Source organism: Nocardioides sp. LHD-245, assembly GCF_030929495.1.
Lineage (GTDB): Bacteria > Actinomycetota > Actinomycetes > Propionibacteriales > Nocardioidaceae > Nocardioides.
The window spans coordinates 113230-169604 of sequence record NZ_JAVFWN010000006.1 but is presented as its reverse complement, the minus strand read 5'-3'; the positions used below and the strand labels follow the sequence as shown (position 1 = coordinate 169604).

General features: G+C 72.0%; 57 protein-coding genes and 1 riboswitch (2 of these 58 only partly in view). Of the genes, 29 read left to right on the top strand and 28 right to left on the bottom strand.

Translation table 11 applies throughout. The features are described from left to right. Together RB608_RS11420 and RB608_RS11415 are read left to right on the top strand one after the other, a co-directional pair. Positions 1 to 882 carry the 3' portion of an NAD(P)-dependent alcohol dehydrogenase gene (locus RB608_RS11420; protein WP_308088020.1) on the top strand. 237 nt of this gene lie to the left of the window's left edge, so the window shows 882 of its 1119 coding nt (coding positions 238-1119); its start codon lies beyond the left edge, outside the window; the stop codon is at positions 880 to 882. An 81-nt stretch (positions 883 to 963) separates the two neighbouring features. After that, positions 964 to 1380, top strand: coding sequence for an iron-sulfur cluster assembly accessory protein (locus RB608_RS11415; protein WP_308088019.1), 417 nt, complete (start codon positions 964 to 966; stop codon positions 1378 to 1380). A 102-nt stretch (positions 1381 to 1482) separates the two neighbouring features. Here the strand turns inward: RB608_RS11415 and RB608_RS11410 are convergent, their stop codons facing one another. Further along, positions 1483 to 1695: a hypothetical protein gene (locus tag RB608_RS11410; RefSeq protein WP_308088018.1), complete on the bottom strand. Its 213-nt coding sequence runs from the start codon at positions 1693 to 1695 to the stop codon at positions 1483 to 1485. 140 nt (positions 1696 to 1835) lie between these two features. Here RB608_RS11410 and RB608_RS11405 point away from each other — a divergent pair, with 140 nt between their 5' ends. Then, positions 1836 to 2771 carry a carbohydrate kinase family protein gene (locus RB608_RS11405; protein WP_308088202.1) on the top strand — a complete coding sequence of 312 codons (936 nt, stop codon included), beginning with the start codon at positions 1836 to 1838 and terminating at the stop codon, positions 2769 to 2771. Positions 2772 to 2774: 3 nt separating this feature from the next. Here RB608_RS11405 and RB608_RS11400 read toward each other — a convergent pair whose 3' ends face one another. Then, a complete protein-coding gene (locus tag RB608_RS11400; protein ID WP_308088017.1) occupies positions 2775 to 3023 on the bottom strand; it encodes a sulfurtransferase TusA family protein in 249 nt (82 codons plus the stop codon). Further along, complete coding sequence (locus RB608_RS11395) at positions 3020 to 4138, bottom strand: aminotransferase class V-fold PLP-dependent enzyme (RefSeq protein WP_308088016.1); 1119 nt, start codon at positions 4136 to 4138, stop codon at positions 3020 to 3022. Before RB608_RS11395 ends, RB608_RS11400 begins: the two co-directional genes overlap by 4 nt. 138 nt (positions 4139 to 4276) lie before the next feature. Between RB608_RS11395 and coxB the strand changes: the two genes are divergently transcribed. The 6 genes from coxB (at position 4277) to RB608_RS11365 (ending at position 11060) form a co-directional block, all read left to right on the top strand. After that, the gene (coxB, locus tag RB608_RS11390) at positions 4277 to 5143 is read left to right on the top strand and encodes a cytochrome c oxidase subunit II (RefSeq protein ID WP_308088015.1); all 867 of its coding nucleotides are present in this window, start codon (positions 4277 to 4279) and stop codon (positions 5141 to 5143) included. Further along, the gene (gene ctaD / locus RB608_RS11385) at positions 5140 to 6828 is read left to right on the top strand and encodes a cytochrome c oxidase subunit I (protein ID WP_308088014.1); all 1689 of its coding nucleotides are present in this window, start codon (positions 5140 to 5142) and stop codon (positions 6826 to 6828) included. The genes coxB and ctaD overlap by 4 nt, the downstream gene beginning before the upstream one ends. After that, positions 6828 to 7244, top strand: a complete 417-nt coding sequence (locus tag RB608_RS11380; RefSeq protein ID WP_308088013.1) for a cytochrome c oxidase subunit 4 — start codon at positions 6828 to 6830, stop codon at positions 7242 to 7244. Before ctaD ends, RB608_RS11380 begins: the two co-directional genes overlap by 1 nt. A 285-nt stretch (positions 7245 to 7529) precedes the next feature. Continuing rightward, positions 7530 to 8738, top strand: coding sequence for an Ig-like domain-containing protein (locus tag RB608_RS11375; RefSeq protein ID WP_308088012.1), 1209 nt, complete (start codon positions 7530 to 7532; stop codon positions 8736 to 8738). 79 nt (positions 8739 to 8817) lie between these two features. Further along, positions 8818 to 9840: a hypothetical protein gene (locus tag RB608_RS11370; protein ID WP_308088011.1), complete on the top strand. Its 1023-nt coding sequence runs from the start codon at positions 8818 to 8820 to the stop codon at positions 9838 to 9840. Then, a complete protein-coding gene (locus tag RB608_RS11365; RefSeq protein ID WP_308088010.1) occupies positions 9840 to 11060 on the top strand; it encodes a polysaccharide biosynthesis C-terminal domain-containing protein in 1221 nt (406 codons plus the stop codon). Before RB608_RS11370 ends, RB608_RS11365 begins: the two co-directional genes overlap by 1 nt. A 99-nt stretch (positions 11061 to 11159) precedes the next feature. Here RB608_RS11365 and RB608_RS11360 read toward each other — a convergent pair whose 3' ends face one another. The 8 genes from RB608_RS11360 to RB608_RS11325 form a co-directional block, all read right to left on the bottom strand. Then, positions 11160 to 12065: a glycosyltransferase gene (locus RB608_RS11360; RefSeq protein WP_308088009.1), complete on the bottom strand. Its 906-nt coding sequence runs from the start codon at positions 12063 to 12065 to the stop codon at positions 11160 to 11162. Further along, positions 12062 to 12877, bottom strand: a complete 816-nt coding sequence (locus RB608_RS11355) for a glycosyltransferase (RefSeq protein ID WP_308088008.1) — start codon at positions 12875 to 12877, stop codon at positions 12062 to 12064. Before RB608_RS11355 ends, RB608_RS11360 begins: the two co-directional genes overlap by 4 nt. After that, entirely contained in the window at positions 12874 to 13812 is a 939-nt protein-coding gene (locus tag RB608_RS11350) for a glycosyltransferase (RefSeq protein ID WP_308088007.1), read from the bottom strand. Before RB608_RS11350 ends, RB608_RS11355 begins: the two co-directional genes overlap by 4 nt. Before the next feature lie 27 nt (positions 13813 to 13839). Then, entirely contained in the window at positions 13840 to 15303 is a 1464-nt protein-coding gene (locus RB608_RS11345) for a sugar transferase (protein WP_308088006.1), read from the bottom strand. A gap of 267 nt (positions 15304 to 15570) precedes the next feature. Continuing rightward, complete coding sequence (locus RB608_RS11340) at positions 15571 to 17247, bottom strand: ubiquinol-cytochrome c reductase cytochrome b subunit (RefSeq protein WP_308088201.1); 1677 nt, start codon at positions 17245 to 17247, stop codon at positions 15571 to 15573. 28 nt (positions 17248 to 17275) lie between these two features. Beyond that, the gene (locus RB608_RS11335) at positions 17276 to 18379 is read right to left on the bottom strand and encodes a Rieske 2Fe-2S domain-containing protein (protein WP_308088005.1); all 1104 of its coding nucleotides are present in this window, start codon (positions 18377 to 18379) and stop codon (positions 17276 to 17278) included. After that, the gene (locus RB608_RS11330; RefSeq protein WP_392390990.1) at positions 18376 to 19251 is read right to left on the bottom strand and encodes a c-type cytochrome; all 876 of its coding nucleotides are present in this window, start codon (positions 19249 to 19251) and stop codon (positions 18376 to 18378) included. Before RB608_RS11330 ends, RB608_RS11335 begins: the two co-directional genes overlap by 4 nt. A gap of 58 nt (positions 19252 to 19309) precedes the next feature. After that, entirely contained in the window at positions 19310 to 19963 is a 654-nt protein-coding gene (locus RB608_RS11325; protein WP_308088004.1) for a heme-copper oxidase subunit III, read from the bottom strand. Positions 19964 to 20066: 103 nt separating this feature from the next. Here RB608_RS11325 and RB608_RS11320 point away from each other — a divergent pair, with 103 nt between their 5' ends. From RB608_RS11320 to trpD, 3 genes are read left to right on the top strand one after another with little or no spacing between them, the layout of a single operon-like run. Then, complete coding sequence (locus RB608_RS11320; RefSeq protein ID WP_308088003.1) at positions 20067 to 21044, top strand: cytochrome c oxidase assembly protein; 978 nt, start codon at positions 20067 to 20069, stop codon at positions 21042 to 21044. Position 21045: 1 nt separating this feature from the next. Then, the gene (locus tag RB608_RS11315) at positions 21046 to 21456 is read left to right on the top strand and encodes a hypothetical protein (protein WP_392390996.1); all 411 of its coding nucleotides are present in this window, start codon (positions 21046 to 21048) and stop codon (positions 21454 to 21456) included. A 15-nt stretch (positions 21457 to 21471) separates the two neighbouring features. Next, positions 21472 to 22494: an anthranilate phosphoribosyltransferase gene (gene trpD, locus RB608_RS11310; protein ID WP_308088001.1), complete on the top strand. Its 1023-nt coding sequence runs from the start codon at positions 21472 to 21474 to the stop codon at positions 22492 to 22494. Positions 22495 to 22511: 17 nt separating this feature from the next. Here trpD and RB608_RS11305 read toward each other — a convergent pair whose 3' ends face one another. From RB608_RS11305 to RB608_RS11290, 4 genes are all read right to left on the bottom strand, one after another. Further along, positions 22512 to 23912, bottom strand: a complete 1401-nt coding sequence (locus tag RB608_RS11305) for a hypothetical protein (protein ID WP_308088000.1) — start codon at positions 23910 to 23912, stop codon at positions 22512 to 22514. 5 nt (positions 23913 to 23917) lie between these two features. Then, positions 23918 to 24196 carry an Lrp/AsnC ligand binding domain-containing protein gene (locus RB608_RS11300; protein ID WP_308087999.1) on the bottom strand — a complete coding sequence of 93 codons (279 nt, stop codon included), beginning with the start codon at positions 24194 to 24196 and terminating at the stop codon, positions 23918 to 23920. Further along, the gene (locus tag RB608_RS11295) at positions 24193 to 25914 is read right to left on the bottom strand and encodes a DEDD exonuclease domain-containing protein (protein ID WP_308087998.1); all 1722 of its coding nucleotides are present in this window, start codon (positions 25912 to 25914) and stop codon (positions 24193 to 24195) included. Before RB608_RS11295 ends, RB608_RS11300 begins: the two co-directional genes overlap by 4 nt. Before the next feature lie 61 nt (positions 25915 to 25975). After that, positions 25976 to 27325 (bottom strand): hypothetical protein, encoded by a 1350-nt coding sequence (locus tag RB608_RS11290; protein WP_308087997.1) that lies wholly within the window; start codon positions 27323 to 27325, stop codon positions 25976 to 25978. A 94-nt stretch (positions 27326 to 27419) separates the two neighbouring features. Between RB608_RS11290 and RB608_RS11285 the strand changes: the two genes are divergently transcribed. The 4 genes from RB608_RS11285 (at position 27420) to RB608_RS11270 (ending at position 31444) form a co-directional block, all read left to right on the top strand. Beyond that, positions 27420 to 27626, top strand: a complete 207-nt coding sequence (locus tag RB608_RS11285) for a hypothetical protein (RefSeq protein ID WP_282399995.1) — start codon at positions 27420 to 27422, stop codon at positions 27624 to 27626. Positions 27627 to 27780: 154 nt separating this feature from the next. Beyond that, a riboswitch (cyclic di-AMP (ydaO/yuaA leader) is annotated at positions 27781 to 27966 on the top strand. A 13-nt stretch (positions 27967 to 27979) separates the two neighbouring features. Continuing rightward, positions 27980 to 28975 (top strand): NlpC/P60 family protein, encoded by a 996-nt coding sequence (locus RB608_RS11280; RefSeq protein ID WP_308087994.1) that lies wholly within the window; start codon positions 27980 to 27982, stop codon positions 28973 to 28975. Further along, positions 28972 to 30189, top strand: a complete 1218-nt coding sequence (locus RB608_RS11275) for a hypothetical protein (RefSeq protein ID WP_308087993.1) — start codon at positions 28972 to 28974, stop codon at positions 30187 to 30189. Before RB608_RS11280 ends, RB608_RS11275 begins: the two co-directional genes overlap by 4 nt. Positions 30190 to 30193: 4 nt before the next feature. After that, the gene (locus tag RB608_RS11270) at positions 30194 to 31444 is read left to right on the top strand and encodes a M48 family metallopeptidase (protein ID WP_308087992.1); all 1251 of its coding nucleotides are present in this window, start codon (positions 30194 to 30196) and stop codon (positions 31442 to 31444) included. Here RB608_RS11270 and RB608_RS11265 read toward each other — a convergent pair. The 10 genes from RB608_RS11265 to RB608_RS11220 all read right to left on the bottom strand — a co-directional run bounded on the left by RB608_RS11265 (position 31434) and on the right by RB608_RS11220 (position 42643). Further along, complete coding sequence (locus RB608_RS11265) at positions 31434 to 31598, bottom strand: Flp family type IVb pilin (protein ID WP_308087991.1); 165 nt, start codon at positions 31596 to 31598, stop codon at positions 31434 to 31436. The two genes, RB608_RS11270 and RB608_RS11265, sit on opposite strands and share 11 nt — an antisense overlap. A 112-nt stretch (positions 31599 to 31710) precedes the next feature. Next, positions 31711 to 31899 (bottom strand): Flp family type IVb pilin, encoded by a 189-nt coding sequence (locus RB608_RS11260; RefSeq protein WP_308087989.1) that lies wholly within the window; start codon positions 31897 to 31899, stop codon positions 31711 to 31713. Positions 31900 to 32075: 176 nt separating this feature from the next. Continuing rightward, positions 32076 to 32738, bottom strand: a complete 663-nt coding sequence (locus RB608_RS11255) for a response regulator transcription factor (RefSeq protein ID WP_308087988.1) — start codon at positions 32736 to 32738, stop codon at positions 32076 to 32078. Then, complete coding sequence (locus tag RB608_RS11250) at positions 32735 to 34309, bottom strand: sensor histidine kinase (RefSeq protein ID WP_308087986.1); 1575 nt, start codon at positions 34307 to 34309, stop codon at positions 32735 to 32737. The genes RB608_RS11255 and RB608_RS11250 overlap by 4 nt, the downstream gene beginning before the upstream one ends. A gap of 30 nt (positions 34310 to 34339) precedes the next feature. After that, the gene (locus RB608_RS11245) at positions 34340 to 35260 is read right to left on the bottom strand and encodes a type II secretion system F family protein (protein WP_308088199.1); all 921 of its coding nucleotides are present in this window, start codon (positions 35258 to 35260) and stop codon (positions 34340 to 34342) included. Beyond that, on the bottom strand, positions 35260 to 37197 hold the full coding sequence (locus RB608_RS11240) for a type II secretion system F family protein (protein ID WP_308087985.1): 1938 nt from the start codon (positions 37195 to 37197) through the stop codon (positions 35260 to 35262). Before RB608_RS11240 ends, RB608_RS11245 begins: the two co-directional genes overlap by 1 nt. Further along, a complete protein-coding gene (locus RB608_RS11235; protein ID WP_308087984.1) occupies positions 37197 to 38726 on the bottom strand; it encodes a CpaF family protein in 1530 nt (509 codons plus the stop codon). The genes RB608_RS11240 and RB608_RS11235 overlap by 1 nt, the downstream gene beginning before the upstream one ends. 3 nt (positions 38727 to 38729) lie before the next feature. After that, entirely contained in the window at positions 38730 to 39917 is a 1188-nt protein-coding gene (locus RB608_RS11230; protein WP_308087983.1) for an AAA family ATPase, read from the bottom strand. A 9-nt stretch (positions 39918 to 39926) separates the two neighbouring features. Beyond that, entirely contained in the window at positions 39927 to 40646 is a 720-nt protein-coding gene (locus tag RB608_RS11225; protein ID WP_308087982.1) for a hypothetical protein, read from the bottom strand. A 206-nt stretch (positions 40647 to 40852) separates the two neighbouring features. Then, complete coding sequence (locus RB608_RS11220; protein ID WP_308087981.1) at positions 40853 to 42643, bottom strand: AMP-dependent synthetase/ligase; 1791 nt, start codon at positions 42641 to 42643, stop codon at positions 40853 to 40855. Between the two features lie 121 nt (positions 42644 to 42764). Here RB608_RS11220 and RB608_RS11215 point away from each other — a divergent pair, with 121 nt between their 5' ends. From RB608_RS11215 to RB608_RS11195, 5 genes are read left to right on the top strand one after another with little or no spacing between them, the layout of a single operon-like run. After that, positions 42765 to 43220 (top strand): SRPBCC family protein, encoded by a 456-nt coding sequence (locus RB608_RS11215; protein WP_308087980.1) that lies wholly within the window; start codon positions 42765 to 42767, stop codon positions 43218 to 43220. A 10-nt stretch (positions 43221 to 43230) separates the two neighbouring features. Continuing rightward, positions 43231 to 44433: an ArsA family ATPase gene (locus RB608_RS11210; RefSeq protein ID WP_308087979.1), complete on the top strand. Its 1203-nt coding sequence runs from the start codon at positions 43231 to 43233 to the stop codon at positions 44431 to 44433. Continuing rightward, the gene (locus tag RB608_RS11205; protein WP_308087977.1) at positions 44430 to 44858 is read left to right on the top strand and encodes a hypothetical protein; all 429 of its coding nucleotides are present in this window, start codon (positions 44430 to 44432) and stop codon (positions 44856 to 44858) included. The genes RB608_RS11210 and RB608_RS11205 overlap by 4 nt, the downstream gene beginning before the upstream one ends. Then, positions 44855 to 45784 (top strand): ROK family glucokinase, encoded by a 930-nt coding sequence (locus RB608_RS11200; protein ID WP_308087976.1) that lies wholly within the window; start codon positions 44855 to 44857, stop codon positions 45782 to 45784. The genes RB608_RS11205 and RB608_RS11200 overlap by 4 nt, the downstream gene beginning before the upstream one ends. A gap of 8 nt (positions 45785 to 45792) precedes the next feature. Further along, positions 45793 to 46695 carry an ROK family protein gene (locus RB608_RS11195; RefSeq protein WP_392390988.1) on the top strand — a complete coding sequence of 301 codons (903 nt, stop codon included), beginning with the start codon at positions 45793 to 45795 and terminating at the stop codon, positions 46693 to 46695. 19 nt (positions 46696 to 46714) lie between these two features. On the opposite strand, the gene RB608_RS11190 is transcribed toward RB608_RS11195, so the two are convergent. Continuing rightward, complete coding sequence (locus RB608_RS11190; RefSeq protein WP_308087974.1) at positions 46715 to 47146, bottom strand: hypothetical protein; 432 nt, start codon at positions 47144 to 47146, stop codon at positions 46715 to 46717. 28 nt (positions 47147 to 47174) lie between these two features. After that, entirely contained in the window at positions 47175 to 47963 is a 789-nt protein-coding gene (locus RB608_RS11185; RefSeq protein WP_308087972.1) for an alpha/beta fold hydrolase, read from the bottom strand. 99 nt (positions 47964 to 48062) lie between these two features. On the opposite strand from RB608_RS11185, the gene RB608_RS11180 reads away from it, so the two are divergent. The 6 genes from RB608_RS11180 (at position 48063) to RB608_RS11155 (ending at position 53563) form a co-directional block, all read left to right on the top strand. Further along, the gene (locus tag RB608_RS11180; RefSeq protein ID WP_308087970.1) at positions 48063 to 48782 is read left to right on the top strand and encodes a lysophospholipid acyltransferase family protein; all 720 of its coding nucleotides are present in this window, start codon (positions 48063 to 48065) and stop codon (positions 48780 to 48782) included. 11 nt (positions 48783 to 48793) lie between these two features. Next, a complete protein-coding gene (gene macS, locus RB608_RS11175) occupies positions 48794 to 49936 on the top strand; it encodes a MacS family sensor histidine kinase (RefSeq protein WP_308087969.1) in 1143 nt (380 codons plus the stop codon). Next, positions 49933 to 50445: a flavin reductase gene (locus tag RB608_RS11170; protein WP_308087968.1), complete on the top strand. Its 513-nt coding sequence runs from the start codon at positions 49933 to 49935 to the stop codon at positions 50443 to 50445. Before macS ends, RB608_RS11170 begins: the two co-directional genes overlap by 4 nt. A 79-nt stretch (positions 50446 to 50524) precedes the next feature. Beyond that, the gene (locus RB608_RS11165) at positions 50525 to 51877 is read left to right on the top strand and encodes an alpha/beta fold hydrolase (RefSeq protein WP_308087967.1); all 1353 of its coding nucleotides are present in this window, start codon (positions 50525 to 50527) and stop codon (positions 51875 to 51877) included. Positions 51878 to 52006: 129 nt separating this feature from the next. Beyond that, on the top strand, positions 52007 to 52651 hold the full coding sequence (locus RB608_RS11160) for a response regulator transcription factor (RefSeq protein ID WP_308087966.1): 645 nt from the start codon (positions 52007 to 52009) through the stop codon (positions 52649 to 52651). Between the two features lie 21 nt (positions 52652 to 52672). Next, positions 52673 to 53563: a hypothetical protein gene (locus RB608_RS11155; protein WP_308087964.1), complete on the top strand. Its 891-nt coding sequence runs from the start codon at positions 52673 to 52675 to the stop codon at positions 53561 to 53563. Positions 53564 to 53678: 115 nt separating this feature from the next. On the opposite strand, the gene RB608_RS11150 is transcribed toward RB608_RS11155, so the two are convergent. Then, positions 53679 to 54497 carry a DUF1028 domain-containing protein gene (locus tag RB608_RS11150; RefSeq protein ID WP_308087963.1) on the bottom strand — a complete coding sequence of 273 codons (819 nt, stop codon included), beginning with the start codon at positions 54495 to 54497 and terminating at the stop codon, positions 53679 to 53681. Positions 54498 to 54532: 35 nt separating this feature from the next. Here RB608_RS11150 and RB608_RS11145 point away from each other — a divergent pair, with 35 nt between their 5' ends. Then, a complete protein-coding gene (locus RB608_RS11145; RefSeq protein ID WP_308087962.1) occupies positions 54533 to 55561 on the top strand; it encodes a 6-phosphofructokinase in 1029 nt (342 codons plus the stop codon). A gap of 135 nt (positions 55562 to 55696) precedes the next feature. Then, positions 55697 to 56375: the beginning of an APC family permease gene (locus RB608_RS11140; protein ID WP_308087961.1), read on the top strand. 776 nt of this gene lie beyond the right edge of the window; only the first 679 of its 1455 coding nucleotides appear in the window; its start codon is at positions 55697 to 55699; its stop codon lies off the right edge, out of view.

The window sequence follows — 56375 nt, the reverse complement described above, 5'->3', positions numbered from 1 at the left end:
GGTGACCACGTGGTGATGAGCTTCCGCTCCTGCCGTGCGTGCGGCCCCTGCCGGGCGGGCGACGTCGGCTACTGCGAGCAGTCGTTGCTGCTCAACTACATGGGCATGCGCGCCGACGGCTCGACCACCATGAAGCGTCGCCGGGAGAACGGCGACAGCCAGACGGTCTTCGGCAACTTCTTCGGCCAGTCCAGCCTGGCCCGCCACGCCCTCGCGTACGCCGACAACTGCGTGGTCGTCGACAAGGCCCTCGACCTGACCCGGCTGGCCCCCTTCGCCTGCGGCTTCCAGACCGGCGCCGGCACCGTGCTCAACGTCCTCGACCCTGCCCCCGGCGACAGCATCGTCGTGTACGGCGCCGGCGCGGTGGGCCTGGCGGCGATCGCCGCCGCCAGGGGAGCGGGCGTGGAGACCGTCGTCGCCGTCGACCCGGTCGCCGCGCGCCGACAGATCGCGGAGGGCTACGGCGCGACGGCCGTCGACCCCGGCGAGGAGGGCGCGGCGCCCGTCGAGGACCGCGTCCGGGAGCTGACCGCCGGCGGGGCGTCGTACGCGATCGACACGACGGCCATCGCGGCGGTCGTGCTCCAGGCCCAGCGCTCGCTGCGGCCTCGCGGCATGCTGGTCGCCCTCGGGCTGGGTGCGCCGGAGTACACCATCGACGCCATCGACCTGCTGCAGACCGGCAAGATCGTGCGGTCCTCCATCGAGGGGGAGGCGGACCCACTGGTCACCATCCCCGAGCTGATCGCGCTGCGCGAGGCCGGCCGCTTCGACGTCGACCACCTGGTCACGACGTACCCCTTCGAGAAGATCGCCGACGCCGTGGCCGACTCGAAGGCCGGCGCCGTCGTCAAGCCGGTCCTGGTGTGGGGGGAATAACCACGACTGTGCGACCATTGGGCTAGTCGAACCCCTAGTCGAACCCGACGACGACCCAGCCTGACACACCTTGGAGTGAGCATGAGCGACAGCTGCTGCGGAGGCGGCCACAGCCACGACGCACCCGGCGCGACGACGACCGTCGCGGCGCCCGTGGACTTCGAGCGCCGTGAGGACCAGATCAACCTGAGCCCGGTGGCTGCCGCGAAGGTGAGCAGCCTGCTCGAGCAGGAGGGTCGTGACGACCTGTCCCTGCGCATCTCGGTGCAGCCCGGTGGCTGCTCGGGCCTGCGCTACCAGCTCTTCTTCGACGAGCGGACCCTCGACGGCGACGTCGTGACCGACTTCGATGGCGTGGGCGTGGTGGTCGACCGGATGAGCGTCCCCTACCTCAACGGCGCGGTCATCGACTTCGTCGACACGATCGAGAAGCAGGGTTTCACGATCGACAACCCGAACGCCACGGGCTCCTGCGCCTGCGGGGACTCCTTCAACTGAGGCGTTGAGTTGCCACTTTTGACCCGTTGAATTGCCAGTGCCGCACAGGTTGCCTGTGCGGCACTGGCAATTCAACGGGTCAAAAGTGGCAACTCAACCTCGTCAGTCCAGATGGAGGTGCAGGGCGTTGGCCAAGCGCTGGGCGGCCTCGGAGATCTCGATGTCGCGCTTGGGGACCTCGCGCGGCTGCTCGTCGAAGTGGATGCTGGGCGCGGGCCGGGTCGCCTTGACGGCGGCCTCGGCGAGCCGGCGGCTGACGGCCTGGCAGTCCGCATGCAACTCGGCGGGGGTGGCGATCTCCTCGTAGGGCGGCATGTCATCGACGCTAGGCGTTACTTTCGGGTATACCCAGAGGCAACCGCACCGTCCCGTCCCCGGCTCGGTTAGCCTTCCGTATCGTGACTGCACCCACGGGCTCCCTCCTGATCGCCGGCTCGATCGCCACCGACCACCTGATGACCTTCGGCGGCAGGTTCGCCGACTCCCTGGTCGTCGACCAGCTCGACAAGCTGTCGGTCTCCTTCCTGGTCGACGACCTCGAGATCCGGCGCGGTGGCGTGGCCCCCAACATGTGTTTCGGCCTGGCCCGGCTCGGCCTGCGGCCGGTGCTCGTCGGCGCGGCGGGCGAGGACTTCGCCGACTACCGCTCCTGGCTGGAGCGCAACGGCGTCGACTGCGACTCCGTGCACATCTCCGACAGCAAGCACACCGCCCGCTTCGTCTGCACCACCGACACCACCATGGCCCAGTTCGCGTCCTTCTACCCCGGGGCGATGAGCGAGGCCAGCCTGATCGAGCTCGCCCCGATCGTCGATCGCGTCGGCGCTCCGGCCTACGTCCTCATCGGCGCCGACGACCCGGAGGCGATGAAGCGGCACACCGAGGAGTGCCGTCAGCGCGGCTACGCCTTCATCGCCGACTGCTCCCAGCAGCTCGCGTTCGCCGAGGGCGACCTGATCCGCGACCTGATCGACGGCGCCGCGATCCTGTTCTCCAACGAGTACGAGTCGCACGTCATCGAGAAGAAGACCGGCTGGACCGCCGAGGAGGTCCTGGCCCGCGTCGGCCTGCAGGTCACCACGCTCGGCAAGGACGGCGTGCGGGTCACCTCCGAGGACGGCACCTCCTTCGAGGTCCCGGCCGCCAAGGACGTCGCCGCGGTCGAGCCGACCGGTGTCGGCGACGCCTTCCGAGGCGGCTTCCTCGCCGCGCTCTCGTGGGGCACCTCCCTGGAGCGGGCCGCCCAGGTCGGCTGCGTGCTCGCCGCCTACGTCGTCGAGACGATCGGCACCCAGGAGTACGACTTCACCCACGAGCAGTTCGTGGCCCGGATCCGCGACTCTTACGGCGACGAGGCCGCCGACGAGGTCGGCAAGCACCTCGGCGTCTGAAGGTCAGCTGACCCGTCGAACCACGTAGCGGGGCGCGCCGTCGTCGGCGACCTCCTCGCCGACGTACTCCTGTCCGCGCATCCGGCACCAGGCCGGTACGTCGTGCCGCGCGGCCGGGTCCCGCGCGATCACGGCGAGCAGGTCGCCGACCGCCACCGACGGCAGCGCCTTCGCCAGCTCGATGATCGGGCGGGGGCAGGGCAGGTCACGGCAGTCGATCTCGGTCACCGGGGTCTCGCCGGGGGCGCTCACAGGCCGGCCTCCGCGCGGATCCGGTGGACCTCCTCGGCGAGGGCGGCGCAGAACCCCTCCACCTGATCGGCGGTGGTGTCCCGCCCGAGCGAGACCCGCACGTTGCCGTGGGTGAGCGCTCCCATCGCGGCGAGCACGTGGCTCGGCTCGAGGGTGGACGCGGTGCATGCCGATCCGCTGGCGACGCCGAAGCCGCGCCGAGCCAGCGCCGAGACGATCTCGTCGCCCCCGACGTAGAGACAGGAGAAGGTCACCAGCTGGGGGAGTCGGGCCACCGGATCGCCGACCACCTCGGTGTCGGGCAGGGTGCGGACCGCCCCGCGGAGGTGATTGACCAGCGCGAACTGGCGGGCCGCGACCTCCGCGCGCTCCGCCAGGGTCGCCTGCAGCGCCGCGGCGGCGGCGAGGGCGGCCGGCACGTTCGGGAAGCCGCCGAGCTGGTCGAGCCCGTCGTCGCCGGGGAAGGGGTTGGTCCAGCGGGTGCCGCGCCGCACGACGAGGACGCCGACGCCGGCCGGCCCGCCCCACTTGTGCGCGGACGCGGTGAGCGCGTCCCAGCGCCGGGGGAGCGGCACGTGGCCGACCGCGGCCGCCGCATCGACGAGGAGGGGTACGCCGGCGGGCGCGTCGACCTCGTCGACCGGCTGCAGCGTCCCCACCTCCTGGTTGGCCGCCTGCAGGGCGACCGCGCCGACTCCCGGGCGGCCCGCGGCGTCCACGAGGGCGCCCACGTCCACCCGGCCGGTCGCGTCGACCGGGATCGCGGCGTGCGCGGGGGAAGGCCGCCAGGCCACGGCGTGCAGCACCGAGGAGTGCTCGACCGCGCCATGCACGATCCCATTGCGTCCCGTCGCCGCCGTGAGGCCGAGCAGGCCCCGGTGGACCGCGTCGGTCCCGGAGGCGGTGAAGCCCACCTCGTCGGGGCGCGCGTCGAGGCACTCGGCCACCACGGCCCGAGCGTTGTCGAGGAGCAGCCGCGCGTCGCGCCCGGCCGCGTGCAGGCGCCGCGGGTCGCCGTACCCGCGGTCGAGGGCGGCCAGCAGGGTCTCCCGCGCGGCCGGGTGGAGCGGGGTGGACGAGGCCGCGTCGAGGTAGACCTCGGGGGTGCTGCTCACGCCCCGACCCTAGTTGAGCCTCCCTTGTACGCTCCCGCCCCGCCCCACGCGTCCCTGAAGACCCACCCCGCGCCCCGGCCAGGGGCGCCCTCCGCTAGTGTTCGCAGTGGTTCTGACCCTCGAGAGGAAGGCTCGTTCGTGGGCTGGTGGCACCCCGAGCGCACGCGTGGCGCGCAGCGACGTTCCCGTCGCGCGATCCCGCTCGCCGGATTCGTCGTACTCGCGCTCGCGCTGTCCGGCTGCTCGACCGACACCCAGTGGGAGCGGTTCGGCATGCCGGAGATCAAGTCCGAGCAGGGCGAGCACATCCTGCAGTTGTGGCAGGGCGCGTGGATCGCCGCGCTGATCGTCGGTGTGATCACCTGGGCGCTGATCATCGGCGTGCCGCTGTGGTTCCGTCGTCGCAGCGACGACGAGGTCCCGGTGCAGACCCGCTACAACCTGCCGATCGAGATCTTCTACACGATCTTCCCGGTCATCATGGTCATCGCGTTCTTCGCGCAGACCGTCCGGGTGCAGAACATCGCGCTCGAGCACGACCCCGACCCCGACGTGGTCGTCACCGTCGTCGGCCAGAAGTGGCAGTGGACGTTCAACCAGCCCTACCAGGGCAAGAACGTCTATGTCGCGGGCACCGGTGAGGACATCCCCACCCTCGTGATCCCGGTCGACAAGACCGTCGAGTTCCAGCTCTACAGCCCGGACGTCATCCACAACTTCGGCATCCCGGCCTTCGCGATGCGCATGGACGTCGTGCCGGGCAACGACAACTCCTACCAGGTGACCCCGACCGAGACCGGCGAGTACGCCGGCAAGTGCTACGAGCTCTGCGGCGCGTACCACTCCCGGATGCTCTTCAACGTCAAGGTCGTCACCGAGGCCGACTACGAGGCGTACCTGGCCGACCTCGCCCAGGACCCCGCGCACGTCAGTGACGAGCCGGTCAAGGGCGGCAAGTACTCCACCGAGCTCATCAACAACGACGACGAGGGAGAGGAAGAGTGACCACTCTCGCGCGTTCCGCGGACTTCCCCGAGCGCAAGCCCCTGGGGCAGCAGCTCGTCCGCATCATGACGACGACCGATCACAAGCTGATCGGCAACCTGTACTTCGGCACCGCCGTGGCCTGGTTCATGGCGGGCGGCATCATGGCGCTGCTCATCCGCTCCGAGCTCGCCTACCCGGGCAGCCAGCTGGTCAACGAGGAGCTCTACAACCAGCTCTTCACCATGCACGGCACGATCATGCTGCTGCTGTTCGCGACGCCGCTGTTCTTCGGCTTCGGCAACGCGATCATGCCGCTGCAGATCGGCGCGCCCGACGTGGCGTTCCCGCGCCTCAACATGTTCAGCTACTGGCTGTACCTGTTCGGCGGCCTGATCGCCGGCGCGGGCTTCCTCACCCCGGGTGGCGCCGCCTCCTTCGGTTGGTTCGCCTACACGCCGCTGTCCGACTCCGTCAACAGCCCCGGTGCCGGCGGCGACCTGTGGATCATGGGTCTGTGGATGGCCGGTCTCGGCACCATCCTCGGCGCGGTCAACTTCATCACCACGATCATCTGCATGCGTGCCCCCGGCATGACCATGTTCCGGATGCCGATCTTCGTCTGGACCGTGCTGATCACCGCGATCCTGGTGCTCATCGCCTTCCCGATCCTCGCCGGCGCGCTGCTCTCTCTCGAGGCCGACCGACAACTCGGGGCGCATGTGTTCGACACATCGCACGGTGGTGCGATCCTGTGGCAGCACCTGTTCTGGTTCTTCGGGCACCCCGAGGTCTACATCATCGCGCTGCCGTTCTTCGGCATCATCTCCGAGATCCTGCCGGTCTTCAGCCGCAAGCCGATCTTCGGCTACGTCGGCCTGGTCGGCGCGACGCTCGGCATCGCGATCCTCTCGGTCGCGGTGTGGGCGCACCACATGTTCGTGACCGGCGCGGTGAACCTGCCGTTCTTCTCCGGCATGACCTTCCTGATCGCCGTCCCGACCGGCGTGAAGTTCTTCAACTGGATCGGCACGATGTGGGGCGGATCAGTACGCATGGACACGCCCATGCTCTGGTCGATCGGCTTCTTGACGACGTTCCTCTTCGGTGGCCTGACCGGCATCATCCTGGCCAGCCCGCCGCTGGACTTCCACGTCTCCGACTCCTACTTCGTGGTGGCGCACTTCCACTACACGGTGTTCGGCACCGTCGTGTTCGCGATGTTCGCGGGCTTCTACTTCTGGTGGCCCAAGCTCACCGGTCGGATGCTCGACGAACGCCTCGGCAAGATCCACTTCTGGCTGCTGTTCATCGGCTTCCACACGACCTTCCTCATCCAGCACTGGCTGGGCATCGAGGGCATGGCCCGTCGCTACGCCGACTACCTGCCCAAGGACGGCTTCACCACGCTGAACCAGATCTCGACGATCGGCGCGTTCATCCTCGCGTCCTCGATGCTGCCGTTCTTCTACAACGTCTACGTCTCCCGCAAGGGGCCGCTCGTCAACACCGACGACCCGTGGGGCTGGGGCCGGTCCCTGGAGTGGGCCACGAGCTGCCCGCCGCCGCGGCACAACTTCCACTCGATCCCGCGGATCCGCTCGGAGTCGCCGGCGTTCGACCTCCATCACCCGGAGATCGCCGCCATCGAGATGTACGACGAGCCGGTCGCCGCGGGCGCGGGTGCCAAGGAGGTCGACGCCTGATGAAGGTCGAAGCATGGGTCTTCGGCGTGACCACGGTCTTCCTGGTCCTCGTCAGCCCCGCCTACTGGTTCATCACCGACGGCAGCGAGCACGGCGCCGACTGGACCGGCACCTCGGCGCTGGTCATGACCACGCTCCTGTGCGCGATGGTCACCCTCTACATCGGGTTCCACGCCAACCGGATGGATGCCCGGCCGGAGGACCTCAAGGACGGCGAGATCGCCGACGGCGCGGGCGAGCTCGGCTTCTTCCCGCCGTACTCCTGGTGGCCGCTGTGGTGCGCCGCCACCCTCGGGCTGATGGTCTTCGCGATCGCGGTGCTGGCCTGGTGGCTGTTCATCATCGGCATCGTGCTCGGCGCCATCGCGCTGACGGGCTGGATCTTCGAGTACTACCGCGGCGAGTACGCCCACTGATTGTTGGGCCGAGCGCGTCGCATACGGCCGCTGCCGCACGGACCCTCCGGGCCCGCGGGCAGCGGCCGTGCCGCTTCGCGGCCGTGCGCCGCGCTGCCGGCCGTTGGGACCCGCGGGCAGCGGCCGTGCCGCTTCGCGGCCGTGCGCCGCGCTGCCGGCCGTTGGGACCCGCGGGCAGCGGCCGTGCCGCTTCGCGGCCGTGCGCCGCGCTGTCTCGCAGGCGGTGTGACACCGCCGACGTGTTCGTAGCCGGGTTTCGGTAGATCCGGCAGGTATTCTCATTCGGTGCCTTCCCCGTCGACACACCTCCGTCCGCGCGCCCTGCGGGCCGCCGCCGTGCTGGCTGCCGTGGCGCTCGTCGCGGCCGGTTGTGACGGGTCGGGCCTGGTTCCCGGCGGCGGCCCGGCCGACGAGACCACCGCGGCAGCCGCCTCCGAGGCGGTCGTGACGGCCAATGTCGACGACGACGCGACCGGGGTCTCCGTCGACAAGGTGGTCAAGGTCAAGGCCGAGAAGGGCACGCTCTCCTCGGTGGTGCTCAAGTCGAAGGACGGCCGGGTCGGCGGCGAGCTCCGCGCCGACGGCACCCGGTGGGTCTCCGCCGGGGGACTCGAGCCCGGTGCCCGCTACCGCCTGCGCGCGGTCGCCGAGAACGCCGACGGCAAGCGGGTGGAGAGCATCTCGACCTTCACCACGCAGGCGCTGAGCCTGGATCAGCAGACCTACCCGTCAGTGGCCCCGCTGCAGGGCGAGACCGTCGGCGTCGGGATGCCCGTCGTCGTCACCTTCGACCTCCCGGTCACCGACCAGGCAGCCTTCGAGAAGCACATGACCGTCACCTCGACACCCGCCCAGGCCGGCTCCTGGCACTGGATCAGCAGCAGCGAGGCGCACTGGCGCCCCGAGGCCTACTGGCAGGCCGGCACCAAGGTCAGTGTCGACGTCGCCGTCAACGGCGTGAGCGCCGGCGGCGGCATCTACGGCCAGGAGGACCGCACGGTCGACTTCGAGGTCGGCGCCGCCCACATCTACCGGGTCAACGCGAAGACCCATCAGATGAAGGTCTTCGAGAACGGCAAGCTGCTGCGCACCATTCCGGTCACGACCGGCAAGCCCGGGTTCACCACCCGCTCCGGCGTCAAGGTGATCATGGAGAAGTACGAGCAGAAGCGGATGAACTCCGAGACCGTCGGCATCTCCCGCGGCTCCGCCGAGGCCTACGACATCGACAACGTGAAGTGGGCGATGCGACTGACCAGCTCCGGCGAGTTCGTCCACGCCGCCCCCTGGTCCGTCGGATCCCAGGGCCACGCCAACGTCTCCCACGGCTGCACCGGCCTGAGCACCGACAACGCCGGCTGGCTCTACGCCATGAGCCGCCGCGGCGACGTCGTCGAGTACGTCGGCACCGACCGCCCGATGGAGCCCGGCAACGGCTGGGGCGACTGGAACGTCCCCTGGGGCGAGTACGTCGCTGGGTCCGCGCTCAGCTGAGCCCTGGGCTGCTGACGCACTACGCGCCGAAGACGGCGAGCACCGACGAACTCCGGACGCGCGACACTAGACTCCGTCCGTGGAGCGGTTCGAGCACGTGTCCGTCTTCTACCCCCGCGGGGTGCGGACCGGCGGCCCCGAGGCGCTCCATCAGCTCGTCGATGCCCTGCGCGCGCTGGGCCACGACGCGGCCCTGGTCCCGATGCCTGGAACCGAAGGCCGCGGGCGGGTGGCGGAGTACGACCGCTACGACGCCCCCCAGCGAGACACGGCCCGCACCGGGCCACGGGACGCCGTGGTCACGCCGGAGGTCTGGGTGCCGCGTCCCGCGGTCGTCGGACACGCCACCTGGTTCTGCTGGTGGCTGAGCGTCGACAACTCGCCGGTCTTCATGGACGCGCGCCGGCGCGCGGGTCAGCACCCGCGTCGGCCGCTCGCGGCCGTAATGCGGGCCCTCCCGAGGACCGCAGTGCGGCGAGTGAGGGGACCGGCGCGGAGGCGCCGGCTCGGCACCGCCGTCCACGTGGCGCAGTCGGTCTACGCTCGTGACGTCGTGGCGCGGGAGTTCGGTGCCACGGTGGAGTTGCTCTCCGACTACGTCACTGCCACGCCGCTCGCCCGGGACCCGCGCGCGGGCGGCACCCGGCTTGCCGTCATCGCCTTCAACCCGGCCAAGGGCGGCGAGCTGGTGGAGAAGGTGGCCGCACGACTCTCGACACCCGTGCAGTGGCTGCCGATCGCCGGCATGTCACCGGACCAGGTCGGGGAGGCGCTCCGGCGCAGCGACGTCTACCTGGACCTGGGACATCTGCCGGGCAAGGACCGGATCCCCCGGGAGGCAGCGCTCCACGGTGCGGTGACCCTGCTCGCCGCGCGCGGCGCCGGAGCGAATCCCCGCGACTTCCCGCTCCCTGCCGAGCACCGGATTCCCGTCGGCACCGATCTGGTGGGCAGCGCCGTCGACATCCTCGAACAAGTGCTTGCCGACCTTCCGGGCCACACCCGTCGTCAGCAGGGGTTCCGCTCCCTTCTGGAGCGGGAGCGGATGCTCTTCGCCGACGAGGTCCGGACCGTCTTCGGGTCACCCGGGCCACCACCGTGATGGCGTCGCCGACCGGCCGTGTCGTCGGCTTCACCCTGGTCACCTTGCTGCCCGCCCTCGCGAGCCTCGTTTCGCTGCCCGTCCTCGCCCGTGCCCTGGACCCGTCGGCGTGGGCCGGGCTGGCGGTCGGACAGTCTGTCGGCGCGATGGCGAGTCTCGTCGCGGCAGGCGGCTGGGCGTTGACCGGTCCGAGCGCCGTCGCCGACGCGGCGGCGCCGATCCGGCGCTCGCTCTACGAGGAGAGCGTGCGCCAGCGAGCCCTCGCCGCACTGGTCGTGATCCCGGTGGGGATGCTGGTGACCTCCGTCCTCGTGCCGGACTCGGCACGGATGCTGAGCCTCGCCGTGTGCGCGTCGACGAGCCTCGTGGCGCTGAGTCCGCGTTGGCTTCTCGTCGGTGCCGGCCGCGCCACCGACGTGCTGCGGTTCGAGGGCCTCCCCGTCGCCGGCGCCCACCTGGTCGCGGCCGGACTGATCGTGGCCGGGGGGGACCCCTTGATCTACCCGGCGGCGATCGCCGTCGCGTACGCCGGCGCGGCGAGTGCGGTGACCCTCGTTGTGCGGCGCGCGCCCCGCGCCGAGCCCTGGGTCCGGGTGTCGTGGCGCTCCCGGTGGGTGCCGACCGCCACCGAGGCGGTGGCAGGGGCCTACTCGGCGATCAACGTCGCACTCGTCTCCGCTCCTGTCTCCGCCGTGGCGCTCGCGGGCTATGCGTCGGGTTGGAAGCTCTACCAGTGGGGTCTGGTCGTCGTCGCGGGGTCCTGCCAGGCTCTCCAGGGGTGGGTCGCCGCACCGGAGGGACGCCCACAGCGCTTCCGCACCGCGGTCACCATCCACGCGGCCGTCGGTGCCCTGGGCCTCGTGGGGTTCGTGCTGCTCGGAGGACCGTTGAGCTCCCTGCTGTTCGGCTCGTCCCTGCGGATGCCGGACGACGTCTCCGTGTGGTTCGGGGTCGCCGTGCTGTTCCTGTCGCTCAACTCGTCCCTGGGCCGGCACGTGCTGGTGACATGCGGACGGGTAGACGCCGTCCTGCGGAGCACGCTGCTCGGGGCGGTCGTCGGCGTCCCCGCGATCCTGATCCTCGTCCACCGTCACGGCGTGGTCGGGGGAGCCGCCGGGCTGGCCCTGACCGAGGCCCTGGTGTTCGCCTACCAACTGACCGTCGCCCGACCGCTGCTCCGCCGGCGGAAGCCGAACCCAGGCGGGGCTACCGGGCGCTGAGCTGCGGTCCGCCGGGCATCGAGTGCCGACTGCGCGATGACTCCGCGATCGGGCGATGTCCTCGCCCACGTCGGTGACCGTCCTGGCAGTGTCTGGAAGTCACGACGCCGCTCGCGAGCGCAGCCGCCGGAGCGGTGGCGATGCCGGTCGGGGTCCGGTTCGACGGCGCAGGGCGTCGACCAGACCGGCCGTGATCGCGGCCAGCTTGGCCGGGCGGCAGTCCTCGACGGTCATGGCCAGCGCCGTCGCGGCCGCCAGCCGCCGCGTCGCCATCGCCGCCCACCGAGGCTCGTGAGGAGCGTGCCTGGCGATGACCCGGAGGGTGTTGCGGGTGATGTAATAGCGACGCTCCGGGGAATGGAAAGTAGCCGTGGGCCGAAAGGGACCAAGCTGGACTCGTCGAGCAGCATCGGAGGCGCCGAGTGCGTGGGTGAGGTCGAGATCCGGGACGACGAGGACCTCGCCGCCGAGCGCGCGAAGTCGGAGACAGAGGTCGGTGTCGACGGCGTCGATGAACAGCGACTCGTCCAGGCCGCCGAGCAGCTCGAACGTGTCCGCGCGCATGGTCATCCCGGCTTGGAAGATGCAGGTCACCGGGACCGCTGACGTGCCGGTCCCCGCCCCGGGAGCGACCGGCTCACCGTTGAGCCGACCCGGACCGATTGCGACATGTCCCGTCGCCGCCGACACCGCGTCGCGGATGGCGGACACGAAGCCCGGTGCCGGCAGGCAGTCCTGGTCCATCGTGATCACGACGTCCGCACCGAGGTCGATCGCCCGGCGAACGCCGTGGTTCAGGGCCGTGGCGATGCCGTCGTTCGTGGGGCGAGCGATGAGATGAACACCCTGCAGTCTCCGAAGCTCGTCGAGGATCTTGTCGAACGCCGGCCCGGAGCCGTCGTCGACAAGGATGAGGGGAGCCTGGGCGGCCATGGCGGCGACGGCGGCCCGGACCTCCGATCCGGGCGTATACAGCGGCACGACCACGACGCAATGCCCGGTCATCCGGCCTCGCTCCAGAGGTGTCGCGACAGGTTGCGGAGGGAGCCGTCGTGCGCGGCACGCCGGGCGGATCGCAGGCCGGGGTAGGTGGCGTAGAACCTCCGTGCCGAGCGCAGTTCGTGGCGCCACGGAGCCCAGCGCAGCCGCGCGGTCTCACGCTGCCACTCGTGCACCCAGGACACGACGGGATCGAGGATCACCGGATGGCCGGACGCCCAGCTCCGGAGCCCGAGATCGTGGTCCTCGTAGTAGACGAAGTACCGCTCGTCCCAGCCGCGCAGACTGCGAAGAAGCGTCGTAGGTCCGCCGATGGCGGCACCGATGGCCCAGGCGACATACGTGGGCACGTCGAGATCCGCTCGGGCGTAGTCGTCCGGGTCGACCCAGGGGAGGCGGACGCCTCGGTGACGGATCTTGTGGGTCGGCAGCGGCAGCCCTCGGCCGTTGCGCTGATCGGTCCCGTCGGGATGAATCAACCGCGGAGCCACCAACGAGCCGTGTCGCGCCGCGGTCGCGGCCAGCCGATCGAGATCGGCCGGCGTGCCCACCGTGACATCAGGATTCACGAACATCACCCACGGCGTCTCCACAACAGCGAGACCGGCGTTGTTCGCTACGCTGAAACCGTCGTTGCGCGTGCGGGTCACCACGTCGGCTCCGAGGGAACGCGCGACGTCGACCGAGCCGTCCGTGGACGCGTTGTCGACGACGATCCAGCGGGCATCGCCTATGTTCGCGGCGGTCCAGCAGCGTCGCAGAGTGGCTGCGGAGTTGTAGGTCACGGTGACGAGGGTCCAGTCGGCGGACGAGCTCACGGCCTGGCCGCACCCCTCGACCACGTGGCGGCCACGAGTACGCCCACCGCTCCTCGAAGGCGGAGCCGACCTTGCACCACGCTGCGACCCGCCCGACGCAGGAGGCGGCCGCTGACCCGACCGGCCGCGATGTCGGCGACGACCGGGTCCTGATCGATCCCGCGGTCGACCAGTCCGCTCGCCATCGCGACGCGCCATTGCCAGCGGTGTCGCGCTGCGTGATCGAGGTGGGCCCGCAGCCCGCCGCGGTTGCGAGCGGCACGCAGCTCCGATCGGAAGGTGGTGCGACCGACCTCGCCGAGGAGGTTCCCGCCGTGCTGGACGTAGTCCTGGAGGACCTCGTCGACCAGGCGGACCTCGCCGAGCCCCGCGGCGCACACGGCGAGCCAGTGGTCGTGGATCGAAGCATCGGTGGCTCCGGGGAATGGGAGAGCGGCGGCGACGACGTCGCCACGCCACAAGGTCAGACTGCCTGTCACGTGGTTGCGCAACAGTAGGTCGATCACGTCACCGGGTCGACGGTCCGTACGACCCAGGTGGACGCCGTCGCGGTCCACGAGCGCAGCCTGGCAGGTCGCGGCCGTCGCCAGAGCTGGTCCGCTGGTGAGAGCAGCGAGAAGTCTCTCGACCTTGTCGTCGTGCCAGTGATCGTCCTGATCGCTCAACGCGACCCAGACCGCGTCGGCGGTGACCTCGCGGAGCATCCGCTCGACGTGGCGGTAGACACCGACGTTGTCGGCGTAGGCGTGCACGACGAAGCGCGGGTCGTCGCCGACGAGATGGCGGATGAGGGACTCGGCGGCGGCGTCGGCGCCGTCGATGCCGATCCGGCAGGTCCACGTCCGGACGGTCTGTGCCCGCAAAGACTCGAGCTGCCGCCGAAGCAGCTCAGGGTCGGGGCGGTGGACCGCCATCACGATCTCGCCATGGGGCACAGGGGCAGTCAAGCAGATCGGTCGCACTCACCAGGCCCCGTCACCGCGCAGCACGGCCCGCGCCGTGCGGGCCAGGATCGCCAGGTCGGCGGCCATGGACCAGTTCTCGACGTAGGAGAGGTCGAGACGCTCGGCGTCCGCGGCGGTCAGCTCCGAGCGGCCGGACACCTGCCACAGGCCGGTCATCCCCGGTCGAACCCGCAGCCGGCGGTGCATGGCCGGGCTGTAGCAGGCGACCTCGGCGGCGACCTGGGGCCGCGGGCCGACCAGGCTCATCTGGCCGGCCAGGACGTTGAGCAGCTGCGGGAGCTCGTCGAGGGACCAGCGACGTAGGACAGCGCCGACGCGGGTCACGCGCGGATCGGCCGGCAGCTTGAAGAGCAGCGGACTCTCGCCGCGCGTGTCGACGAGGGCGGCGTGGCGGGTGGCAGCGTCCGGCACCATGCTGCGGAACTTCCACAGCCCGAACTCCTGGCCGTCGAGGCCGATCCGGCGGTGCCGGTAGAGGATCGGGCCACCGTCGTCGAGCTTGACGGCGACGGCGACGGCGAGCAGGACCGGGGCGAACAGGAGCAGCAGCAGTCCCGCGCCGACCCGGTCGAAGGCCGCCTTGCCGCGGCGGAGGGCCTGGGCGACCTGCGGCGGCTCCACGTGCACGAACGGGAGACCGGCGACCGGACGCAGCCGGATCCGCGGCCCGGCGACGTCGATCAGGTTCGGGACCACGATCAGGTCGATGTCGGTGTCCTCGAGCTCCCAGCCGACCTGACGCAGGTCGACCGAGGACGAGAAGGAGCCGCTCGCGATCAGCAGGGTGTCGGCATGGTGCTCGCGGCAGGCCTCGACGGCGGCACCGGGCCGGCCGAGCACCGGCACCGGGAACGACGGGTCGGAGGCCTCGACGCACGCCCCGACGACCCGGTAGCCCAGGTCGGGACGGCGAGCCAGGGCAGCACCCAGCTCGCTCACCGCGACCGGGTCGCCGACCACGACCATCCGGTTGACCAGCCGGTGGTTGCGGCGCAGCCGGGCGACGACCCGCCGCACGGCGTACCGCTCGAGCAGCAGCCCGGTCGTGCCGATGCCCCAGGTCAGTGCGAAGTAGCCGCGTGACATGTCGTAGTCGACGAGGTACGCCGCCATCGCGACCACGCCCGCGCCCGCCAAGGAGCCGCGGACCAGGGCCTTGAGCTCGTCGCCACCGCGGGCGAGGGTCCGGGGCGACCATGCACCGGCGAGCGCCAGCGTGGCGAGCCAGGTGGGGACCACCCAGCCGAAGTCGACGAGCGGCACTCCCGTGAGCCGGTCGACGTCGGCCGGCGGCCAGGTGGCGAAGCCGAACTTCAGGCCGACGGCCAGGACGGCGGCGAGGACGAGCGCGAGCACGTCCAGTGTGACGACGGCCGCCCGGACCCGGGCGAGGCGGCGTGCGGTGCCGCTCTTGAGGAGTGGGCGCGCCGGAGCCAGGGGAGAGGCCAGCACTGCCGTCATCGCTCCGCCCTTCCGCGTCGTCCCCACGCCGTCGTGAGCACGCTATGCGGCGGGTCGCGGCCCTCGGATCCGTCGATCTGCCGGAAATGGCGGCGCGGAGCTAGTCCTTTCGGACTAGGCCGGGCTCCCAGGTCGGAAACGTCGCGCAGCAGGCGGGGAGTCGGGAGACCCGCCCCCAGGCCAACCACCGAAGCAGAACGGACCACGCACGCGGGAACGACGAAGGCCCGGACACCCCGCGGGGGTGTCCGGGCCTTCGTCGTCGGATCAGTGCTCGGCGGGACCGTGCCGGTTGGGACCGGCGGAGATCTGCGACTCGAGCTCGTGGAGCTCGTGCTCCGCGTGGTGCTGGGCCTCGTGCAACTCCTCGACCGTGGGCTTCTGCACGTTGTCCGCGAAGAACACGGTGGCGAGCCTGGCCCGCAGCTTGCGCAGCCGCAGTCGGCGGCCGGTCACACCCGACGCCTCGATCTCCTCGGCCGTCTCCGGCCGCGGGTCGTCGTCGCGGGCCGTGAGCGTGTAGGCCTTGCTCTCCGGGATCGGCAGGTGCTTCTCGGCGTACCCGCCCTCGGGGGAGCGGACCAGGACACCCGTCTCGTAGCCGTGGAGCAGCTTGCCCTCGTCGTGACGCTGGAGCGAGATGCACCAGCGCCGCGTGATGATGAAGGCGATCACCGGACCGATGAAGACCGCGCCTCGCATGAAGTACGTGATCTGGTTGATGCTCAGGTGGAGCTTGATCGCGATGATGTCATTGCCGCCCGCGGCCCACGAGAGGCCGTAGAAGGTCATCAGTGCGACCATGACCGCGGTCCGGGTCGGCGCGTTGCGCGGCCGCTGGAGCAGGTGGTGCTCCCTCTTGTCGCCGGTGATCCAGGACTCGATGAACGGCAGCGCCATCAGGAGCATCAGCAGCAGCGGAGGCATCACCAGGATCGGGAGCATGACGTTCCAGGAGAGCGTGATGCCCCAGATATGGGTCTCCCAGGCCGGGATGATCCGGAGCAGACCGTCGGGCCAGCCCATGTACCAGTCGGGCTGGGAGCCCGCGGTGACCTTGGACGGGTCGTACGGACCGATCTTCCAGACCGCGTTGATCGAGAACAGGCCGCCCAGCATCGCGATCGTGCCGAACACGATGAAGAAGAAGCCGCCCGCCTTGGCCGCGTAGACCGGGAGCATCGGGTAGCCCACGACATTGCCCTCGGTCCGGCCGGGGCCGGCCCACTGCGTGTGCTTGTGGTAGACGAGCAGCAGCATGTGCGCCGCGATGAGCGCGAGCAGCAGACCCGGGATCAGCAGGATGTGCACCGCGTAGAACCGGGGGATGATCGAGTCGCCCGGGAACTCGCCGCCGAACACGAAGAACGACATGTAGGAGCCGACCACGGGGGAGGCCTTCATGAAGCCGTCCGCGGCCCGCACGCCCGTGCCCGAGAGCAGGTCGTCGGGGAGCGAGTAGCCGGTGAAGCCCTCGAGCGTGCCGAGCAGCAGGAGCAGGCAGCCGATGACCCAGTTCAGCTCGCGCGGCTTGCGGAACGCGCCGGTCAGGTAGACCCGGAGCATGTGGATCATCATCGAGGCGATGAAGACGTGTGCGGCCCAGTGGTGCATCTGCCTCATGAGCAGACCGCCGCGGACGTCGAAGGAGATGTCCATCGTCGAGGCGAACGCCGAGGACATGTGGACGCCACGGAGCGGGTCGTAGGCGCCGTTGTACTGGATCTCGGTCATGCTCGGGTCGAACCACAGGGTCAGGAAGACACCGGTCAGCAGCAGGACGACGAAGCTCCACAGAGCGATCTCGCCGAGCATGAAGGACCAGTGGTCCGGGAACACCTTGCGGATGTTCTTCTTCATCGCCGTGCCGAGGCCGAGGCGCTCGTCGGCCCATGTGGCGATGGCGCCGGCGGCCTTGCCACCCTTGGCGGTGGCGGGCGTCATGCCGTTGGTCGAGGCGACCTTGCTCACATCAACGCTCATAGTAGTCACGCTCCCAGAAGCTCGGGCCGACCGGCTCGTCGAAGTCGCTCTGCGCGACCAGGTAGCCCTCGTCGTCGACGGCGATCGGCAGCTGCGGCAGTGGACGGCCGGCGGGGCCGAACACCACCTTGCCGGAGTCGGCGAGGTCGAAGGTGGACTGGTGGCACGGGCAGAGCAGGTGGTGCGTCGTGCGCTCGTTCAGCGAGATCGGGCAGCCGACGTGGGTGCAGATCTTCGAGTAGGCGACGATCCCGTCGACCGACCAGTTCTGGCGGCTCTCGCCCTTCGCGTCCTTGCCCGGGATGATGTCGCCCGGGTTCATCCGCAGCAGGATCAGCGACGCCTTCGACTTGTGGATCTGGAGGTTAACGCCCTCGACCTCGAGCGGGTCGATGTCGTAGCGCTCCGGGTTGTGCAGCGCGTCGGGCTGGCAGTTGACCAGGTCGCCGATCTCGAGGTCCGAGGCGAGGATCGGGGTCCAGATGCCGTCGCGGACGATCCGCATCGGCTTGTCCTCCAGCCCCTTGCCCCAGATCGTGTGGTAGAGCTTGTCGCCCGGCAGCGGACCGAGGTCGCGCAGCAGTACGACGGCCGGGAGGCCGAGCAGGCCGACCGCGCCGAGCAGCGAGTTGCGGATCAGCGGCCGCCGGCCGATGCCGGACTCGGTGAGGCCGTCGGTGATCGCCTGGACGGCGACCTCGCGGTCCTCGTCGGAGGAGCGCGCGGGGTGACGGAGCTCGACGATCTCGTGGTCGGCCATGAGCTTGCGGGCCCAGTGGATGACGCCGACGCCGATGAGCATCAGGGCGAGCCCGAGGGTGAAGCCCAGGGCCATGGTCGAGGCGCCGAAGCCGGCGACGACGTCCCAGTCGTCGCCGATGTCGAAGGTGAAGTAGGCGACCAGGAAGAGGATCGTGCAGACCGCCGACAGGCCGAACAGCGTGGCGACCTGGCGCTCGGCGCGCTTCTCCTTGGCGGGGTCGACGTCGGTGGGGCGCCACTGGTGCTCGGGCAGACCCGGGTCCGGGATCGGCCCGGTGACCGCGAGCTCGCCCCCGTGCGGGTCGGAGTGGGTGTCGTGTGCGTCGGTCACGCTGCCGCCTCGTCCTTCTTCTTGCTCGAGCGGGTGGTGTGCGCGGCGATCCAGACGGCGAAGCCGATCAGGAGGCCGATGCCGCCGACCCAGGCGATGATGCCTTCGCTGACAGGGCCGAGACTGCCGAGCGTGAAGCCGGCGTAGCTCGGGCTCTCGTCCAGCTTGTTGAGGTAGGCGATGACCGCCTTCTTGTCCTCGGGCGGGATGTTGCCGTCCGAGAAGGTGTCCATCGACTGGGGACCGGTGAGCATCGCCTCGTAGATGTGCTTGGAGTCGACGCCGCGGATCTTGGGCGCGTAGCCGCCGCGCGGCATGGCGCCGCCGGAGCCCTCGAAGTTGTGGCACGCGGTGCAGTTGGCGAGGAAGATCTGGCCGCCACGGGTGACGAGCTCCTGGACCTCCTCCTCGCTCATGCCCGCGGTCGAGTAGAGCTCCTTGTCCGGGATGGCCGGCCCGGTGCCGAGCGAGGCGACGAACGCCGCCAGCGCGGCGGTCTCCTCCTTGGTGTAGACGACCTCCTTGCGCGGCGCCTGGGCGCCGGGCTGGGCCATCGGCATGCGACCGGTGCCGACCTGGAAGTCGACCGCGGCGGCACCGACGTCGGTCAGGGCCGGACCGTACTGCGAGCCACCCTGGGTGAGCACGCCCTCGCCGTTCTGGCCGTGGCAGAAGGCACAGCCGACCAGGAAGAGCTCGCGTCCGTCCTTGACCAGCTCCGCCTGGCTCTGGTCGGTGTCCGCTTGGGCCGGCGCGAGCGCCGCGTAGAGACCACCCGTCAGCAGCAGGCCACAGACGAGCACCAGGAGTCCGGCGATCGGTCCGCGGCGGTGCCGCGAGAGTCGACCGGCGGATCGGTTCAGAAGGCGCACATTCAGTCCTTGTCAGTCCGGAAGATCCAACAGCTCTTCGTCATCAGGGTCCGCCGCGTCACTTGATCAGGTAGATCGTCGCGAACAGGCCGATCCACACGACGTCGACGAAGTGCCAGTAGTAGGAGACGACGATCGCGCTGACCGCCTGCTCGTGGGTGAAGCGTCTGGCGGCGTAGGTGCGGCCGAGGACGAAGAGGAAGGCGATGAGGCCGCCGGTCACGTGGATGCCGTGGAACCCGGTGGTCAGGTAGAACATCGTGCCGTAGGCGTCGTTGGGGATCGTGACGCCCTCGTGGATGAGCTCGGCGTACTCGAGCGCCTGGCCGCCGACGAAGATCGCGCCCATGACGTAGGTCAGGATGAACCACTCGCGCAGGCCCCACTTGCCGACCTGCAGCAGCGAGCCGGCCCGCGAGACCTGGCCGCGCTCGGCGGCGAACACGCCGAGCTGGCAGGTGAACGACGACAGCACCAGGATCGTGGTGTTGACCGACGCGAACGGCACGTTCAGCAGCTCGGTGTTCTCCGCCCACATCTCGGGTGAGACCGAGCGGATCGTGAAGTACGCGGCGAACAGGGCCGCGAAGAACATGAGCTCGCTGGACAGCCAGATGATGGTGCCGACGGCGACCATGCTGGGTCGGTCGTGCTGGCCGTGCAGGCGCGAGGCCGGAAGAGATGCCGAAGCTGAGATCGCCACGGGCGCCATTATGGCGTCTATCGCCGTGGGGCGGCACCCGACCCCCCGTTCTGAGCGATAACCACGCACGACCTAGGCTCGAATAGGTCCTGAACGGGTCGGGGAGGTGCGCATGGTGCTGGTGTGGTCCTCCGTGGCGGCCGGGGGCGAGAGCCTGCCCCCGTTCGACGCCGGGACGCTCCTGTCCCAGTGGGGTCTCGCGCCGCTGCCGCTCGTCGTGACCGTCTGGGCCGGCGGCCTGTACGCCGTCGGCGTGCTCGCGCTGCGCCGGCGCGGCGACCGGTGGCCCGTCGGACGCTCCATCGCCTGGGCTCTCGGCCTGCTCGCGTTCTACCTCGCGACCTCGTCCGGTCTGGCGGCGTACGACACGGTGCTGCTGAGCGCGCACATGGTCCAGCACATGGTGCTGTCGATGGTCGTGCCGCTCTCGCTCGCACTCGGCGCCCCTGTCACCCTGGCCCTGCGTACCCTGCCCCGGCGCCCGCGGGGCTGGCTGCTCACCCTGCTGCACTCGCGTCTGGCCCGGGTGCTGGCCTTCCCGCCGCTGACCTTCGGCCTCTACGTGATCTCGCCGTGGGCCCTCTACTTCACCGGCTGGTACGACGCCTCGCTCCGCTCGACCTACGTCCACGAGATGATGCACGTCCACCTCGTCGCTGTCGGCACGCTCTTCTTCTGGCCGATCGTCGGCGTCGATCCACTGCCCGGCCGGGTGGCCCACCCGTTCCGGGTGCTGCTGACGGTGATGACGCTGCCCTTCCACGCCTTCCTGGGCGTCACGATCATGGGTCAGAAGACCCTGCTCGGAGGCGACTGGTATCCCGCGCTCCACGACGGCCCGCTCGGCGCCTGGCTCCCGGACCCGTACGAGGACCAGAGGCTCGCCGGAGGCATCCTGTGGGGCGCGGGCGACCTGGTCGGCCTGGTGTTCTTCGTGGTGCTGTTCGTGCAGTGGGTGCGTTCCTCGATGCGCGAGGCACAACGCGAGGATCGACGACTCGACCGCCTCGAGCGCCTCGAGCGCCGGCAGGAGCTCGAACGGCACGCCGCGACCGAGGTCACACCGGCGGAGCGGTCGCCCTCCGAGTAGCATCGCGCAGGTGACTTCTCAGAAGGCTCTGAAAGTGCTCGTCTACAGCGACGACGTCCACACGCGCGAGCAGGTCATCCTGGCGTTGGGCCGGCGGCCCCACCCGGACCTGCCGGAGCTGGAGTACGTCGAGGTCGCGACGGAGCCCGTGGTCATCCAGAACATGGACGCCGGCGAGCTCGCCCTCGCCATCCTCGACGGCGAGGCGGTCCCGGCCGGCGGCATGGGCATCGCCAAGCAGCTGAAGGACGAGATCCTCGACTGCCCGCCGCTGGTGGTGCTCACCGGCCGGCCCCAGGACGCCTGGCTGGCGACCTGGTCGCGCGCGGACGCAGCCGTGCCCCACCCGCTCGACCCGATCCAGCTCGCGGAGGCCGTGGTCTCGCTGCTCCGCGCCCGCGTCCCTGCCTGACGTGGCGACCCCGCGATGACCTGGCCCGACGTCCTCGGCGCCCTGATCGCCGGGGACGACCTCACGCCCGCCCAGTCGGCCTGGGCGATGGGCGAGATCCTCGCCGGTGAGGCCACCCCGGCCCAGATCGCCGGCTTCATGGTCGCCCTGCGCGCCAAGGGGGAATCGATCGACGAGCTCACCGGGCTCGTCGAGGCGATGTACGCCGTGATGACGCCCATCTCGGTCCCCGGTCGGCTGCTCGACGTCGTCGGCACCGGTGGTGACCGCTCGTTCTCGGTGAACATCTCGACCATGGCCGCGATCGTCGCCGCCGGCGCCGGCGCGCTCGTGGTCAAGCACGGCAACCGGTCGGCGTCGTCGCAGGCCGGGACCGCCGACGTACTGGAGGCGCTCGGCGTCCGGCTCGACCTGCCCGCTGACCGCGTGGCCGAGGTCGCGGAGGAGGCCGGCATCACCTTCTGCTTCGCCGCGGCCTTCCATCCGGCGATGAGGCACGCCGCCGTGCCCCGCAAGGAGCTGGGGATCGGTACGGCGTTCAACGTGCTCGGGCCGCTGGCCAATCCCACCCGTCCGGCGGCTCAGGCCATCGGCTGCGCGGACGTGCGGCTCGCCCCGGTCATGGCCGGCGTGTTCGCCCGACGTGGCGTCGACGCCTGGGTGTTCCGCGGCGACGACGGGCTCGACGAGCTCACCACGACCACCACCTCGCGGCTGTGGGTCGTCCACGACGGCACGGTCGACGAGGTCGTCGTCGACCCGCCGAGCCTCGGGATCGCCCCGGCGACGGCCGAGGACCTGCGCGGCGGAGACGCTCAGCACAATGCCGGCGTGGTCCGGGATCTGCTCGAAGGGAAGACCGGCCCGGTGCGCGACGCCGTGCTGCTCAACGCCGGTGCGGCGCTCGCGGTCTACGACGCCCCCGGGGCGGCGTACGACGAGGCGCTGGCGGCGGGCATCGCGCGGGCCGCTGCGGCCGTCGACTCGGGTGCGGCTCGGGCCACGCTGGACCGTTGGGTGACAGCCGCCGCGGCGTGACCGGCTGAGAGGTTCCGCTAGCGCGGCGGCGACAGCAGGACGAGCGGCTTCTCGCCGCCGGTCTGCACCAACGACCAGCCCCGATCGGCGAGCGCATAGGCCAACGGGTCGTCGAGGGGCAGCAGCGCGGCGTCCGGCGCCAGTCGCGCCAGCGTCACGTCCCAGCCGGGCGCGAGACGCGCCAGGTCGTCGTACCGCTCCAGCTCGGTGTCGGTGTAGACGTCGCCGTAACCGTGCAGCGGGATCTCCAGCTGCGGTTCGGTCCACAGCAGGACGCTGCCGGTCGGCCAGTCGGTGAGCACGACGCTGCCCGCGGGCAGCGCGTCGAGGGCGGTGGTGAACCGCCGGACGTCGTCGGCGGAGTCGTCCAGGACGGATTGGCTGGGGGCCACCACCAGGACGAGGGCCGCGAGGGCGGCCAGGCCGGCGCTCTCGGCCCAGGAGACCCGCGGCACGGGTCGGCGCGCGGCGCCCGCGACCACGCAGGCGAGCGCGATCAGCGCCAGCGGCAGGGTGCGCTGGGAGTAGACGGCGAACACGCCGCCGAGCCCGAGCAGGCCGATGTCGTAGGGCCGGACGCCGTCGCGGCGCACGAGCAGCAGCACCGCCGCCACCAGCAGCCCGGTCACCGGCAGGGCGCCCACCGTGATCAGCTCGGGGGCGCGCCACTCGTGGAAGTACTCGGCCCGCGAGTTCACCAGCAGGACCGCCGAGAGCAGCCGGGGACCGACCGGTGTGACCAGGGCGGCCAGCAGCATCGCGACCGGCACCCCCAGCAGCGCGAGGGACGCGCGGCGGAAGGGGCGGTGCTCGACGACCACGGCGACGGCGAGCACGGCGCTCGCCCCGACGCCGAGGACCCACATGCCGTGGCAGGTCGCCCACACCCAGGCCAGCGGGACGAGCAGCCAGGGCGCGCGGCCGGTGCGGCGGGCGCGGTCCCAGGCGGCGACGACGGCGAGGAGGAACAGGTAGCTGAGCACCTGGGGGCGCAGCGACAGGCTGGGCAGCCAGCCGACCAGGACCACCGCGGTCAGCGCTGCGGCAAGGGCCGGGCCGGCGCGGTGGCGCAGCACGAGGTACAGCGTTCCGGTCAGCGCTGTCGCGACCGCGCCGAGGACGACGATCAGACCGGTGGTGCCGGCCACGTCCTCGACCCAGGACAGCCCGACCTGGGCCAGCCACTGGGTCGGCACCCAGTCGTTGGTCGACGCGCTGCTGAGCTGGCCCGGGTGGGCGATCGACCACCCGTCGCGGAACTCCTCGCCGAGGCGGAGGTGGAAGTAGGTGTCGAAGGCCCGGAACGGGCGCCGGGTCAGCAGGACCAGCAGGAGCGCGAGCAGGCACCCGACGAGGACCGGGATCGCTCGGCCGAGCAGCGGGAACCGCGGCAGCGCCGCGTCGGGCCGCTCGGTCACGTCGCTCAGTCGAGGCCGAGCGAGAACGCCGCCTCGAGATCGTGGCGGGAGTAGGCGCGGTAGGCGATGTGGGTCTCGGTGTCGACGACGCCGTCGACCTTGTTGAGACGATCGGCGACCACCGCGGCGATGTCGTCGTGGGAGCTCACCCGGACCAGCGCGATCAGGTCGATCTGGCCCGTCACGGAGTAGACCTCGCTGACGCCGTCGAGCGCCGCGATCGCCTCCGCGACCTCGGGGATCCGCGCGGTCTCGGCCTGCACGAAGACGATGGCGGTGATCATGGGCCCACCTTAGTGCTCGCGAAGGTCGGCGCGTGGCGCCCGGCGCCCTGGACCGGGCAGGTCCATTCGCCGACGACGTCGACCAGGCGCACCCCGGGCGACTCCAGCCAGCGCAGGATCCGCTCGGACTCCTCCGCGGTCGCGGCGGGTGTCGGGCCGACCTCCGGCAGCACCGTCTCGGCCGTGGCGCGCAGGTCGTCGACGTAGGTCACGGCGTCGGCGCCGGCCGGGATGACGCCCGCGGCGGCGAGGCGCCCGTGGCGCACCACGTGGACCGCCCAGCGGCCGTCGTCCTCGCGGCGCGCGGCGATCACCTCCGGGCAGCCGGTGAGCGCGGTCAGCCGCTGACTGCGGGCCGCGGCGCGGACGAAGTCGGCCAGCCGGTCGCGGTGGTGGGCCGCCTCCTCGAACCGCTCCTGGGCGGCCAGGTCCGACATCCGGGCCTGCACGAGGTCGACGACGTCGTCGGGGCGGCGCAGCAGCGTGTCGCGCAGCTGGCGCACGACCGCGGCGTACGTCTGCGGATCGACGCTCCCGTCGCAGGGGGACAGGCAACGGTGCATCTCGGCCAGGACGCAGGCGCTGCGTCGGGGCTGCCGGGCGAGGCGGTCGTTGCACTGCCGGATGGGGAAGACCTCGTGCAGCGCCGCCAGGGAGCTCTCCGCGGCGGCGCGGGACGAGAAGGGACCGAGATAGTCGGCATCGTCGTCGAGCACCCGCTTGACCAGGGACAGTCGCGGCCACGGCTCCCGGGTCAGTTTGAGCCAGGTGACCTTCTCGGGGTGACGGGACCGGCGGTTGTAGGGCGGCTTGTGCTCGGCGATCAGGCGCAGCTCGCGGACCGACGCCTCGAGCGGGGTCGCGCACTCGACGGCGCTGACCGACGAGGCGATCTGGACCATCTCGCCGATCCGGGTGCGCTTCTCCGATGCGGTGAAGTAGCTGCGGACTCGGCGGCGGAGGTCGCGCGACGTGCCGACGTAGAGCACCCGGGAGCTGTCGTCGCGGAACAGGTAGACGCCGGGGGCGTGCGGGAGGTGCTCGGCGAGGTGCCGCTTGCGCCGGGCCGCGCTCGCGACCTTGCTGGAGTAGCCCTGCAGCTCCTCGAGCGTGTGGACGCCCAGCCCGCCGAGTCGCTCCATCAGGCCGTGCAGCACGTCGACGGTGGCCCGGGCGTCGGCCAGCGCCCGGTGGTTGGGGGTCGTGGCGGACCGGAAGACCCGGGCCAGCGACGAGAGCTTGTGGTTGGGCGCCTCGTCGCGGGTCACCACGTGGCGCGCGAGCTTGACCGTGTCGAGGACGTCGAAGTCGGGCCAGGCGATGTCGAGCCGGAGCGCGTCGTGCTTGAGGAAGCCCACGTCGAAGCGGGCGTTGTGGGCCACGAGCACGGAGCCAGCGGCGAACTCCAGGAACGCCGGCAGCGCCGCGCGGATCGGGGGCGCGTCGGCGACCATGCCGTTGGTGATGCCGGTCAGCACGGCGATGAAGGCGGGGATGGCGGTGTGCGGGTTGACCAGGGTCTGGAACTCGCCGAGCACCTCGCCCCCGCGGACCTTGACCGCGCCGATCTCGGTGATCATGTCGCCGTCGCCGGGCGAGCCGCCGGTGGTCTCGAGGTCGACGACGCAGAAGGTGACACCGTGCAGCGGCCGGCCGAGCTCGTCGAAACCGCGCTGCGCATCCCACCGTCGGGTGCCGCTGAGGGGTGCCGCCGTCATGTCCCCGACGGTAGGCGCCACCTCCGACGCATCCCGGACGCCGCGCCCGTCCCCGGCCCGGTCAGGCCTCCCGGGGTCCCTCCCGCAGGAACATCCGGGAGAGCAGGAACACCAGGGCGATGCTGATCGCCACCCAGGCCCACAGCAGCGGGACGTCGCGCAGCCCGGAGGCGAAGGCGTTGTCGTGCCAGTGGTGCTGGAACGAGAGGGTGGGCCGGTTGAGCACGCCGCCCAGGGTGAAGGCGGCGAACTGGACGCCGATCGCGACCGTGAGCAGGACGCGCGTGCGTCTCCCCGCGATGTCGGCGGCCAGGACCAGCGCGGGAGTCGCGCAGGCGAGGAACTCCAGCCCCAGCCGGTAGCCGTAGATCCCGTCACCGCCGTGGAAGGCGTTCACCCATCCCTGGAGCAGGGTGTACAGCACCCCGGACACGAGGAGTGCCCGGCACCACATCGGCATAGTGCGCCAGGAGCGCAGCATGCAGGGCAGAAGCACTAGGACGACCGGCGTCCAGACCAGGATGCCGCGGTCCAGGGCGATCCAGAGTGCCGCCTCGTTCTCCAGGAGGCCGAGGGGTGTCGTCGAGAAGGACAGGGCCGACCCCTCGCCGCGGTCGACGTAGGTCGTCGGCGAGTACCCGCCGATGGGCAGCCACTGGCCGTAGAACCGGTGGGTCCACAGCGCGGCACCCGTCGCGACGACGGCACCGACAGCCCCCGCGCGCAGGACGATCCGGGGCGAGCGTTCGGCGTACGCGCAGGCGAGAGCCAGGCCGGCAGCGATGAGCGCCGTGTGGAAGCGGCCCCACACGGCGATCCCACCGAACAGCCCGACGAGCAGCCAGCGGTCGCGGACGGCGCCGAAGGCCATCCCGCTGATGCCGAGCACCGTCAGCGTGTGGGTCCACATCCCGTCGGCCGCCACCGACCACACGGGTGTGGCCAGCGCGAACACGAGCGCGGCCGCGGTAGCGGTGCGCCGCCTCGTCAGCTGCAGCAGTGCTCCCCACATGAGGAGCACGCTGAGCGCCGTCAGCAGCGCCGCGGTCACGGTGGGAGGCACCGTGGTGAAGTCCTCGGCGTCCGGCCCGGCGTCGGTGACCCACTGGCGCAGCGCGTACGCCGGGACCCCGGCCGCGACGACGCCCGGTGAGCGCGCGATCACGGTGCGTCCGTCGTGGACGGTGGAGAACAGGTCGACCCGACTGCGGTTGATCGACGAGGTGTCGAGGCCGTCGATCGAGGGCTCGCCCGTCGCGGCGATCCGCCAGGCGCCGACGTCGGCTGACAGCACGTCGATGTGCACGCGCTGGTAGCCGGCCGTGGCGACGTAGAGCACCGCGGTGAGCAGGAACAGGACCAGCCCGACCCGGGCGGTCCGGCGATCCCGGGTGCGGTGCTCGACGCTCACGCCGGCGATTGTGTCAGTCGCGGACGGGGTGCGGGAGCCGTATGCGCGGGTCCGCCGAGGGGTTGTGTCGGGGGCTGGTGCGAGCCTCACCGGCATGACGACGAGGATCGACTGCGACACCTGCGTGGTGCGAGGTCTGGCCTGCCACGACTGTGTGGTGACGGTGCTGCTCGGGCCGCCTCCCGAGTTGGTGATCGGCGATGACGAGATGGCCGCGCTCGAGGCGCTGGCCGACGGGGGGCTGGTGCCGCCGCTGCGCCTGGTCCAGCCCGTTGACGGCCCACGGGTCGAGTCTGCGTGACCACCGTGACCCGTGTGTCTCACGGGGCAGGTGAGACGGATGTGGCGTCCGGACGCCCCGTCCGTCCCCAACACGCCCGGAGGGTTTGGCCCGGCCGCGGCCTGTGACTAGGCTGCACGCTCAGGTGTCCGAGGAAGTGGGTCGACCGACCCGCGCGGATGCCGCGCTGAGTCCGGAACCGCTCGGGGTCCGGAGCCGGGGAACCAATCACTCTGGGGTGAATCCCGCACGAGGCGCGAGGGCAGGGGTCCGCACGGACCCGGCCGGCGCGAGGAGTGCGGGTAGGGCGAGTCGTGCCCGAATCCGTCAGCTCACCCGGTAGGCGTACGACAACCAGAGGGGACCGCCAGCTCGTGCTGAACGGCCGGACACGCACCACCGCCGCGCTCGCGGCACTCGCTGTCACCGGAGCGATCACGCTGTCGATCAGCGGCGCGACGAGTCCCGCTCAGGCGGAGCCCGACATCACCACCGTCCAGGCGCGGGTCGACCGGCTCTTCCACGAGTCCGAGCAGGCGGCCGAGCGCTACAACGACGCCGAGCTCGAGCTCTCCGAGCTCAACGACGACCTGTCCTCCCTCGAGGCGGACCAGTCCCGTCAGGGCGACGCTCTCGCCGGCGTTCGCTCCGACGTGCGCGACTCCCTCATCCAGCAGTACCAGTCCGGCAGCCTCGGCCCGACCGGCGAGCTGCTGTCCGCCGACTCCCAGGGCTTCCTCGACGAGCTCTCCACCCGGTCCACCGTGGAGGGCCTGCAGGACTCGCTCCTCGCTGACTACGGCGCCGAGCTCGAGGCCTACGACATCCGCAAGGACCAGACCGCCCAGCGCCGCGATGACATCCGGCAGCTCAAGGCGACGCTCGCGGAGGAGAAGGAGACCGCCGACGCCAAGCTGGCGGAGGCGCAGGACCTGCTCTCCCAGCTCGAGGCCGAGGAGCGCGCGGCGCTCCTCTCCCGCAACGCGGGCCGCCCGATCGACGCCACCTCCATCCCGGCCTCCGGCCGTGCGGCCGCGGCGATCGAGTACGCGCTCGCCCAGGTCGGCGACGCCTACGTCTGGGGCGCCGCCGGCCCCAACGCCTTCGACTGCTCGGGCCTGACGATGATGGCCTACGCCCAGGCCGACGTGAGCCTGCCGCACTCCTCGCGCGCCCAGTACGGCAGCGGGGCCCGGGTCGCGAAGAGCGACCTGCAGCCCGGCGACCTCGTCTTCTACTACAGCCCGATCAGCCACGTCGGGATCTACCTCGGCAACGGCCTGATCGTGCACGCGGCCAACCCGGGCGCCGGCGTCAAGGTCTCCGACCTCGACGAGATGCCCTACACCGGAGCGGTCCGGCCTGGGTGAGGCCCAGGGCAGGGTGCCGCGCCCTCGCGGCGCTCCTGACGGCCGCGGCACTCGTGGCGGGTGGCTGCTCCACGGACGACTACGTGGCGCCGCCGCCGGCCGCCACCGACGACGTCGCCGACGCGGCCGCTGCGTCCGACACCCTGGCCGACCTCCAGGCCGCGATCCGCGACGCTGACGGGCCGGCTGCCGCCGACCTCGGCGCGGACGCCGCCGCGCGCGACCTGCTGACGGCCGTGGTCGCCAACGCGGCCGCGCTGGGGCTCGCCGACATCACCCTCCGCTATGTCACCGAGACCGGTCGCACGCGTGGTGACGACGGCTGGGACGGCCAGGTGGCGGTGACCTGGCAGGTCGACGGGATCGACGAGGCGTCGGCCCGCATCGAGCTCCCCGTCTCCTTCGCCGATCACGGCGCCGCGATCGCCGCGGTCGGTGGCCACGGTGCCCGGCTCCCGCTGTGGCTCACCGGCCCGCTCGCCGTACGCAGGGCCGGCGACGTGGTGGTCGCGGTGGCGGGCGAGGACGCCGGGGTCGAGCGCTACCTCGGTGCGGCCCGCCGTGCCGTCGAGCAGGTCCGCGCGGTCGTGCCCGGTGACGGTGGCCTGGTCGTGGAGGTCCCGGCCGACACCGACGGCCTGCGGCGGGCGCTCGACACCGAGCCGGGGCAGTACGACGCGATCGCGGCGATCACCGCGCCCGTCGACGGCACCGAGGCCGCGGGGAGCCCGGTGCACGTGTTCCTCAATCGAGGGATCTACGACGACCTCGACCGGGTTGCGGCCCAGGTCGTGATGACTCATGAGGCGGTGCATGCGCTCACCGACGCCGTGGCGGCTCGGCAGGCTCCCCTCTGGCTGGTGGAGGGCTTCGCCGACTACGTCGCGCTGCGCGACGTCGACCTGCCTCTGGCGACGACGGCGGGGCAGATCGCCGAGCAGGTGCGGCAGGGCGGCCTGCCGAAGGCGCTGCCCGCCCCCGGTGACTTCGATCCGGCGGCCAGCCATCTCGGCGCCGTCTACGAGGCCGCCTGGCTGGTCTGTGTCACCCTCGCCGAGCACGCGGGGGAGCGGGCGTTGGTCGAGATCTACGCCGACGTCCTCAGCGGCGGCGATCCGGTCGTCGCGGTGCGCGAGCACGCGGGCTGGACCGAGGCCGAGCTCACCGCCGCGTGGCAGGACCGGCTCGCCGGATTGCCCGGCGTGGCAGGCTGACGGCGTGCTGGACAACACCGCCGCAGTGCGCCGGGTCGCGCTCGGCACCGCGCTGGTGGGTGCCGCCGCCTTCGTGCTGATCGCCCTCGCCCGGGTGCCGTGGCATCCCGTCCCGGGCGGCCTGCCCGACCCGGTGACCGCGTCGTCGGTCTTCACGCGCGAGCAGATCGAGCGCGGCGAGCACTACGCCCTGTGGGGGCGGATCTGGAGCTGGTCCCGGCTGGCCGTCACCCTGGCTGTGGCGCTGTGGCTGGGCTTCGGCCAGACCGGGCGTCGCTGGGCGGCCCGGCTGCGTGGCTGGTGGTGGGTCCGGGTGATCATGGTGGTGCTCGCCCTGAGCCTGGTCGGCGCGCTGGTCGCCCTGCCGTTCGGCATCGCGCTGCGGATGCTCGGCCTCGACGAGGGCCTGGTCACCAGCAGCTGGGCGGCCTGGAGTCTCGACCAGGTCAAGGGTCTCCTGGTGACGGTGGTCGGCACGTCGATCGCCGTCGCTGCTCTCGTGGGCTGCATGCGACGCCTGCCGCGGCTGTGGCCCGCGGTCGCGGGCCTGGCGGCCGCCGTCCTGGTCGTGCTCGGCTCGTTCGCCTATCCGGTGGTGGTCGAGCCGGTCTTCAACCGGTTCGTGTCGCTTCCCGACGGAGCGCTGCGCTCCGACGTGCTCGCCCTCGCCGACGCGGAGGGGGTGGCGGTCGACGACGTCTTGGTCGCCGACGCGTCGCGGCGCACGACCACGCTGAACGCCTACGTCTCGGGCTTCGGGCACAGTCGTCGGGTGGTCCTCTACGACACGCTGGTCGACGACTCGCCGCGCAACGAGACGCTCTCCGTCGTCGCCCACGAGCTCGCCCACGCGAAGTACGACGACGTGCTGACCGGAACCCTGCTCGGCGCGTCCGGCGCGCTGTTGGGCGTGGGCCTGCTCGGCTTGGTGCTGCCCGGCTCCCGGCGCGGGCGGACCGACGGCGACGAGGTCTCCACGGTGCCCCGGGTCCTGGCGCTGGTCGCGCTCGCGACGCTGCTGACGGCGCCGGTCCAGAACGGGATCAGCCGGGCGATCGAGACCCGGGCGGACCGGACGGCCCTGGAGGTGACCAATGCCCCCCAGGCGTTCGTCGACCTCCAGCGCCGTCTGGCCCTGCGGTCCCACGCCGACCCCACACCTCCGGCGTGGTCGCAGTGGTGGTTCGGCTCGCACCCGACCGTGCTGCAGCGGATCGGGCTGGCCAACCGGTTCGAGGCGGGGCCTAGGGATTGACCGCGTTGTCGATGCTGGCGTTGGTGTGCTCGAAGAGGCCGACGACCTCGCCGCGGAAGAGCAGCACGGCAGACACGATCGCGGCGGCGATCAGGGCGACGAGGAGGCCGTACTCGACCGCGGTGGCGCCCCGCTGCGACGTGAGCCTTCGCATGATCAGCATCCAGAACGTCATTGCCCTGCCTGTCACGGTCGCACGGCGGAGACTCGCGAGGGCCGGAGGTCGCATCCGCAACTCCCGGCCCTCGCTCGCCCTTCGCTCCGCGTCAGCGCTTGTTGATGCTGTCGGCCGTGTCGGAGAAGGCGTCCACGATTGAGTCCTTCAGCAGGAGGACGGCCGCGATGATCGCGGCGGCGATCAGGGCGACGAGCAGGCCGTACTCGACCGCCGTCGCGCCACGCTCGTCCATCTTGGCGAGGCGGGCGTTGATGAGAAGCTGCAGGTACTGGATCATCGGGTTCTCCCTGTGTGCACTGGTGCTGCCTGTCCCCGGGGAGTGCTCCCCGATAGCGGGAACTCTGCCGGAATCGCACCGGTGAGGGATCGGGAGTTCGTCTCCTCGCGGCTAGTCACTTCGGACTAGCAGCGGACGACGTGCTGCGGGTCCCGCGGGGGCGCGGACCGTGCGGCTCAGCGGGCCGACGGCTGGACCGTCGAGAGCAGCCCGATCCGCATCGCCGTCACCAGCGCCTGGGCCCGGTTGGCGGCACCCAGCTTCTGGTAGATCCGGGCGATGTGCGACTTGGTGGTCGACTCCGACAGGTAGAGCCGCTGGCCGATCGCCGCAGCGTTGAGGCCCTCGGCGAGCAACAGCAGCACGTCGTGCTCGCGCTCGGTCAGCGCGGTGGACTCGGCCGACTGGCGGCGCATCATCGCCCCGACCAGTCCGGCGCACACGAACGCCTTGGGGGAGACCGCGGCGTGCCGGGCGGCCTTGATCACCTCGGTGGAGGGTGCGTCCTTGCCGACGAAGCCGGAGGCGCCCGCCTGCATGGCGGCGAAGATCTGCTCGTCGCCGGAGTGCATGGTGAGCACGATCAGGCCGACCGCGTCGCTCTCCTTGCGGATCGTGCGGACCACGTCGAGCCCGGTGCCGTCCTGCATCTGCAGGTCGGTGATCACGACGTGCGGCCGTACCTCGTGGTAGCGCTGGACTCCCTCGGCGACGGAACCTGCCGTCGCGATCACGCTGAGGTCGGGCTCCAGGTCGATGACGGCGCCGAGGCCGTCGCGGATCAGCTCGTGGTCGTCGACCAGGAGGACGGTGGTCGAGTCACCCGCGGGGTGGTTCATCGCTGCTCCGTGAGGATCGGGGAGGCGCCGTCGGTGGCGAGCGTGCTCCGGGGGATCTTGAGGGCGACCGTGACCGTCAGGCCGCGGCTGGCGTTGTCGCGGACCAGGAGGTCCGCGCCGATCAGTCTGGCACGTTCGCGCATGATCTTCAGCCCGTGCGAGTCGGATCGGGCCGTCTGCAGGCCCACGCCGTCGTCGGTGACCGTGATGACCGCCTCGGGCGCGTAGACCTGGCAGCGCACGTCGATGGACGTCGCCCGGGCGTGCTTGACGGCGTTGTTCATCGCCTCCTGGGCGATCCGGAAGAGCTCGGCCTCCACCTCCGGCCGTAGCCGGGTGGGCTGCTCGTCGAGCCGGACCCGGATCGGGATGCCGGACGCCTCGGAGAGGTGTCGGGCGACATTGCTGATGGCGGCGCCGAGGCTCTCGCTCTCACCGATGCTGGTGCGCAGGTTCATCACCGACTGCCGCACCTCGGCGACGACCTTGGACACCCGATCGCGCAGCATGCCGAGGGCCTGGGCCTGTTGCTCGTCGGCGGGCCGGGCGGCCAGTGCGTCGATGATGTAGCCGAGCGAGGCGATGTCCTGGGCGACACCGTCGTGCATCTCGCGCGCGAGCCGGTTGCGCTCGTCGGCGGTCGCGGTGTCGCGGAACTGCGCGAACAGCAGGGCCGCGTCCAGCTTGACCGCGATGTCGGCGAGGTCGCGGGCCACCGCGGCCAGGGGGAGCGCGCGGCCGATGTCGGAGCCGGTGGGCCGGAGTCCGGCGACGATGGCCTGCTCGCTGACCCGGAAGGCGAAGCCCTCGCCGATCGTCACCGGGTGGCCGGCCTCCGGTGCCTGCAGCCGGACGTCGCCGGCGAGCGTCTCGACGGCGACCGCGTCGGCCGGCTCGAGCTCGACCGTCGAGGCCACCGGGGAGAGGGTGTCTCCTCGGGGCACGTACAGCACGAGCGCCCGGTTGGGGATGTCGTCGCTGACCTGGCTGAGCAGCTCGCCGCCCAGCGCGCCGACGTCGAGGCCCGAGCTCAGGCTGCCGGCCAGGTCGTTGAGCTGCTTGAGGTGCTCCTGGGCGTCGCGGTAGGGGGCCAGCGGGTCGGTGACCCGGTCGGAGGAGAAGGTGACGGCAGCGATCAGGCTCAGGCCCAGCCCCGCCATGGTCCAGGTGAAGATGGCCACCGCCTGGTCCGCGGTGACCGACTCCCACCACATCAGGCCGAGCGCGACCACGGTGATCAGCTCGACGAACACGGTCCGGAGCATGGTCCGGACCCCCGCGATCGCGGTGGCGTAGAGCGGGGGGACGACGAGCGCGGCGAGGATGACCGGCGCGTCGATCATGCCGAGGGCGCAGACGACGCCGATCGCGGCGGCCTCGGTCGCGGGACTCAGCGAGAGCTCCAACTCGCGGCGGGTGGCGGTCACCCCCTGGTAGATCCAGATCCCGGCGACGGCGGCCAGCGCGAGCAGGCCCTGCTCCTGGTGGAACCAGGCGATCGGGCCGCCGATGGCCAGCAGCGCGAAGAGACGCGCCGCGCCCACCACCGCGTAGGTCTGGCTGCTCGGCATGGTCTCCACCCTAGTGCCGCAACTGCCCGCTCAGTTGCCGTTGAACGCGTCGAGGGCGTTCAGCACCGCCGGACCCATCACCACCACGAACAGGCACGGCAGGATGAAGAGGATCAGCGGGACCATGATCTTGACCGGCACCTGCTGCGCCTTCTCCTCGGCGTACTGGCGCCGCTTGACCCGGATCTCGCCGGACTGCACGCGCAACACCTGGGCGATCGGGATGCCGAAGGCGTCGGCCTGCACCATCGACCCCACGAAGGTGTTCAGGTCCTCGACGTTGCTGCGGGTGCCCATCGCCTTGAGCGCGTCCGAGCGGCTCATGCCGAGCTGCATCTCGCGCAGCACTCGGGAGAACTCCTCGGCCACCGGGCCGTCGGTGTTGCGGGCGACCTGCTGGACGGCGGCGTCGAAGCCGAGCCCGGCCTCGACGCTGATGGTGAGCAGGTCGACCGCGTCGGCCAGGGAGCGGCGGATCTGGTCGGCCCGGTGGGCCGCCTTGTTGTACAGGTAGAGGTCGGGGCCGAAGAAGCCGAGAGCCGCAGCGGCCGCAGCGACGATGACGAGCGTGGTGACCGAGCCACCGAGCAGGGCGCCGTAGGCGATCACCAGGATCGGGAGCACCACCGCGCAGATGACCTTCATCGACAGCACCCGGTCGATGGTCCAGCCGCGGGGGTTGCCGGCGAAGTCGAGCCGCCGCCGGATCCGCTCGGCCTTGTCGGCACCGGTGAGGCGGCGCCCGACGCTCAGCGCCCGGGCCTGGAACGGCGCCAGGACCCGGTCGGCGAAGGGGCGGTCGGTCTCCTCGGCGAGCTCGCGACCGGGCTGGCCGGACCGCTCCAGGGCGTCGAGCGCCCGGGCCAGTCCGTCAGGCCGCTCCTTGGCGAACGCGGCTCCCACGGCGGCGATGGCACCGATCAGCAGGACGAATGCGAGAAGGAGCAGCATCACGCCTCCACCTTGACCATGCGGGACATCCAGAAAGTGCCGATCGCCATCCACACCACGCCGAATCCGGACAGGATCCAGCCGCGCGGGTCGTGGAGCAGCGGGTCGAGGAACTCCCGGTTGACGAGGAGCAGGTACAGCAGGAACAGGACGGGCAGCGCGCAGAGGATGACGGCGGACATCCGGCCCTCGGCGGAGAGTGCCCGGACGTGCCGGCGCAGATACTGCCGCTCCCGCATGGTCGAAGCGACCGTGGTGAGCAGCTCGGCGAGGTTGCCGCCGACCTGGCGCTGGATCCGGATGGCCATCACGGCCCACCGGAAGTCCTTGCTCTCGAAGCGGTCGGCGACGCCTTCGAAGGCGTCCTCGATCGCCACGCCGATCCGGGCCTCGACGAGCACCCGTTTGAACTCGGACGCGATCGGCTCGGGGCCCTCGCGGACCACGGTGTCGACGGCCTGGGCCAGCGACAGACCGGCGCTCAGCGCGCCGGACAGGAGCTGCAGCACCTCGGGGAGGGCCGCGTCGAAGGCCCGGCGCCGGCGCCCGGCCATGTAGGTCAGGTAGAGCGGCGGCAGGAAGAAGGCCACCACCATGAGCAGGATGCCGACGATGATGCTGCCTCGTCCGAGCAGCAGGCCGATAACGCCTCCGGCGAGCACGGTGCCGATGTGGAGCAGCAGCCACTCCGACGGCTTGAACTCGCTGCCGGCGGCGGCGAGACGCCGGGTCATCCGGTCGTTGAGCGCGCTGTTGCGCTCGAGGATCCCCGCGGCGGCGGCCTTGGCCTGGTCGAGCACCGGGTCCGCCTGCGGCTTGTGCTGCTGGCGCTCCTCGAGCCCCGTCACCCGGGTGCTGTACGCCGTCACGCGGTCCGCGATGCTCATCGGGGCCGGGCGGGCCGGCACGAGCAGCAGGGCCACGGCGAGGACGCCCGCGGCGAACACGCCGATGCCGACCCACAGCAGCCAGCCGGGTGCGGTCCAGCCGGTGCCGTCGTCGGAGATCGTCGGCAGCGGCGCGGCGGCCCCGGGCGTGCTGGCGGTCTCGATCTTGGCGAGGGCGCGGGCCACCACCGGCTCACCGGAGGCGACCGGGAGGGTGACCTGGACCGTCGCCACGTCGGCCGAGAAGCCGTCCGGCAGGGGAGCGGTGACGAGGACCTGGTCGGCCAGGGCCTCGGCCTGCTCGGCGAACGCGGCGGCCAGGGCGCTGCCGCTGGACGTGATCACGTCGCCCTTGCCGGCCTCGGCGATCAGGCGCAGCGGGGCGAGCTGCTCCTCGGGGAGGTCGAGGCCGACGATGTGCACCCGGGTCCCGGCGTCCTCGATCGCCGCCGTCGCGTCCTCCAGCGAGGCCCTGCTCCCGGCGTCGGCACCGTCGGAGAGCAGCAACAGCGAGCGTTGTCCGCTGTCACCGGCCACGTCGTTGGCGGCGATGACACCGTCGTAGAGCAGGGTGTTGCGCTGCAGGGACAGGCCACCGATCACCGTGCGGGCAGCGGCGCGGTCGGTCGTCGGCGCGAGGGCGACCTCCACGGTGCTGTCGAAGTTGACGATGCCGACCTCGACGTCGTCGGGGACGGTGGCGAGGTACGTCGTGGCGGCGCGCTGGGCGGCCTCGAACCGGCCCTGTCTGCGCATCGACCTGCTGGTGTCGATGACCAGCACGGTGGTGCGCCTGACCGCCGACCCGGAGCTGGTGCTGGTCGCGGTGGCGTCCAGCTCCTCGCCGTCCAGGGTCGCGCTCGCGCCGGACAGGTCGACCCGTACGCCGGCGGGGACGTCGACCAGGATCCGGATGCCGTCACCGGTCGACTCGACATGCGCGATGCCCCCGTCCTCCGCGTGCGCCGGCCCGGCGAGCAGCAGGGCGAGGAGGGCGAGGAGGGCGGCCGGCAGCGACGCTACCCTGCGGACAGTGCGCTGCCCGCGCATCAGATGCGTTCCGTCCGGAAGATCGTCGGGTCCACCGCGACGTTGGCGTAGGCCAGCTTCTCCAGGAACTTCGGGCGCAGTCCGGTCGAGCGGAGCCGGCCGAGAACCCGGCCGTTCTCGTCGAACCCGGCCGAGTTGTCGAAGATGAAGACGTCCTGGAGCGTGATGATGTCGCCCTCCATCCGCTCCACCTCGGTGATGTGGGTGATCCGGCGCGATCCGTCCTTGAAGCGGGTCTGGTGCACGATCAGGTCGACGGCGGACGCGACCTGCTCCCGGATCGCCCGGATCGGCAGCTCCATGCCGGCCATCAGGACCATCGTCTCCATGCGCGAGAGCGTGTCGCGCGGGCCGTTGGAGTGCAGCGTGCAGATGGAGCCGTCGTGGCCGGTGTTCATCGCCTGCAGCATGTCGAGCGCGGAGGCGTCGCGGACCTCGCCGACGACGATGCGGTCGGGCCGCATGCGCAGGCTGTTGCGGACCAGGTCGCGGATCGTCACCGCGCCCTTGCCCTCGATATTGGCCGGACGCGACTCCAGCCGGACGACGTGGTCCTGTTTGAGCTGCAGCTCGGCGGCGTCCTCGATCGTCACGATCCGCTCGTCGGTGGGGATGAAGGACGACAGCACGTTGAGCGTGGTCGTCTTCCCGGCGCCGGTGCCGCCCGAGACGATGACGTTGAGCCGTCCCCGCACACAGGCGTCGAGGAAGTCCGCGGTCTGCGGCGTCAGCGAACCGAAGTTGATCAGGTCCTGCACGGTCAGCGGGTCGGTCGAGAACTTCCTGATGGTCAGGGCCGAGCCGTCGATCGCCAGCGGCGGGACGATGGCGTTGACGCGGCTGCCGTCGGGCAGCCGCGCGTCGACCATGGGGGAGGACTCGTCGACCCGGCGGCCGATGCGGGACACGATCTTGTCGATCGTGCGGCGCAGGTGCGCCTCGTCGGCGAAGTGCGCCTCGGCCTTGACCAGCCGGCCGTCCTTCTCCAGCCAGACGTCGTCGTGGCCGTTGACCATGACCTCGGAGACCTCGGGATCGCGCAGGTAGGGGTCGATCGGGCCGTAGCCGAGGATGTCGTCGGTGATCTCCTGGGTCACCCGCGCCCGGTCCGCGGCGCTGAGCGGCCGGTCCTGGGAGCCCAGGACGTCGGAGAGGACGGTGCGTACGGTCCGGTCCAGCTCGTCCTGGTCCATCTCGGCGTCGTACAGATGCGGGCCGAGCTGCTTGATCAGCTCCGCGTGCACGCTGGACTTGAGGTCCTCGAGCCGGTCGGACTCGGTGCCGGCGATCCGGCGTCCGCCCCGGCTCTCGCCGGCCGCGGCCGCGGCCCGGGAGGACAGCGGGCCGGGGGCCCGGCGCTCGGTGGCCGCCGGCTCGGTCCGCGCCGGGACCGGAACGTCGGCGGCCGGCTCGGTCGCGCCGACGACGTCGGCGAGGAGCGCGGCGTCGGCGGTCGGCGTCGCGGCGTGCCGGCCCTGGGCCGCAGCCTCACGACGGGCGGCGGCGAGACGCTCGGAGAGGCTGGACATGGCTCAGCTCCTCCCGCGACGGAACAGTCCGCGCGAGCGGGGTGCCTCGACGGACGCGGGGGCCGCCGCCGTCGGGGCGGGGATCGGCTGTCCGGTCACCGACCCGGCGAGGTGCGCGTACGCGAGGCTCGCCGGGTGCCCCGGCTTGTGCGAGACGATCGGCGTGCCGGCGTTGGTGGCGGCGGCGATGTCGACCGCCGTGGCGACCTGGGCGCTGACCGGCATGCCGAGGATGCTCTCGACCTTCTCGACACTGATGCCGACCTGGTCGTCGGCCCGGTTGAGCAGGAGGTGCCGGTGCCCGCGGGCGATGCTGAGCATGTCCATCGTCTCGAGGGCGACCTTGACGTTCTTCAGCGTGGGTACGTCGAGCGTCGCGACGATCACGCACTCGTCGGTCTCGTCCAGCGCCGTCAGGGTGGCGTCGTCGAACGACGGCGAGGTGTCGACGACGATGTAGTCGAAGCCGTCGCGCAGCGCGCGCAGGATCCGGGAGATCAGCAGCGGGGTCACCCGTTCGCGTACGTCGGGGTGGGCAGGTGCGGCGAGCACGGTCAGTGTGTCCTGGTGCCGGGTCAGCAGGCCCTCGAGCATCGCGAGGTCGATGGAGTCCTCGGAGCCGACGGCCTGCTCGATCGAGTGGGTCGGGAAGAGCTGCATCGTGATGGCGACGTCGCCGAAGGCGAGGTCGAGGTCGACCAGGCACACCTTGCGGGCACCTCGGTCGGTGAGGGCGAGCGCCAGGTTGACCGCGGAGGTCGTCTTCCCGACGCCGCCCTTGGGGGAGAAGACGGTCACGACCCGGCCGAGCTGCCGGGCCCCGCCCGGGCCGCGGAGCGCCTGGTAGAGCTGGTGAGCGCGCTCGACCGCGCTGGTCAGCGCCTTCTCGTCGCCACCCGCGACCACGACGTCGCGGACGCCGGCGTGCATCGCCCGGGTGAGGACGTCGGTGTCGAAGTGGTCGCGCACCAGCACGACGCTGGCGGTCGGCCGCCTGATGCGCAGCTCCTCCGCGGTCGCGAGCGCCACGAGCAGCTCGACCGACGGCCCGAGAGCCACGACGTACTCGTCAGGGTGCTGGTCGAGCCAGGCCAGCGCCCGCTCGGTGGTGGCGACCGCCTGGGAGCCGGCGGGCATCGCCCGGACCAGGCTGTCGACGAGGGTGGGGTCCTGTTCGACGAGAACCGGCATGAGAAGACCTCACTCGCTGTCGCGGATGGTGGCACAGGGTCCGGTCTTGTCGAGCTGGACCTCGCTCTCCGAGTTCAGCAGGGCCACGGAGAGCTTGCCGCGCTCCCGACCGTCCTGAAGCCACTCGAACTGCTGCTGGGTCACGGCCAGGTGCAGGGCCGGGGCACTGCCCTCGGTAGCGCCGCCCTCGGCCGTGGTCGTGGTCTGCGCGCCCTTGGAGAGGACGGTCACGCGGTCGATGAGGAGACAGGTCGGCGTGGCCGGGTTCACCGTCAGGAAGACGGCGAGCTGCGACCCGGGCTCGATGAAGGAGCCCACCGGCAGGTCGAAGGACTCCGGTTTGGCGATCATGCCCTGCGGCAGCGGCAGCGATGCGACGTCGATGGTGTCGCCGACCCCGCCGAACTTGGTCGAGAGCAGCTGCTCGCCGGCGTACAGCGTGGTCAGCGCGACCTTGCCGTCGAGGTTGCCCAGGTCGCTCTGGCGCAGGGCGTTGTCGAGGACCTGGCCCTGCGGGACCTCGGTCTCGGCGAGCTTGCCGGTGTCGAGGGCGGACTTGACGCTCTCGCCGGGGAGGACGGTCTTCCCCGCGGCGACCGTGACGACCAGGGTGGTCTGGTACTTCTCCGCGGCACGGGACTCGGCGCCACGGGCGAACACGAAGACGAGCCCGACGCCGAGCGCGGCGATCACCGCTGCTACGACGAGCAACAATCTGCGACGGTCCACTTTCAGAGCCCTCCCGCTCCCCATGTGTGAGTCCGCAGCTCCCGGCTGCAGCGCACCGCGAGGCTAGCGAAGTCCGCGCCGGTGGCGTGAGCGAAATGGGCAAATGCCGCCGAATGATGTCCGATCGCAACCTGCGGGATGGCCCGTCGGGACTATGGTCCCTCGCCGGTCCCGTGCGATAGGGGTCCTTCGGCCTGGATCCGCGCTCAGGCGTAGAGCGCGGCGATCTCGTCGCGGCACTCCCGCATCACGACGTTCCGCTTCAGCTTCAGGCTCGGCGTCACCTGGCCGGCCTCCTCGGTCCAGTCGGACGGCAGGATCGCGAACTTCCTGACCGACTCGGCCTTGGACACGGCCTTGTTGGCCTCGTCGACCGCGGCCTGCACCTCCGCGCGCAGGTCCGCGTCGTCGACGAGGTCGGCGACCTTGCCCGACTTGCCGTGCTGCTCGGCCCAGGCCGGGAAGGCCTCCTCGTCGATGGTGACGAGCGCCGCGATGAACGGCTGGCCGTCGCCCACGACCAGGCACTGACTGACCAGCGCCGAGGCGCGCACGCGATCCTCGAGCACCGCCGGGGCGACGTTCTTGCCGCCGGCGGTCACCAGGATCTCCTTCTTGCGCCCGGTGATCCGCACGAAGCCCTCGTCGTCGACCTCGCCGACGTCGCCGGTGTGGAACCAGCCCTCGCCGTCGATCGCCTCGGCCGTGGCCTCCGGGTTGTTCCAGTAGCCGCTGAAGACCTGGCCGCCGCGGAACAACAGCTCGCCGTCGTCCGCGATCCGTACGGCGGTGCCGGGGATGGGGCGCCCGACGGTGCCGACCTTCTGGGCGTCCGGGAGGTTGACGGTGAGCGCCGCCGTGGTCTCGGTCAGGCCGTAGCCCTCGAGAACGGTCACGCCGATCCCGCGGTAGAAGTGGCCGAGGCGGTCGCCGAGCGGGGCGCCCCCGGACACGGCGAACTCGCAGTTGCCGCCGAGGGCCGCCCGGAGCTTGGCGTAGACCAGGCGCGAGAAGAGGGCATGCTGCGCCCGGACCCGGACCGGGACGCGGCCGCCGTCCAGCGCTCGGGAGTAGGCGATGGCGGTCTCCGCGGCACGGTCGAAGATCTTGCCCCTGCCGTCGGCGGTGGCCTTCTGCGACGCGGTGTTGAAGACCTTCTCGAACACCCGCGGGACCGCGAGGATGAAGGTCGGCCGGAAGGTCGCCAGCTGGGGGAGCAGGTTCTTGATGTCGGCGCTGTGCCCCAGGCGGGTGCGGGACTTCACGCAGCCGACCTGGATGATCCGCGCGAAGACGTGGGCCAGGGGCAGGAAGAGCAGCGTCGAGGCGCCCTCGGTGACGAACAGCCGCTCCAGCTCGGCCACCGCGACACAGAGCTCGGTCTGGAAGTTGTCGTGGGTGAGCATGCAGCCCTTGGGGCGGCCGGTCGTGCCGGAGGTGTAGATCAGGGTCGCGAGATCGGCGGGACCGGCGACCTGCCGCCGCGCCTCCAGGTCGTCGTCGCTCACGCCGGTGCCGAGCGCGGTCAGTGTCGCGATCGCGCCGTCGTCGAGGGCCCAGAGATGCTCGAGCGCGGGCAGCCGGTCGCGGCTGGCCTCGACCCGGCCGCGGTGTCCGGCGTCCTCGCAGACGACCGCCCGGGCGCCCGAGTCGGAGAGGATCCAGTGGATCTGCTCCTCCGAGGAGGACTCGTAGATCGGCACCGTCGCCGCGCCGGCGAACCAGATCGCGTAGTCGAGCAGCGTCCACTCGTAGCGGGTGCGGGAGACGATCGCGACCCGGTCGCCCGCCTGCAGCCCGGCCGCGAGCAGGCCCTTGGCGACCGCGGTGACCTCGTCGAGGAAGTCGGCGCAGGTGACGTCGTCCCAGCCGCCGTCGGCGGTGGCACGGCTGAACTGCACGGCCCGCGGCGCCTCGGCCGCGTTGCGCACCACGTCGTCGGTGAGATTGCCGGTAGTCGGGATCTCGATGGTCTGCGGGGTGGAGTACTCGCGCACCGTTTCTCCTGGTCTGACGCGCCGGCAACAAGCGCCAGCAGCCTACTCCCGCATCCGCCGTGACCTGCGGCACGCCGAGGACCCGGGCCTCGGCGAGCCGGGGGTCCGGTAGCCTTCCGGCATGGCCGAACAGACGTCCTCGTCGATCGTCGTCGACGCACCCGCCGCGGAGGTGATGGCCGTCATCGCCGACTTCGCGGCGTACCCGCAGTGGGCCAAGGGCGTCACCGTCGCCGACGTCCGCTCGTCCTACGACGACGGCGACGCCACCCAGGCGGGTCGGGCGCGTGAGGTGTTCTTCGCCCTCGACGTCTCGCCGATCAAGGACGAGTACACCCTCGCCTACGTCTGGGACGGCGACCGTCAGGTCACCTGGACCCTCGTCGAGGGCAAGATGCTCAAGGCGCTCGAAGGCGCCTATGTGCTGCGGGAGACCGGCGGCGCGACCGAGGTCACCTACCGTCTCGCCCTCGACGTCTCGATCCCGCTCATCGGCATGCTCAAGCGCAAGGGCGAGAAGATCCTCATCGACACCGCGCTCAAGGGCCTGAAGAAGCGCGTCGAGTCCGGCGACTGAGTCTGCCGGCGTGCGGATCGTTCTCTTCACCGGCAAGGGTGGCGTCGGCAAGTCCACCGTCGCGGCCGGTACGGCGGCCCTCGCCGCGGCCGGTGGCCTGCGCACGCTGGTGATCTCGACCGACGCCGCGCACTCGCTCGCCGACGCCTATGGTGCGGCCGCCACCGGGCGCGGCGCCGAGCCCACCGAGGTGGCACCCGGCCTCTTCCTCCAGCAGGTCGACGCCCAGCTGCGCTTCGAGCAGTCCTGGGCCGACATCCAGCGCTATCTCCTCTCCGTGCTCGACGCGGTCGGCATGGACCCGGTCGCCGCGGAGGAGATGACCGTCATCCCCGGTGCCGAGGAGGTGCTGGCCCTGCTGGAGCTGCGCCAGCACGCCCGCTCCGGGCGCTGGGACGTCATCGTCGTCGACTGCGCGCCGACCGCCGAGACGCTGCGCCTGCTGGCGTTGCCCGAGGCGCTCGGCTGGTACCTCGAGCGGCTGCTGCCGATCCAGCGCCGCCTGGTCAAGGCGCTGCGCCCGGTGCTCAACCGGGCGGCCGGCGTGCCGATGCCGGGGGACGCGGTCTTCGACGCGATCACCCGCCTGCACGGCGAGCTGGACGACGTCCACGCGCTGCTGTCCGGCGCCGACGCGAGCGTCCGGCTGGTGCTCACCCCCGAGCAGGTGGTGCTCGCCGAGGCGCGTCGGGCCTACACGAGCCTGTGCCTGTTCGGCTACCGCGTCGACGGCGTGGTCGCCAACCGGGTCTTCCCCGACGGGGACAGCGACCCGTGGCGGGCCGGCTGGGTGGCCGCGCAGGCGGACGTGCTGCGTGAGGTCGCGCAGTCGTTCGGCGGGCTGCCGGTGTGGACCTCGGAGTACCAGCCCGCCGAGCCGGTGGGGGTCGCCGCGCTGACCGCGCTCGCCACCGACCTCTACGACGGCGCCGACCCGCTCGCCGTACCGACCGGGGACGGGCCGTTCCGGGTCACCCGCGGTGAGTCCGGCGCGGTCGTGCACCTCGCGCTGCCGTTCGTGACCCGGGCCGAGGTCGACCTCGCGCGCAACGGCGACGAGCTGGTGATGACCGTCGGCTCCTACCGGCGGCTGATGACGCTCCCGCCGGGTCTGGCGCGACTGCGGGTGGCGGGCGCCGGCGTGGTCGAGGGCGAGCTGCGGGTACGGTTCGCGGAGCCCGATCCCGTGGCGACGGGGAAGGAGTCCAGGTGAGCGACGACCGGTCGAAGGACCAGCCGAAGCACGACGTCGGCAGCGTGGGCGAGGAGGCGATGAAGCTCTTCGGCGCGTTCGCCGACCTGGCCAGGCAGCACTCCGGCGACGCCGCCGGTGGATTGGGCAATCTGGCCGGGCTGGCCGGCCAGGCCGCCGCGATGGCGCACGACGTCGACGAGCACCTCGCCACGGGCGCGGCCGAGTGCCGCTACTGCCCGGTCTGCCGGGTGGTCCACGCGGTGCGGCAGACCTCGCCCGAGGTCAAGGCGCATCTCGCGGTGGCGGCTTCCTCGCTGCTCCAGGCCGCCGCGGGTCTGCTCGAGACCCTGCCCCAGTCACCCGCCGGCGGCTCCGGTGCCCCGCGCGGCCCCGAGGTGCAGCACATCGACCTCGACGACGACGGGCCGGACCCGGGGCCGTGACCCGCGACCTCACCTGCGGGATCGACATCGGCGGCACCAAGATCGCCGGTGCCGTCGTCGACGCCGGCGGCCGGATCGTCGGGGAGGCCCGGGTCGAGTCGCCGGCGACCGACGCCACCGCGATCGCGACGGCCGTCGCGGGGCTCGTCTCCGAGCTGGCCGCGGGACACCCGGTGCGCGCGGTCGGCGTGGGTGCGGCCGGCTACGTCGCCGCGGACCGCTCGACCGTGCTCTTCGCCCCCAATATCGCGTGGCGCAACGAGCCGCTCGGGGCAGACCTGGCCCGTCGGACGGGGCTGCCGGTGATCGTCGAGAACGACGCCAACGTGGCCGCCTGGGGGGAGTTCCGGCACGGTGCGGGCCGCGACGCCGAGCACCAGCTGATGGTGACGGTCGGCACCGGCGTGGGTGGCGGCGTGGTCACCGGGGGCCTGCTGCTGCGGGGCGCCCACGGCGTCGCCGCCGAGATCGGCCACCTGTGCGTCGTCCCCGACGGCCTGCCATGCGGCTGCGGCAACCGTGGCTGCCTCGAGTCCTACGCCAGCGGCACCGCCCTGGTCCGTGCCGCGCAGGCGGCGCCCAGCGCCGCGGTCCTCGAGGCCGCCGGGGGCGATCCGGCCGCGATCACCGGGCCGATGGTCACCGCCGCGGCCGTGGCCGGCGATGCGGGTGCCCTCGGCCTGCTCGCCGAGGTCGGCGGCTGGCTCGGGCACGGCATCGCCTCGCTCGTCGCCGTCCTCGACCCCGAGGTCGTGGTGGTCGGCGGTGGGGTCGCCGCGGCAGGGGACCTGCTGCTCGCCCCGGTGCGGGCGGCGTTCGACCGCGAGCTGACCGGCCGGGGCTTCCGTCCCCGGGCCGCGATCGTGCCCGCCGTCCTCGGCAACCGCGCCGGCATGATCGGTGCCGCGGACCTCGCCCGGGGGTGAGCATGGGCGTGAGCTACGTCGGCGTCGACGTCGGCGGCACCAAGGTGCTGGCGGTGCGCGTGTCCGCGACGGGTGCGGTGGAGGCGACCGCCACCCGGCCGATGCCCGGCGTCGCGGCGGGGCCCGCGGCGGTGGAGGACGCGGTCGTCCTCGCCGCCCGCGACGTGTACGGCGACCTCGCGCCGGCGGGCCTGGGCGTCTCGGCGGCGGGGCTGGTGGACGCCACCGGGGAGCGCTTCCTGTTCGGCGCGCATCTGCCGTGGCGCGATGCCCCCGTCCGGCAGGCGATCGCGGACCGCACCGGGCTCCCGGTGGTCCTCGACAACGATGCCAACTGCGCCGCGTACGCCGAGCTCGTCGCCGGCGCCGTCCGAGGGGTGCGGTCCGCCCTGCTCATCACGATCGGCACGGGCATCGGCGGCGCCGTCGTCATCGACGGCCGCGTCATCCGCGGCGCGCACGGCCTGGCCGGCGAGTTCGGTCACATGCAGGCCGTGCCCGACGGCCTCGCCTGCGAGTGCGGCCTGCGCGGCTGCTGGGAGCAGTACTGCAGCGGCCGCGCGCTCGAGCGGGTGACCCGGGTCGCGCTCGGCCGTCACCTCGACGGCCCTGAGGTGACGGCGCTGGCACTGGCCGGCGACCAGGTCGCGCTGCACTCGTTCGCCTCGATCGGCACCTGGCTCGGTGTCGGCTCGGCCGCCCTGGTCTCGGCGTTCGACCCCGAGGTGGTCGTGGTGGGTGGCGGCGTCTCGGCGGTGGGCGACCTGCTGCTGGGCCCGGCCCGGCGAGCCCTTGCCGGCGCCCTGCAGGGCACCGCCTACCGGGCGGTGCCCGAGCTCGTCCCGGCCCGGATGGGGCCGGAGGCCGGAGCCGTCGGCGCCGCCCTGCTGGCGCGCGACGGCCGGTCCTGAGCGGTCGGCGTCGTCGGGGTCAGACCCGTGCCCCGTCGTCCCATGGATCGCGGGGCGGGCCGGGCGAGCGGATCACGAGATAGCAGAAGCCGCCCACGAACCAGGCCACGAGCAACCACCCCAGCCACGACGGCATGTCCAGGCCGAGGACGAGGAAGACGAGCAGCACGGCCGGCGCGCCGAACACCCCCAGCCAGGCGAGCATCCGATCGGGGGGTGGCACCGGCACCGGAGGCGCCTGGGCGGGGACGAAGCGGTCCTCGTCGAACTGGTTGAGGTCGTCGTACGTCTCGTCGTAGCGGTCCTCGTCGGGGTCGTCCGCAGCCTCGGGTGCGGGGCCGGGATCGGCATCGTCACCCTCGCCGGCGGTCTCCAACTCGACACGCTCGCCGTAGTTGTCGATGATCGCCTGCCAGGCCGCGTCGTCGTAGTCCGGGTCGTCCCGTTGCACGCTCTCAGGTTACGCCCCACGCCCATCCCTACGCGGACGTCACCCGCGCGACGAACGCTGCCGACTCCTCGAAGATCGTCGGTGCGTCGTTGTCGAGCGTCGCCACGTGGTAGCTGTCGGGCAGCGGGACCCGGGTGACGTCGGCCGAGGAGATGCCGTCGAGCACGATCGGCTCGGAGGAGTCGTCGACGACATGGTCGTCGGCCGAGCGGAAGTAGAGCAGGGGAGCGGTGATCCGCGGCAGGTCGGCGCGCAGTGCCGGCCAGGCCTGCATCAGCGAGTGGATGGCCTTCAGCGGAGTCCGGTCGTAGCCGCGTTCCAGCACGCCGGGCTTCTTGATGTCCCCGGCGATCGCCGGGAAGGAGGGCACCACGTGCTTGAGCACCGGGAGCAGCTTGACGTCCAGCCGCCGAGTCGCGACGGCCGGGTTGACGACCATGACCCCCGCGACCTCGTCAGGGCGGTCGGCGGCCAGCCGCAGCACCAGCGCCCCGCCCATCGACAGCCCGCCGACGACGACAGCGTCGTGTGCGGCCCGCAGCGCGTCGAAGGCGCGGGTGAGCTCGGCGTACCAGTCCGCCCAGCGTCGGGTGTTGAGGTCCTGCCAGGTGGTGCTGTGCCCGGGCAGCAGTGGAACGGCGACGCCGTACCCGAGCGCGCCGAGGTGCTCGCCCCACGGTCGCATCGACGCCGGCGAGCCGGTGAACCCGTGGCTGAGCAGGACGCCGACGCGGCGGCCGCCCGTCAGCTCGGGGCGGGCCGCGATCGTGAGCGGCGCGGTCAGGTCGGTCTCACGGTCAGGGGTGCTCGGCGGCATGGCGAGATTGTGCCGCACCACCGCTAGGCTGCCTCAGTGGCGCCCTTGCGGGCGGGCGCGGGTCGATGGACGGTGCTTGATTCTGGGAGGTTCGGTCGCTTGTTCTACTGGTTCCTGAAGTTCGTCGCCCTCGGGCCGCTGCTGAAGGTCGTCTTCCGCCCCCGGGCCGAGGGCGTGGAGAACGTGCCCGCGGAGGGCCCGGCGATCCTCGCCAGCAACCACCTGTCGTACGCCGACTGGCTGTTCATGCCGCTGGTGATCCCGCGGATGGTGCGCTTCGTCGCCAAGGCCGAGTACTTCACCTCGCCCGGCGTCAAGGGCTGGCTGCAGAAGAACTTCTTCAGCGGGACCGGCAACATCCCGATCGACCGGGCCAGCGGCGACGCGGCGTCCGGTGCGCTGGTGTCGGCCAAGCGGGTCCTCGCCGAGGGCGAGCTGTTCGGGATCTACCCCGAGGGCACCCGGTCCCACGACGGCCGTCTCTACCGCGGCAAGACCGGGATCGCCCGGCTGACCCTGGAGACCGGCGTCCCGGTGATCCCGGTCGCCGTCGTCGGCACCGACGTGGTGGCGCCGCCGGGCAAGAAGTTCGGCCGGATCACCCGCCCGACCGTCCGCTTCGGCAAGCCGCTCGACTTCTCGCGCTACGCCGGCATGGAGAACGACCGCTTCATCCTGCGCTCGATCACCGACGAGATCATGTACGAGATCATGCGGCTCTCCCAGCAGGAGTACGTCGACATGTACGCCACCCGGGCCAAGGCCGAGTCGCGGCGCAGCGACCGCGGCGACGGTGAGCCCGGCAGGCTGGCCTCCTGACCGACCGAACGGTGACCGACGGGGGAACCACCACGCGGGCCGCGATCGCGGTCGAGGACCGCATGTTCCGCGCGCTGGCGGTGCTGCGGGTCGTGGTCCTCGGCTACGCGGTGGCGCTCAACGCCTACCGCGCCAACTTCGACCACCCCGTGCTCGGCTGGACCTGCGTCGGGGTGATGGTCCTCGCGACGGTGGCGTCGATCGTCGTGTACGCCGCCCCGGAGCGCCGGGTGCCGGCCGTCCTCCTGGCCGATCTCGCGCTGGCAGTGGCCCTGCTGCTCGCGACGCCGGTGGTCAAGGGCGTCTGGTTCCAGGCGACCATCCCCGGCTACTGGATCGTCGGCGCCCTGCTCGCCTGGGCGATCCGCTACGGCTGGCGCGGCGGCACGGCCGCGGCCGTCCTGCTCGGCGCCGTCGATCTGCTCAGCCGCTCCCAGATCGCCCAGAAGGACTGGGGCAACGTGTTCCTCATCCTCCTCGGCGGCTCGATGGTCGGCTTCGTCTGCGAGTCGCTGAAGGAGATGGCCGCGGAGCGGGACCGGGCGCAGCGGGAGGCGGCGGCGGCGGCCGAGCGGACCCGGCTGGCCCGTGCCGTCCACGACGGGGTGCTGCAGGTCCTCGCGCTGGTCCAGCGGCAGGGCGGCGAGCTCGGCCGGGCCGCCGGCGTCCAGGAGCAGGCGCTGCGCACGCTGATCCGCTCCCAGGACGCGGTCACGACGACCTCGCCGGACGCGGCGGCGGGCCGGGCCGACCTCGCCGCGGCGCTCACCGCGCTGGGCTCGCGCCCGCGCACGGAGGTGGGCGTGCCGGCGGGGCCGATCGAGCTGCCGGCCCACGCCGTGACCGAGTTGGTGGCGGTGGTCCGGGCCTGCCTCGACAACGTCGAGCGCCATGTCGGCGTCGACGCGCCGGCCTGGGTGCTCGTCGAGGACTTGGGCGACCGGGTCGAGGTGAGTGTCCGCGACGACGGACCCGGGATCGCCGACGGCCGGCTGGCGGCCGCCGAGCAGGAGGGCCGGCTCGGGGTCGTCGAGTCGATCCGGGGCCGGGTGCGCGACCTCGGCGGGACCGCCACGCTCGACACCGGCTCCTACGGCACCGAGTGGACCTTCGCCGTACCCCGGGAGGGCCGTGTGTCGGAGGACGGGCGATGACCATCCACAGCACCCACCCGTTCGCCGACCCGGACCCGGACCCGGCCCGCCGGTTCCGGGGCCGGGTCGGCGGTGCGGTCGTGCTGTGGACCGCGGGCGACGAGCAGGACCGCGCCGGCCTGACGGTCACCTCGCAGATGGTCGCCCTCGGCCCCGAGCCCGCCGTGCTGGCGCTGCTGGATCCCGACTCCGACCTGATCGAGGCGCTCCGCGACACGGGCAGCGCCGTGGTCCAGCTGCTGTCCTGGGCCGACCGCCAGCTCGCCGAGGCCTTCGCCGGGACGGCGCCCGCGCCCGGCGGACCGTTCCGCCAGGCCGAGTTCATCGCCACGCCGTACGGCCCGCGGCTGGCGACGGCGGGCACCTGGGCCGGTGTCCGGCTCACCGACGAGCGTGTGGTCGGCTGGTCGGTCGAGGTCACCGCGGTCCTCGAGCAGATCGAGATCGGCGACGACGAGGGCGGCGACGACCCGCTGCTGCACCGGCGCGGTCGCTTCCACCGGTCCTGAGGCGGACGGCACCCCCTAGGGGTATGGCCCGGGGGCTTTCCCGATGTGCGGCGGCAGGCGCCGGACCTAGCGTCGCGGCATGCCACGACAAGCCCCCCGCACCCTCGCCCTCACCCTCGCCCTCGTCGTCGTCCTCGTGCTGGCCGCCTGCTCGAAGGAGGAGCGCAGACCCGGCAAGCCCCGCGGCCTGGACGGGGACTGGGTCGGCGTCATCGAGGTGCCCGGCGCGCCGATCGACCTCGGCCTCACGTTCGCCGACGGCGGTGCCACGATCACCATCCCCGCGCAGGGCCTGAGCGACGCCGAGCTCACCGAGGTGCGCACCACGAGCACGGAGGTCGAGTTCCGGGCGCCGCAGGTCTCCGCGGACGCGGCCTTCGCCGGCAGCTACCGCGCCTCGACCGGACGGCTCACCGGCACCCTCACCGCCGGCGGACAGTCCCTCGCGGTGAGCCTCGAGCGGGGAAAGGTCGCCGCGCCGGAGCGGCCGCAGGAGCCGGCGACGCCGCTCCCGTACCGGGTGGAGGGCGTCACCTTCGACGCCGGTGACGTCACGATCGCCGGCACCCTGACCACCCCCGAGGGAGCCGGCCCGTTCCCGGCCGTCGTGCTGCTGACCGGCGCCGGCGCGCAGGACCGCGACGAGGCGGGCTTCGGGCACAAGCCCTTCCTGGTGCTGTCGGACGCGCTGACCCGGGCCGGGTACGCCGTGCTGCGCACCGACGACCGCGGGGTCGGTGGCACCACCGGCAGCGACGACGACGCCACCTACGAGGACCTCACCGCGGACGCCCTCGCGATGACCGACTTCCTGCGCGCACGGCCCGAGGTCGACGCCGAGCGGATCGGCCTGCTCGGCCACAGCCAGGGCGGCTACCTGGCTCCGCTCGCGGCGGCCCGGGCACCCGAGAAGGTCGCCTTCGTGATCCTGGTGGCCGGGCCCGCGCAGACCGGTTGCGAGGTGCTGAAGTACCAGGGCCGGGCCCAGCTCGAGCTCCAGCAGGGCACGCCGGAGCAGCTGAGTGCCAGCGACGCGTCGACCCAGCGGCTCTGCGACCTGCTCAAGGCGGGCGACCTCGACGGCGCCCGCGCGCTCCTGGGCGACGACGGTGCCGCGACGCTCACGCCGACGATGGCCGCGCAGACCAACTACGACCCCGAGCCCGCCCTCCGGGCGCTGCGGGTGCCCACGCTGGCGCTGTTCGGGAGCAAGGACATCCAGGTCCCGCCCGCCCTCAACGCCGCGCCGATGCGGCGCTTCCTGCAGGGCAACGGTGACGCCACCGTGCACGTCGTGGACGGTGCCAACCACCTCATGCAGCCCGCGGGCACCGGCACCCCCGACGAGTACGCCCAGATCACCACGACGATCGATCCCGGCGTGCTCGGCTACCTCACCACCTGGCTGCAGGAACAGGTGCCCCCCGCCTGACCTCGCGCCTGACCTCGCGCCTGACCTCGCGCCTGACCTCGCGCCTGACCTCGCGCCTGACCTCGCGCCTGACCTCGCGCCTGACCTGACGTCGGCTCTCGTCGGCGACCATGGCCTAGGGTCCCTCCCATGACGGACCGGATCCGGGTCATGGTCGTCGACGACCACCCCATGTGGCGCGACGCGGTGGAGCGCGACCTCCAGGCCGCGGGCTTCGACGTGGTCGCGGTCGCGGCGACCGGCGCCGAGGCCATCGCCCGGTTCCAGGCGACCCGGCCCCAGGTCGTCGTCCTCGATCTGCAGATCCCGGCGCCCACCGGCGTCGAGGTCACCGCGCAGGTGCTCGCCAGCGCGCCGTCGTCGCGGGTGCTCATCCTGTCGGCGTCGGGAGAGCAGGACGACGTGCTGGCGGCGGTGAAGGCCGGCGCGACCGGCTATCTCCTCAAGTCGGCGTCGCGCGACGAGCTCCTGGCCGCCGTACGCCGGGTGGCGGCGGGGGACAGCGTCTTCACGCCGGGGCTCGCCGCGCTGGTGCTCGGGGAGTTCCGGCGGATGAGCGAGCCGGCGACGCCGCCGGGGGAGCGGCTCACCGAGCGCGAGACCGAGATCCTCAAGATGGTCGCCAAGGGGATGTCCTACAAGCAGATCGCCGAGCGGCTGGTGCTCTCCCACCGCACGGTGCAGAACCACGTGCAGAACACGCTGCGCAAGCTGCAGATGCACAACCGGGTCGAGCTGACCCGCTACGTCTTGGAGCAGGGTCTCGACGAATGACGGATCTGGAAGACTCCGAGCGTGGCTGACCTGCTGGAGATCGCCGACGAGCTGTACGCGCTGCCGCTCGCGGAGTTCACCCCGGCCCGCGACGCGCGGGCCAAGGAGCTCAAGGGCACCCCGCTGGCCGCGCAGGTGAAGGCGCTGCGCAAGCCCAGCACCGCGGCCTGGGTCGTCGACCTGCTCGTCCGCCGCGAGGCGGCGCAGGTCGACCAGGTCCTCAGCGTCGGCGTCGCGCTGCGCGAGGCCCAGGAGGCGATGTCCGCCGGCGAGCTGCGGGCCCTGACCAGGCAACGCCGGCAGGTCACCGCCGCCGTCACCACCCAGGCTCGCCGGATCGCCGCGGACGAGGGCCTGCGCGTCACCGAGGCCGTCGCGGAGCAGGTCGAGGCCACCCTCACGGCGGCGATGGTCGACGCCGAATGCGGGCGCGCGGTGCGCAGCGGCCTGCTCGTGAGCGCCCTGCGGACGACCGGCATCGAGCCGATGGACGCCGACGACCTGGCGAGCGCCGTCGCCGTACCTGCGGCCCTCGGCTTCAGCGCCACCCCGCGCGCGGCCCCGCGTCCCGGTCCGCCTGACCTGCATCTGGTGCCGGACCCCGACCGGGCGGCCAAGGCGATCGCCGCCGCCGATGAGCGCCTCGCCGCCGCCCAGGAGGAGTACGACGCCGCGCGGGCCACCCACGACGACAGCTCCGGCGAGGTGGAGCGCCTGTCCGCCCGGTCCCTGCAGCTGGAGGCGGAGACCGATGAGCTGCGCCGCCGCCTCGCCGACCTCGAGGAGCAGGCGGAGGCACTGGAGGAGGAGCTGGCGGAGGCGGAGGAGGTCCGTGACGGCACCGCCGCCGAGCTGCGCACCGCCGCCGCCGAGCGGGACGCCGCGCAGGCGGCGCGGGACAGGCTGGACTGAGTCCCAGGAGCCTCAGGCGCACCACTGGGAGGGCAGTTCCTGCACTTGTGGGGCGTTGCAACGGCCGACAAGCGCAGGAATCCCCGGTCGACCGGGGATTCCTGCAGCGCCCGCCTCAGTCGTCGCCGCGCACGATCGCGAGGACCCGCCGATCGATCCAGGCCAGGTCGGGCGCGACCCGCATCTCGTAGTTCTCGGTGCCGGCCCAGGTGTGGAAGTCGCGGTGGCCGGCCGAGACCGCGAAGGACTCCAACTCGGTGCGCAGCGCGTCGTCGACCGCGACCCGCTCCTCCTCGGTGGAGGCGGTGAGGTAGAGGTCGTGGAGGTCGAGGAGCCGGGCGAGCTCGTCGATGGGCGCCGGGTGGTCGTCGACGCGCAGGTCGACGGCGACGTCGTCGAGGCCGCCGTACCCCGCGCCGTCGCGGACCACGAGCATCGCCGCGGACTGGCGGCCCCGACGATCGCCCCCCGCGGCGTCGCCGGCGGCCAGCGCGGCCAGGAGGCGGTCCTGCAGCGCGGCCTCGGGATCGCCGGCGAGCCAGGCCGCCTCCATCGCCTCGACCACCTCGGAGCCCGCCAGGCAGTTGCCCTGGATCGCGTAGCCGTCGCCGGTCAGCCCGCCGGCCCACGGGATGCACTCGGCGCCGGTGTGGGTGGCGGCCGTGCCGTCGAGGTCGACGATGCCGACCTGACGGTGCGCCCGGCCGCCGTCCTCCTCGATCAGCCGCTGCAGCGCGACCGGCGCGGTGGCGCCCTCGTCGAGGTGGGAGAGCGCGAGGCCCTTGTAGGCGACATTGGCGTCGGCCTGGGTCGCGACGGCGCCGACCCCCGCGACAGCGGCGGGCACGGCCGAGCCGACCGCCAGGAACTTGGAGGCGACGGCGACACCCCAGGTGTCACCGTCGGCGGACCGGGCCACGATCGAGAAGGTCATGGCCTGCAGCCTAGGTCTCGACGTAGGTTGGCGGTATGCGCGTCGGAGTGCTGACCGGTGGTGGTGACTGCCCGGGCCTGAACGCCGTGATCCGGGCCGTGGTGCGCAAGGGGGTGAACCAGCACGGCTTCGAGTTCGTCGGATTCCGCGACGGCTGGCGGGGCCCGCTCGACGGCGTGACGATGCCGCTCGGCATCGAGCAGTGCCGCGGCATCCTCCCGCGCGGCGGCACCATCCTGGGCTCCTCGCGGACCAACCCGTTCGGGGTGGAGGGGGGCGTCGAGCGGATCACCGACAACCTGGCGGCCGCCGGCGTCGACGCGCTCGTCGCGATCGGCGGCGAGGACACGCTCGGCGTGGCGACGCGGCTGGCCGAGCTCGGGGTGGCCGTGGTCGGCGTCCCCAAGACCATCGACAACGATCTCTCCGGCACCGACTTCACCTTCGGCTTCGACACGGCGGTCAACATCGCGACCGAGGCCATCGACCGCCTCCACACCACCGCCGAGTCGCACCACCGCGTGCTCGTCGTCGAGGTGATGGGCCGGCACGCCGGCTGGATCGCCCTGCACGCCGGCATCGCCGGCGGCGCGAGCTCGGTGCTGATCCCCGAGTCGCCCTTCGACATCGCCGCGGTTTGCGCGCACGTGGAGACCCGGTTCCGCAGCGAGTACGCCCCGATCATCGTCGTCTCCGAGGGCGCCCTGCCCGCCGACGGCAGCGGGATGACCCTCGTCAGCGGCGAGAAGGACGCCTTCGGCCACGTCCGCCTCGGTGGGATCGGCGACCGCCTCGCCCACGAGATCGAGCGGCGCACCGGCAAGGAGGCCCGCGCCGTCGTGCTCGGGCACATCCAGCGCGGCGGCACGCCCTCGGCCTTCGACCGCTGGCTCGCGACCCGCTTCGGGCTGCAGGCCATCGACGCCGTGGCCGACGGCGAGTACGGCGTCATGGTGGCCCTGCGCGGCACCGCGATCGTGCGGGTCCCGCTGGCCGAGGGCACCGGTGAGCTGAAGCTGGTCAGCCCCCAGGAGTACGCCGAGGCGCAGGTCTTCTTCGGCTAGGCCGGGGGCCTGCGGTGCGGCCAGCTCAAGCAGAAGAGCCGGACGCCACCCCGGGCAAATGCTTCCCAATCGGAGCGGCCTGCGCCAAGGTGAGGGCCGGGAGTGACTTTCCACCTCGGGAAAGGAAGGACGCAGATGTCCACGGAGACCACCGGTGAGACGACGCAGGGCGGACACGGCCAGCCGGAGTTGAAGCGGGTCCTCGGGCCCGGCCTGCTGCTCCTCTTCATCGTCGGCGACATCCTCGGCGCGGGCGTCTACGCCGTCACGGGCCGCCTCGCCGGCCAGGTCGGCGGCGTCGCCTGGCTGCCGTTCCTGGTGGCGTTCGCGATCGCCACGCTGACGGCGTACTCGTATCTCGAGCTCGTCACGAAGTACCCCCAGGCCGCCGGTGCGGCGCTCTACGCCCACAAGGCCTTCGGTGTGCACTTCGTGACCTTCCTGGTCGCGTTCACCGTCGTCTGCTCGGGCATCACGAGCGCGTCGACGTCCTCCGGCCTGCTGGCCTCAAACCTGCTGATCGGCTTCGGCAACGACGCGCCCGGCAAGGGCCTGGTGCTCGCCGTCGCGCTCGGGTTCATGCTCCTGCTGGCCGCGATCAACCTGCGCGGCGTGGGCGAGAGCGTGAAGTTCAACGTCGTGCTGACGGTCATCGAGATGACCGCCCTCGCGATCGTGATCGGCATCGGCATCTGGGTGATCGGCAAGGGCGACGGCGACCTCGAGCGGATCACCGTCTTCGAGAGCCCCGACGACAAGGGCCTGTTCATGGCCGTCACCATCGCGACGGCGATCGCCTTCTTCTCGATGGTCG

Coding starts and splice junctions, on each gene's coding strand:
- RB608_RS11415 (WP_308088019.1), top strand. CDS start 964: ATGAGCGACAGCTGCTGCGGAGGCGGCCACAGCCACGACGCACCCGGC.
- RB608_RS11410 (WP_308088018.1), bottom strand. CDS start 1,695: ATGCCGCCCTACGAGGAGATCGCCACCCCCGCCGAGTTGCATGCGGAC.
- RB608_RS11405 (WP_308088202.1), top strand. CDS start 1,836: ATGACCTTCGGCGGCAGGTTCGCCGACTCCCTGGTCGTCGACCAGCTC.
- RB608_RS11380 (WP_308088013.1), top strand. CDS start 6,828: ATGAAGGTCGAAGCATGGGTCTTCGGCGTGACCACGGTCTTCCTGGTC.
- RB608_RS11365 (WP_308088010.1), top strand. CDS start 9,840: ATGGCGTCGCCGACCGGCCGTGTCGTCGGCTTCACCCTGGTCACCTTG.
- RB608_RS11360 (WP_308088009.1), bottom strand. CDS start 12,065: ATGACCGGGCATTGCGTCGTGGTCGTGCCGCTGTATACGCCCGGATCG.
- RB608_RS11345 (WP_308088006.1), bottom strand. CDS start 15,303: ATGACGGCAGTGCTGGCCTCTCCCCTGGCTCCGGCGCGCCCACTCCTC.
- RB608_RS11340 (WP_308088201.1), bottom strand. CDS start 17,247: ATGACGCCCGCCACCGCCAAGGGTGGCAAGGCCGCCGGCGCCATCGCC.
- RB608_RS11325 (WP_308088004.1), bottom strand. CDS start 19,963: ATGGCGCCCGTGGCGATCTCAGCTTCGGCATCTCTTCCGGCCTCGCGC.
- RB608_RS11320 (WP_308088003.1), top strand. CDS start 20,067: ATGGTGCTGGTGTGGTCCTCCGTGGCGGCCGGGGGCGAGAGCCTGCCC.
- trpD (WP_308088001.1), top strand. CDS start 21,472: ATGACCTGGCCCGACGTCCTCGGCGCCCTGATCGCCGGGGACGACCTC.
- RB608_RS11300 (WP_308087999.1), bottom strand. CDS start 24,196: ATGATCACCGCCATCGTCTTCGTGCAGGCCGAGACCGCGCGGATCCCC.
- RB608_RS11295 (WP_308087998.1), bottom strand. CDS start 25,914: ATGACGGCGGCACCCCTCAGCGGCACCCGACGGTGGGATGCGCAGCGC.
- RB608_RS11285 (WP_282399995.1), top strand. CDS start 27,420: ATGACGACGAGGATCGACTGCGACACCTGCGTGGTGCGAGGTCTGGCC.
- RB608_RS11265 (WP_308087991.1), bottom strand. CDS start 31,598: ATGCGAAGGCTCACGTCGCAGCGGGGCGCCACCGCGGTCGAGTACGGC.
- RB608_RS11260 (WP_308087989.1), bottom strand. CDS start 31,899: ATGATCCAGTACCTGCAGCTTCTCATCAACGCCCGCCTCGCCAAGATG.
- RB608_RS11255 (WP_308087988.1), bottom strand. CDS start 32,738: ATGAACCACCCCGCGGGTGACTCGACCACCGTCCTCCTGGTCGACGAC.
- RB608_RS11250 (WP_308087986.1), bottom strand. CDS start 34,309: ATGCCGAGCAGCCAGACCTACGCGGTGGTGGGCGCGGCGCGTCTCTTC.
- RB608_RS11245 (WP_308088199.1), bottom strand. CDS start 35,260: ATGCTGCTCCTTCTCGCATTCGTCCTGCTGATCGGTGCCATCGCCGCC.
- RB608_RS11240 (WP_308087985.1), bottom strand. CDS start 37,197: ATGCGCGGGCAGCGCACTGTCCGCAGGGTAGCGTCGCTGCCGGCCGCC.
- RB608_RS11235 (WP_308087984.1), bottom strand. CDS start 38,726: ATGTCCAGCCTCTCCGAGCGTCTCGCCGCCGCCCGTCGTGAGGCTGCG.
- RB608_RS11230 (WP_308087983.1), bottom strand. CDS start 39,917: ATGCCGGTTCTCGTCGAACAGGACCCCACCCTCGTCGACAGCCTGGTC.
- RB608_RS11215 (WP_308087980.1), top strand. CDS start 42,765: ATGGCCGAACAGACGTCCTCGTCGATCGTCGTCGACGCACCCGCCGCG.
- RB608_RS11185 (WP_308087972.1), bottom strand. CDS start 47,963: ATGCCGCCGAGCACCCCTGACCGTGAGACCGACCTGACCGCGCCGCTC.
- RB608_RS11170 (WP_308087968.1), top strand. CDS start 49,933: ATGACCATCCACAGCACCCACCCGTTCGCCGACCCGGACCCGGACCCG.
- RB608_RS11165 (WP_308087967.1), top strand. CDS start 50,525: ATGCCACGACAAGCCCCCCGCACCCTCGCCCTCACCCTCGCCCTCGTC.
- RB608_RS11160 (WP_308087966.1), top strand. CDS start 52,007: ATGACGGACCGGATCCGGGTCATGGTCGTCGACGACCACCCCATGTGG.
- RB608_RS11150 (WP_308087963.1), bottom strand. CDS start 54,497: ATGACCTTCTCGATCGTGGCCCGGTCCGCCGACGGTGACACCTGGGGT.
- RB608_RS11145 (WP_308087962.1), top strand. CDS start 54,533: ATGCGCGTCGGAGTGCTGACCGGTGGTGGTGACTGCCCGGGCCTGAAC.